The following is a 57671-nucleotide window of genomic DNA, read 5'->3' on the forward strand; positions in this document are numbered from 1 at the left end:
ACTTTCGATATTAATGTAGTACAAACAGCGGACTGCAGACAACCACCTATTGCGGTCCAGGCTACTAACGAGTGTTATCAATGAACCCAATGGCCATAAAACACCCATCAGCGTCGTGTCTTTTGCTGCGGTGGTTCTGTCAGAGTTATCGTCGGAGCGCCGAGCCGTTGCATCAAAGACCAGGACATCATCGATAGAATTCTGGCTCATCTTGAGAGCAAGGAACAGGAAGCCCCTGCCCCGCCCCTCCTGGTAGCGCCAACCAGGGCGCCCCCTGCCAGCCTGTCTCTTTTCGCAGGAAGCGAATCCACAACCCCAAATCAGTAAAAACGCTACTGAAAAACGCATGGCACGCACTGCTGCGGACTCTCGTTCAGTAATGAGCGGATATGAATGGCATGCCAAACACAGTGAACAGGGTTTTAGGATCAATCAGCGCGAACTTCTCCAGATCAGCAGCCCCAGTCAACAGAATGGGCGAGGGTGTCCGCTCTCAACAGGGCCTTTATACTTCCTATACTTATGAAGTGATCGAGACTGCACCTGCCGCCTTTGTGGGGTGTGTGCGACCTAGTTACTCATCTAAAGTAAATTGAATTGTATTAATGTCAGCTAATTAACCTCGGGTATCGTTGAGACGATTAAGTCGCTTTGATCAAATCTTAGGTGGGAATACAATTTTAAGCTGGGCACCCTCAGCTGTATTTTTCGCTACAATCTCCCCGCCCATATCGCGTACGATCCCATAGCTCACTGAGAGACCAAGCCCTGTACCTTCCGACATCTTTTTAGTGGTGTAAAAAGGCTCGAAAATTCTTGCGAGTGACTCCTCGGGGATGCCAGCGCCTGAGTCCTCAACGATCAAGGTTACTGAGTCGTTTGTGTCTCTATATGCCTTGACGGTTATCCGTTTTTTCTTGCCCTGTTCATTAACCGACTGGAGTGCATTCGATAAGAGATTTAGAAATACCTGCTCTAATCGTATCTGGTGCCCGTTGACAATGAGTGGCTCGTTACTAATCTCTGTATCAATTACGACTCCAGATAGTTTGATTTGCTCCCCTATCAACGACAGGGCACCGAGTGGCGCTTCCCTCGCATCAAATTCATAAAAATCTTCGATAGCCTCTCTACCAAACATGCGCATGTGGTCGATTATGTCCGCCGCTCGTCGGGCCTGCGCCTTAATTCGCTCGATTTTATCTGCAACAAAGTCTGATAGTTCGCCTTGCTCGGACGCAATTTTACGTAATATATTCTCCGCCGCAAGATGTATGACTTGCAGCGGTTGGTTGAGTTCGTGTGCCACGCCAGTCGACATCTCACCCAAGGTAATAAGCTTTGCAGACTGAAGGATCTGACTATCGCGGTTCTTCCTGTCTGTGATGTCCTGAATTGCAATAAGCGCTTTGTCACCATCTTCTTGAACTAAGTCGTAGTAGCGTTGGACAACATGCCGAATAGAACCATCCCGATGGAAGCAACGGTATTCAACTTCAAGTGCATCTTCCGATTCTTCCGATCTACAGTAATCAAGGTAACGCTGCCGATCCGCCGGGTGCACCAGTGCATCGGCCTCTGATTCATAATCGGGAAACTTCTGGAGATACTCCGCCGACGTGTAACCGAACATTGCAGACCATTCGTCTGAAACGGAGATGAGCCGGTTACTTTCATAGTCCCACTTACCATAGCCCAAATTAGCGAGTCGCGCGCTCAAGCTTAGAGCCAATTCCCTCCATGCTACTTCTCTTCGGCTTTCCAATAGTGCGTGCTCAGCGTTTTTCATCTCAGAAAGATCCTGGATGGCCACTGCTACTTCGTGTGGCTTACCGGTCGCAACCGGGATATGCTGACTGGTCTGTCGTAGATGACGCACTGCGCCACTTGCCGTAATGATTCGGTAGTCTAAAAACTTCTGCTGAGCTTTCTCATCAGCGGCGAAATCATCTTCATATTGTATATAGCTAGCTAAGTCTTCGGGGTGTACAAGATCAAGGTAGGCTTCCATACTGGTGACTTGCTTTCGATATTTCGCTGCGGTCAACCCATGAATACGTGCTAACTCGTCCGACACAAACACGTCCCGGTCTAGGTTTTCATCCCATATGGCATACCCCAACCTAGTGACCTCCATCACTTTTTTCAACACGTAAAGCTCGTCAGTCAGCGCTTTGACGGCTTGATCTGATGCGTTGAGTTTTCGTCGCGTTTGCTGGAGTTCAGACTCTAAAAACTTAATGTGTTGGTTTGCCGAGGCTACGTCGTTGGCTACGGTGTCGCCCTGCTGGCTCTTTTGCTCTTGTTCTTTTGAGGACATATCTTTTAACAACCTCGGCAGAAACGTATCTTCCCCTAATGTTCAGTAACCAACACCCGTTGAGAATGCCGATAACTTAGGACTCATACCGCTTCTTAGCCTACTACAAAGTTGAATACTGGTAGTTTCGAGAACTAATATTTAAATATTTTTAAACGAATTGGATTGAATCTTTGTATAGGTACGGACAAGTTAACTTAAGGTCATGGGCTGAGCCGGCAGCATTCGGCCCTTGGCGCTGGCCATCGAGTCGCCAGCTCCCACGTTAGGTTCATATATTGGGTGCAATGAATCCTGAAACTCCTCTTTTCGAGGAAAAATAAGTTAACTTGTCAGTATCCAACTACGTTATCCGTACCGCTTCTCAATAAATTTGAGAATCGTGTCACGGACCAGGCCTCGGTCTTTTTCCCAACGCCTTCCCTCACCGGTGAAGAGTGACTCCCCCTCCAACATCGACATAAGGCATAGAGCTTCACCCTGAGGCGAATCGGTGCCGACCTTTTCCATGGCAGTAATAAGGAGCTTCAGGTACTCGGCATAGACTTCTTCGAGCAAATCAGAAACCAGCGGCTCAACCTGCTCCATCGCCCACAACTGCGGCCAGAGTCTGTCATTAAGCAATGTGTCACCCGGCGCGGAAGTATCTTCCAACATAAAGACCGCAATATCATAGACAGTCGAGCCATCGTCCAGCCCTCTATGTGCCCACTGATTCTTGATCTGCTGCTCGATCAAACCCACCAGAGCCCGCAACAGAGCTTCCCAGGTTCGAAAATGATATTGAAGAGCGCCAAGTTTCATGCCGCTTGCTCTTGCTAGTGATCGCATCGTCAGACTGCTATAGCCTTCGTCCGCGATAATTTCGATGGCGATCTGCAGAATCTCCCGCTTACGTTCGCCCTGCATTTTTTAGACTCTCAATTGACATGTCGTAGGGGATGCTAGAGTTTGTCACAGGTCATGTAAAGCACTTGGAACCAACAATGACGACCAGACTCCTCCTAAAAGCCGGGGGATGGGTATGATGAGTTTTTACTCTCACCCCAAACATCCCAATTGTTGCTCCAACTGTGCACGCCGCTCGCCACGGCAAAGGGGAATGAGCGACAGCAGACTACTGCGCAGTATGGCACCTGGAACTGCATCCAGCGCAATCAACCCTTTATTCCACAGCAAAACCACGCTCCATTGGTGGCCCGCCAATATCCGGGCGGTTGCTTCCATGTCCAGATTTTCAATCAGCTCGCCCTGCGTCAGGGCCTGTTGCAGGTTTTCCTTTAGCAGGCGCACGCTGTTTCCCAGCAGCACATCTACCAAGCGGTGGTCTCGCCCTGCCTGGAACAGGGATCGCGCCACGGTGTCGGCGTACGCTGGCGTGGCAACAATTTGCCTGGCGACAGCCTCGGTGTGTGCAAGGTACCTGGGTATTCCCGGCTCTGCGCCGGCGACATGCTCCAGTTGCTGCACGTCGCTCAGTAGCTCAGCCACTGCCGCCAGCATTAGTTCATCCTTGCTGCCGTAAAGGTTGTAAAGGGTCTTGAGAGCAACACCACTGGCAACCGCCACATCCCTGACGTTGATGCCGTCATAGCCCGCCGCAGTAATCTGCTCTCGCACCACCGTGAGAATGCGCTGTTGCCGCTCTTGCTGGCGCGGCGATGAGTAATTCGTCCTGCGCACCTGAGCTGTTTTCGCGCCCACTCGTTACTCCCCGAAAATTCCGTATTGACATATATTATAACACGTTATAATTTTCACCAACCCCATACGAGGCACGGTTATGAACAATAACGACGCGACACTGATCTCCAACCCCTACCCCAACTACCAACGGTGGCGTGATGAGCAACCGATCTGGTGGTCCGACGGGGAACTCAAAGGTTGGATACTGAGTCGCTACGACGACGTGCGGACAATTCTGAAGGACTCGAAGACCTTTTCCTCGCAATCCATGGGTGAAGGCGAAACTCAGGCTATGCGATTACCACTGTTGACCGATGACCCACCGCGACATACCCAGTTGCGGGCCGTCGTCAACAAAGCCTTTACCAGCCGCACGCTGAAAAAAATGGAAGTCGAGGTCGCAGAGCTGACTGCCGAACTGCTGGACGAAATGCGTGGCAAAACCTCGGTGGACATCTCCGCTGAATTCACTTCACCGCTGCCGGTATCGGTAATCGCGCGGATGATGGGTATTCCACCGGAGCGCAAGGATGACTTCAAACGCTGGTCTGACGCCCTCACAGGCACCAGTGAGGCAACCGACCTGGCCGAGCGCATGCCGCACATCATGGAGATGGCCGGCTATTTCCAATCGCTGATTCCCCAGCGTCGCGAAAATCGCGGCGAGGACCTGATCAGCAAGGTAGTATGCGCCCAGGTCGACGACCAGACCCTGGCGGACCAGGATATTGTTGGCTTTTGCATGCTGCTATTGATTGCGGGCAACGAAACGACCACCAACCTGCTGTCCAACCTGCTGAACCACCTGGCAGATCAGCCACACACATGGTCCGAACTGCGTGACAACCCGGACAAGATAGAGGCCGCCATCGAGGAAACCCTGCGCTTCGATGCACCGGTACATTGGGTCAACCGCAAGGCCACCCGCGACGTAGAATTCCACGGCCAGACGGTCAAGGCAGGGGAAGCGGTGTACGCCTTCATGGGCTCAGCGAACCGGGACCCTAGGCATTATGAGGATGCAGACCAGTTTAGCCTGAACCGGGGTCGCGGTGACCACCACACCTTTGGGCATGGCATTCATTTCTGCATCGGTGCCCCGCTGGCCCGCTTGGAAGCACGCTATGCGATGGAAGAGCTACTGAAGCGCTACCGCTCAATCAGCCACACACACGACGCCAACAACGAGCGCACCCATTCGACCATGTTACGGGGCTTTCACCACCTGTGGCTGGATTTGGAACCCGCCTGATTAGGAGAACACGCATGATGACCCCAGAATACATCCAGACCCTGCGCAAGCTGATGGAGTTCGAGGCGGCGCGCACAGAACCTCCCAAGGGCTTTCCGGCCCTGCCCGACATCCCGGCGGGACGCTACGTGGATCCGCGCTTCCACCAACTGGAGCAGGATCACGTGTGGCGCAAGTCCTGGCTGCTGGCGGCACATATCGACGAAATACCAGAGCCCGGTTGCTTCATGCTGTGGGAGAACGCCGGGCAACCCGTGGTCATCGTGCATGCTGCAAGTGGTGTCGTGAATGCCTTCTACAACACCTGCAGCCACCGCGGCGCTCCGGTTGTCACTGAGCAGCGCGGCAAGTCCCGCCGCCTGACGTGCAAATACCACGGCTGGAGTTACGACCACGAGGGTGAACTGCGCGGCATGCGCGATCCACAAGATTTCCGCGACTTCGACATGTCCTGCCGGGGGTTGAAGGCAGTGCGCTGTGAACGTTTTGGCAATCTGGTGTTCGTCAACTTCGACACCCACGCCCCGACCCTGCTGGAATGGCTGGGGCCCATCGCCGATGAGTGGGAGGAATTCCAATTCTGTCAATGCCGCCTAGCGTCCCGGGCTATATTTGATCTCGACTGCAACTGGAAGATCGCCATGGAGGCAAATACCGAGGTCTACCACGTACGCAGCATTCATCCCGATACGGTCGCACCCATTCTCGATGATCGGCGCAACGTAAATACGCTTTACGCCAACGGCCATGGTCGCATGATCGCCCCTGTGCCGCAGGGAAAGTCCAACATGGACGCCGTCGAAGTCTCACCAGATGTCGCCCAGATAGAAACCGCAGGGGAAATTGCCCGCACTTGCACCCAGTCCTATGGCCTGTTTCCCAACTGGGTGTCGCCATTGAGCCAGTTCGCCATTCCACCCATCCTGTTCTGGCCCAACGGCATCAACAAGTGCCGCATGGAAACCTGGACCATGGCGCCCCAGTGGCAGGAGGGAATGAAGCCGGACCTGTGGACTGTCAATGACGGCAAGGAACTGTGCCAGGTGCTGATTGAAGACACCCAGTTCGGAGAGAAAATCCAGCACTCGATGGAGTCACGCGGTTTCGAAGGGGTACCGCTGAGCTATCAGGAGGCGCGCATCTACCACTGGAATCAGGCGGCAGACCGTATGATCGGCATCGACAATATCCCCGATGAACTGTGCGTTCAGCAGGTTATCGGTGATGAGTGGATTTACCCAAATGATCCGCGTATCGCACAGCTCGGCTAGAAACCGGTTAACGCTTCCTGCAAAAACTGCTCATGCCTGAGCATTTACAAATGCCTCCAGGCCATGAGACATCAGGGTGTAGGATCCAGCCAGGGAGTTCTCGACCTCCTCGCTCTCAATCCCGGGTAGCGGCTCAAAATCTCCGCGCCATCGCAAGGCGCAACGCCCCGCTCCCTCAGTTATCACCTGCACGGTGGCCGAATAGCGAGCCATACCCGCCATGGTTTCAGACACCATGGAGTAAGCCAAGGTCCGACTGGCATGATCGAGCCGGTCCAGACGCTCAGAAACAAGTCCAAGTTCAGGGATATCCAAGTGGCGGGTCATGCCAACGCCGTCGCCCTCCAGGCGCGCGGTGCCTGCGCCCCCGGTCGCCCATGCCAGGAAATTGCCGAAATCCGCCAGCACCTGCCAGGCTGCATCGCCATCACAGGCCAGGCTGTTCTCTTGTTCCAACACCCTCTTTGGTACCAATGACGCTGCTGAAGAGTGACTATAGCTGAACCGGGTACCGAGGCCCGCGCTGGTTACATAGACGGTTTTTCCGATCGGGTCATCGGCATGCATTCTCTGGGGTGTCTCAGCATCGCCCGGATCCGAATGGGCAATAAAACGCTTGCCCTCTATGGTTCTCGCAACAATATAGGCTTTTTTTGGAATGCCTCTTTTATAATCTATGGAATAGGTTTCTATCACCGCCGGGCCCCACGCGTGTTGGTCTACCTCCAGGTAGGGCTCGCTATTGAACAGTGCCTGCAGGGACTTGTGATCACAGGATGACCACCCGTTCTCAGGGGGTTCTGCTGAATACATTCCCACCGCATGCTTGGAAAGAACCCCGCCATTGGCTCCTACGAGCCCGTAACCAGTTCGTCTTTCTCGCAACTGTGAAGCCACATTCACGATAGAGTGCATCGAGTAGTTATTACCCGCCCCGCCAAAGAAGGGTAATCCCCCCGTCAGGGTCAGTGCCCTTCCACCGAGTGGGTCAATTCCCAGGGCTTCGCAGGCATTGAACACTGCTATGGGGAAGCAGCTATACAGTTCCAGCAGGGATATCTCTTCCGGCGCCACGCCTGAAGACTCGAGAACAGCCCGGTAGGCAATCATCATCGCCTCAGATGAAGCCAGATTCGGACGCTGCACCAGGTATCGGTCATGCACATTGCTGCCCGTTACCGGGAAAACCATTTTGCCCCGGGGAACACCCAATTCCAGGGCTCGCGCGACACTGGTCAATACCACCGCCGCTGCCTGGTTTACGCCATCTTTGGCCACCAGGTGTCTGGTGTAAGGGGCGGAAATCGGCGGGTTAGTATCACTGACCTCAATTAACTCCGCGACACTGTAAGCTTTGGGGAAAGCAGCCACGGGATGCTGGGCTGCAACCTCAGTAAAGGCCTGGAACAGCTTTCCCATTTCATCGGCATATTCCTCCCGGCTGTTGCCCTGTGCACTTCGCCGGGCATTCTCCAATAAGCCATACATCAGCGGTGCTGTGGCCAGGCCATTATCAATCTGCTGCCGGTCGATAATACTGTCCAGGCCCAGCCCCCTGTCTTCTATTTGCCCACCCGTATCGTCCCCCCACTGCAGTTTAACGTCCGCTTTTACCGCGGACTTGGTGGTTCCAATCGCCTCTCCCCCGACCAGCAGTACCAAGCTGTTGTCGCCCGCGGCAATTCGCTCCGAAAATTCCGTGACTAGCGCCTGTGGGGTATTTCCCCCGGCGTGAGTATATATGGCTGCACGGGGCTGGGCGCCGATGCGGCGAGCGACAGCCCGGGGGTAATTATTCACACGCCCAAACGGGTTGGGGTACATGGGCGTGGAGTCAGCAAAAGTCCGCACCACTGCCAACACGTCCAACGCTTCGATCACCTTGTCCGGAATGCCGCTGTCTCTGCAGGCCGCAAGCGATGCCTGTTCCATGAGGTCCAGTGGGGAAGACGCGGTCGTCACATTTTTCGGCACCCGCTCACAGAGTTCTCCAATACCGATGATGACTGGCTGGCGATGTTTGTCGATCAAGGTGTATCTCCTGTATTCAGCCGCCCTTTCCTGCTTCTTCAAGAATCCTGACGGCATAGTCCGTGGTCATCTTGTAGTCTGCCTTTCCTGCGGCAGAACGGAATATTTCAGGGACGAACAGCACATGCTTCGGTACTTTGTAATCTGCAAGTTCCTGGCGCACATGCGCTTTGAACACTTCCTCATCCTGCCCTGCATTTGACCCCAACCGGATCACCGCAGTAATCGCCTGCCCGAAGCGGTCATCGGGCACACCGATGATCAGGCAGTCCGCCACATCAGGGTGAGAGCGCAGCGTGACCTCTATCTCTTCCGGAAGGACCTTTTCACCACCAGTGTTTATCGATACGTTGCCCCGGCCCAGAAAAATAACCGAGCCGTCTTCCTGAAACTCTACCCAGTCTCCCGGCCGGGAATAGCGCACGCCGTCTACGACGGTCATGGTCTGGGCAGTCTTTTCCTCATCTTTGTAATACCCGATAGGAATAGCACCAGATACAGCAAGAAATCCTGTATTGCCCGCTTTGGCTTCGACTGTATTCCAGTTTTCATCAAACACAGTCGCTGCTGGAGTGAGGTGCATAGGCAAGCCTCTAGACTGGGATAAATCGCTCTCTCGGGTTGCGATAGATGCTGCAGATGCCGAAGACTCCGAGGAACCGACAATATCAATGACTGTAAGGCCGGGACAATGCTTGAGGAACAGGGCCTTGTTCCGACTACTGAACAACATGGCGGATGATCGAAGCCCCTTCAGGGTAGCCAACTCGTATTTACCGGGGTTGGCCTCCAACTCATCGACCAAAGGTTTAGCAAAAGCATCACCGGCGATGGTGGCATTGGCAATGCCGTACTTGTCTATCGTTGCCAGTGTGAGCGCCGGGTCAAAACGCTTGCTTCGCATCACAACCACCGGGTCCCCATAGCCTATAGAGGCCAGCGAGGACCACACACCGGAGCCATGCATAAAGGGCAGCAAGGTCAGTGTCTTGTTCTTCCCTCCCTGCGGCGGCACATTCAGCTCTGTGAGGGTTTGCGGTGCGGGCGAGAACGGTGTCAGCGGATTCGGCCCGATCATATTCCATAGCACACCCTGCTCCCACATCACCCCTTTTGGCATTCCCGTTGTGCCACCGGTGTACATGAAGAACTGGTCACTACTGCTGCGCTCGATATCAAGCGGCTCACCACTCCCGGATTGAACTGACTCGTCGAAGGAATGAGACCAACTTTGTTCCAAGTTATCGTCTGTTACCTCGACAAAATAGGCGGCGCTACTTAATTGTGCCCGGATGGCGCTGAGAGTGTCAGCAAACTCCGATTCGAATATCACGCACCGGGAGTCGCTGTTATCGAGGAGATAGGCCAACTCGCCCGCTTTATAGCGATAGTTCACATTGACGTGTACCAGCCTGGCCTTAGCGAGGGCCACGGTAGCCACCAGATACTCCAGCCGGTTGCGCATATAAATGGCAACTTTGTCACCGGGCTCGCACCCCATAGTCAACAGTGAACGAGCCATATTATTGGTCTGCTGCTTGAACTGGCTGACAGTCAGCGATCTCAAGAGACCATCGAGACCCTCTTCGTAAACCAGGGTAAAGTCAGGGTCAACCACCCTGTCGACATTGTCGAACATGCCACCAAAATTTATCGCCATTTTCCTTACCTGGAGCGTCTGAACAGAAATGTTACGAGGAATGTCCATGACTGGGGCAAATGCCCTGGCGAAATTTCAACAGGGCTCCGCAGAGAACTTCATATCGTGCCCGATTAACCAGGGCTCTTTTTCATCGTGATGGTCTGCCAGTTGGTGTATTCCATTAGCCCATGCAAGGAGTTCTCACAGCCGAGGCCAGATTGTTTATGACCACCAAACGCCTGGAATGGCGAGTACTGATGGACCTCGTTGAGCCATACGGTACCGGCTTCCAACTGGCTGCCAATGCGCTCTACCGCTTCCAGGTCCTTACCCCATACCGAAGCGCCCAGGCCATAGATAGTATCGTTGGCACGGGCAATCACGTCGGCTTCATCTGACCACTTGAGAAGTGGCAGGATCGGACCGAAGGGTTCCTCGCGAACGATGCGGGAGTCCTCCGGGGGGTTGTCGATGAGGGTGACCGGTACAAACCAACCCGCCGCGTTTTCGTCGATATCGCCACCAATAGCAAATTGATAGCCGTTGCTGTGACAGTCGGCGAAATAGTCCTGGACCTTGCCGTACTGCATCGAATTCTGGATCGGACCTAGGTCAGTATCCGCCTCAGTGCCATCGCCCACCTTGACGTTTGATGTAATGAACTCCACCAATGCGTCACGCACCTCGTCATAGACATCCTCGTGGATGTAAAGGCGTTTGGTGGCATTGCAGAATTGGGCATTGTTCTGAAAAGCGGCCCAAAACAACTGAGGGGCAACGGTCTTGGCATCAACATCCGGGAGTACGATCGCCGGATCGTTACCGCCTAGCTCCAGAGTTACGCGCTTGATGGTGTCCGCCGCCGAGCGCATCACATGCCGACCTGTCTCGGTAGAACCAGTGAATGCCACCTTGCTGATATCCGGGTGGCTGGTGATCCACTTGCCGAGGTCATCGCCACCACTCACGGCATTCAATACTCCGGGGGGAAAGGCCTGTTGCGCCAGCTCGATCATTTTGAGGTCACACAGTGGCGTATAAGGCGAGGGCTTGAGCACGACCGTACAGCCTGCCATCATTGCCGGCGCAATCTTCCAGATGGCGAGCAAAATCGGGAAATTCCAGGGCACGATGGCACCAACCACGCCTACAGGTGTATAGCGCGTAACGACCCTACGCTCATCAGTCTCCTCCACCTTCTCGTCGGGCAGCCTCTGGGTCGCAACAGCCCGCAACCAGGTGACGGATCCATAGACTTCCCACTCGGTACCAGCCGCGGATTTGCCCTGCTCCGCCGTAAGCAGTGCCCTGAACTCTTCCGCATGTTCTTCAAGTAGGTCAGCAAAGCGCTCCAGCGCAGCCTGCCTCTCGTCGACCGGCGTTTGACTCCAGCCCGCAAAGGCCTGCCGAGCTGCGGCAACCGTGGCATCCAACTGGGCTTTGGAAGCATCCGGCACCTGGGCAAAGACAGACCGGGTAGCCGGGTTATAAACAGGCAGCGTGTGCTCGGTGGTCACCGACTCACCGTTGATGCTCATTACAAAATCACTATCTACTTTCATGTCAGCCTCGCTAATCTCGTGTTTTAATCCAGGGTTTTCAGCTCGCGACGCATCACTTTGCCGGTACTGGTTTTGGGTAGGTCGTCAACAAACTGTACGGCACGGGGCACCTTGTAGGCGGCCAGGTGTTCGCGGCAGTAAGCAATAATGTCATCCGCGTCCGGGGTTGCGCCTGTCTTGGGCACAATATAGGCCTTGGCCAGTTCGCCCTTAGCTTCATCCGGGATACTGCCCACAGCCACCAGGGCCACATCGGGATGGCCGGCTGCGACGCGTTCAATCTCAGCGGGATAAACGTTGAAGCCGGCAGTGAGAATCATGTCCTTCTTGCGATCAACGATGAATATACAGCCGTCTTCATCCATAGAGGCAACATCACCCGTATGTAACCAACCATCAGGCTCTATCGATTCACGAGTGGCCTGCTCATTACCGTAATAGCCCTGCATGACAATACCGCCCTTGATCATCAACTCGCCTACTTCTCCCGGGGGAAGCGTTTTTCCCGCATCCTCTGTATCAGCTATTCGCGCTTGAACGTAGGGAATGGGAACTCCGATAGAGCCTTTCTTGATTGGACCATTGGCAGCGAAGGTAGTACCCAGACCGCCCAGCTCGGTCATGCCCCAGACCTCAATGAGAGGGCAACCAAAGCGTGCTTCCACCTCCTCCATCTTTGGCTTAGGCATTGTCTGTCCGCCCACAGTACAGCAGCACAGGCTCGACAAATCGTAATCAACCAACTGCGGGTGATTGAGTAAAAACATATACATTGTCGGCACACCTTCGAACCTGGTGGCTTTGTGATCCTGTATGCTCTGTAGAATGGTCGCCTCCTCGAAGGCGGGATGCAGCACCAGGGTCGAGCCGTTTTGGATGGCACAACTCATAATCACGTTGCCATATACATGCGGGCAAGGGAGCGCAGTCACAACGGTATCCCGATCACTGCGCTGATGCATCAGGGCCGTCATGGCGACATTGAGCAGTATGTTACGGTGGGACAGGCACGCACCCTTGGGGTGGCCTGTGGTTCCAGAGGTATAGCCGATTGTGGACAGACTATCGGGATCGATATCCGCCACCTCAAACGCCACGTCACTGGCGGCCAAAATTTCGTTGAAGGACAACATTCCCTCTGGCATTGCCTCATCACCAAAGGCAATCAACTCCCTCACCCCGGATTTCTCTTTTACACCCGCAATAGAAAGTGCCTTCTCATATGAGGCGATAACAATACTGGCGCCGCAATCATTTGCCACGAACTCGACTTCGCCCGGTGTCAGCATCACATTGATGGGATTTATCACCGCACCGGCTTTAAGGGCACCGTAGTAGCTGACTATCCACTCCCAGCAGTTCCCGGAATATAAGGTAACCCGGTCGCCGGGCTGCACGCCGAGAGCGACCAGTGCATTAGCGCAGCGGTTGGTCAGTGCCTCGAGTTCGTTAAAGGTCAACTCTCGATCGGAAACGATCAGCGCGGTCCGATCTCCATAGCGCCTCGCTGCTTCAGCCGGGATTTGTCCGATGGAATTTATCATGATAGTGCGTTTGCCTCTGATAGATTGTGACTGCGTGCTCTTAGGTAAGCTGCAACACGCAGAAAAAGTGCGGCAAGGCCGACGACCGTGTAAACAACATCAATGGTCTTGGCATTACTGCTCATCGCCATCGGGGCGTAGCTCGTCCAGATCGCCGCCCAGAAGTACCAGATGCCGACGAGGTGCATCCAGCGCCAATGCTCCGGACGCATTTTTCGACGCACAGGGTAGAACGAGGTAATGGTTAAGGCGACGAGAAAGACATAGCTTGCCATTCGCAGCAGCAAGTCAATGTCATTGTGCATTTCTTTCCAGTAATAGGCGTTATGCAGGGCAAGTAGCACACCGATAAACACCGCCTGCCAGCCAAAGCCAGCAGCAAAAGATAAACCGAAGTAACGGCGATTTCGCAAAAGCCATTTCGACAAGTTACCAGGGAACAATTGCGTCATGGGCCTGGCAACAAAAGCAAGAAAAACCCAGGGCGAGGCGAGTTGCACTGACAGGCGAATTATATTGACCGCCGGTTCCGGGGTGTCGACCCCTATCAACAAATAAGCTGTAACCATAGCGGCAAAGGTCACGGCTGCTATCAAGAAAAACAGCGGCCAGCCGTTCAGCAATCGATACTGGAGCAGGTTCACCACGCTACCCCTCGCACCGGGTGTGTGACATGTCTACGATCAATAGTTTAGTCAACATGAATACGCCCTCTCCGAATCACCGAAACCTGGCGATCAATGCGTCCATTAGTTGGGCCGTCGCCCCCCAGCCGTGGGTCTCATCGTTGCCATCTGCCCGTGGCCAGGTCGAAAACATAGCGATGACGAGACCGGCCTCAGGCACCACGCGAACGAACTGACCGTGTATGCCATAGCCACTCACGTCGCCGCCAGGGTTCCCTTCGCCCCACCAGAAGGAACGGTAGTAAGGCTCTTCGTATCCGTCGAGCAAAGGGTAAGGCCAGCTAACGTCACCTTTCTGGCCTAAAATGTCCTGGATAAATGCACTCGGAATTACGGCATTGCCCAATGCCTTACCGTCGTTCAGCACCAACAATCCCACACGGCCAAGATCACGCAAGGTGGCACTCATACCATGATCGGCCAGAACAGCACCGCCCTCGTCCACAGTGATGTTGGCATCGAACTCGGCGCCCATGGGTTGCCAGACATGCTCTGAAATCAGTTCTGCCAGTGGTTGCTTTGTCGCTGCTTCGAGCACCCAGCCGACAACGTTGGTAGAGCCAGATCGATAGCTGAATTTTCCGAACTTTGAGTTGTCGCGCCCGATGGTTGGCAGAAATTCATAGAGACCAACTGGCCCATCCTCTGGGCAGTAGTCGGCATCAGTCCAACCAATGGCGCAGTCCTGGATGCGAAAGGTCGTCGTGAAGTCCGGGTAGTCTTCGCTGTAGTCGGAACCGTCACGCATATCGAGTAGGCTTTGCAGCGAATCGGGGCCATAGCCGCTCTTGGCAAGCGCGGGCACATAATGGGACACCGGCTTGTCGAGATCGACGACACCCTGTGCGGCCAGCTTTCCGGCTACCAGCGCAACAATAGACTTGGACACCGAATTCATCAGGTGCGGGCGGTCTTGCCTGAGGTGGCCATAATACTTCTCGAAAAGAATTTCACCGTCTTTGAGAATCAGCAGGCCATCTGTGTACTGATGCGCGGCAATATCATCGATCGATTGTTTGCGTCCCTGGAAGGCAACAGAAAAATCAGCAACGAAGTCATCGCTTTTCTCTAGCGGGTGGAATCGGTCGGGATCCCGCGGGATGTTCACCGTGGGAAGTATTTCCCGCATATGGCTGAAGGACCATCGATTGACGGGTCCGAACTGGAAGGATTCCAGTGTCAGGCTTTCCGGCCGGTTACTGTTCTGTGCTATCGAATTCGATTGACTGAGGAACCCCGTCACCAAGATAGCCAGCATACTAAGCATCTTGTAAATATTGCTGCGTTTCACCCCACTACCTCCCCCACTGCCCGCACCGCCGCATCGATAGCCGCTTGCACGTAGGCATGGGCCTCAGAATCGGAATTGGCGATGCTGATATTGCCAATGGGCTGACGTCCTAGCTCGTGGGGCGCTTCACCCTCTTTCCACTTGGGATCAAACAGCTCCATGTACTCATACGCGTAACCGTGGGACCAACGATTGATAGTAATAGCACCGATGTCCCGGTCCGGATCAAATCCGTACTGGCCGAACATGCCTGTGAGCTGCTTGCGAATTTCATTTTCGTAGTCTGCAAAAGGCGTGCTATACAGTTTGTGTCTGCCCAGGCGACAAAGATCCCGCCCAGACTGCGTGCCATCCCCTTCCGGCGCAGGCATATGCCCCATGAATATCACCATCGGGTCATTCGGCCTCTCTGAGGATCGGTAACCACCTAGGCTCACCGGGGGCGCATGGGCCACCAATGGGAAGAAGCTTCCGGGGCACTGGTAGACAGACGCCCCTCCCTTCTTCACCGCGGCACCAGACTTCAACACCACGTTGGCCCAGATAAACGGCACTTTGACACCGTAGGCCAGGTGCTGTTTCTGCGCCTCGGGCAGTTCCGGGCAAAGATGGGGGATCATGCCATTGTAACCGGCCAATATGCAGTGCTTGCCACGTACCTGTAAGGCCTCACCGCCGCTAACATAACTGACGTCTACAGCCTCGCTACCGCGGTTGGCAACATTGACCACGGTACTGTTGAGCCGCACCCGGACATTTGCTGCTTTGCGATCCAGCTGCGAGTAGTCGAAGCGCGCCGTTACCAGGTCCTGCATTGTATTACCCGGCGCGGTCTCAGGGATGAGCTTCCTGACAAAGAGTCGCGCCACCGAGGCATTGCCGTCAGGGAAAAGAGGACTCCTGTATGTCTCCGGATCTACGTCTTCATTCGCCTGGGTGTAATCGTCGGGCAAACCCACCGCCTGAATACCAGGGCAACCCAGGTAAAACCCCTCTGCCACTGACACACTTTCAATACCCACGCCGAACATAGCCTGCGCCCAAGGCTCAGAAAGTTTGCCGCCCAGACGAGACATCCCTACCTTCTTGTACAGAAAATCGGCGTAGCTGTGGTTTCGCAGGTAGACCTCCTTCTCTTCAAGCGGCACATCGGCAAGGTAATCCTTATCACCCTCCACCAGGCTTATGAGTAGTTCCTCGTCTCTGGCAGGCAATTCCAGCGCGGCGATCAGCGAGCGGTAGTCGCCTTCGCCCGTGAGGGCAAGCCCCCAAGGACCCACCACAATGCGACTGTCGCCGTAGACGTTTTCGTCGAGGTAATAGCCGAAATCCGCAACAGCATTGGCTAGCAGGTAGTCGGGTGCAACGGCATCCTGAAGTGCTTCAAATTCAACTCCAATCTCTTCCAGCAGCTGGTAGGCCGCTGGGCTCATGGCCGCCTGCTCGAGGTTGACACTGCCACCGAAGGCCAGCAGCATCTTCCCATCTACCTGAAATTCATTGCGTTTAGCGTGACCACCAAAGTCGTCATGATTATCAAGGATCAGGATTTTCGCATCAGGCCCCTTCTGCTTTCTGTACAGATAAGCTGCCGCCAGGCCGCTAATACCTGCTCCCACCACCACAAGGTCGTAGTGCTCATCCAGCGTCTTATATTGAGAGGGCTTCTCTCCGCGCCAGGCCAGCGCATGGGCAACTTCGAATGAGCCTTCGTGGCTGCCGCGCATTCCGTTAAGCAACGGCGGGTAGTAACTTGCGGAAGTAGCTTCGATCGAACTCATGGCCAGTGCAGAAAAGGGTGCGGCAGCCGTTGCTGCTGCCGCTCCGAGAGCCACGCCATTAAGAAAATCTCGCCGGGTAATATTGGCTTTCACAGTAGTTTAACCATCTGACTCGTCCCAAGCTTTTCTCTCCACAACGATTTTCTCGCGATACTTGACCGGCATGTCCCAGGTACCCATCCAGCCCTTAGGTACCACGAAACTCTCACCGACACTGTAACGCTGTCGCTCTCCAGAGGTTGAGGTAAGAATCACCTCCCCCTCCAGTACCAGCACATACTCGTCGTAAGGGAACGGATAACTGACATCAATGACCGCAGCTTCCGACTCGTACAACACCACCACAAATTCCCCCAGATGCAGGATCTTCTGCCAGTGCTTATTGGTTCCACTAAGAACCAATTCGTCAGGCCAGGGCGGTATCGACTCCAGTTCCATCTCCCGCAGCTGATCCGCGTTGAGCCCCAATATACTGACTTCGGCCTTAGCAGACATAGCGAGGACACTCCCCAATAGACAAACAAGAAACAATAGTTTTTTCATAGCAATATCCTTTTAGCATCGTTCACAAGCGCGGCCGATCAGAAGTAAATGTTGAATTCAGCCCTGACCATGCGCTTATAGCCCCAGTGAATTACCTCGCCCAGACCGAGGTCCCCACGATATGCGCCGTATTCTTCATCGGTAAGATTGTCCCCGGCAAGGGCAAGCTCCCAATTGCCGTCTGTCGGGGTATAGCCAACCCTGGCGTTGAGGAGACCATAGGCGTCTTCCTCGCTCCCATTGCCAGCGTCGTGATAAAAGTCATCCGTGTAGTTGTAGACCGCAAACCAGTTTAGCGTTCCGCCCAAAAACTGATGATCGAAGTTTGCCCCCACTGAAAATGTGCTCTCCGGTGCGTAGGCAAGCTCGTAGCCATCCAGCTCTCCATCAGTAAACTCGGCATCCAGATAAGCGTAGTTTGCCATCAGAACCAAGTTTTCAACCGGAGAAAAGTTTAGCTCGACCTCCAGCCCGTTGGTTTCGGCATCGCCACCATTAGAGGTCTGCAAACCGGTTTCTATGTTCGTGGTTTGAATCTGCAAATCTTCAAACTCGGTATAAAAAGCCGAGGCATTCAACTGTAGCTTGCCATCCATCAACATCGACTTGATGCCAACCTCAAAGGCTACACTGGTTTCCGGATCGAAGGGCAATATAGTGTCGCCTATAAAATCGCCATTGGTGTCGGCCGCCGAATTATTGAAGCCACCGCCCTTGTATCCTTCAGACAGACTGGCAAACACCATCACATCATCACTGATATTGTACTGACCAACCAGGCGAGAAGTGACTTCATCCCAATCCTCCTCGGTGCACAGTTCTCCATCAGTGGGACCACCTGCCTCGCCCAGATTGTCCTCAAGCGTGTTTGTACACCAATCCTTTTCGTCGTAACTCCAGCGGACACCGCCGGTTAGGGCAAATTTTTCAGTCACATACCAAGTAGCATCCCCGTAGACGCCATAAGAATCATTGTCTCCTTCGTTCTTGATGAGGGTTCTGGCTATCGAGCCGAGCCCAAAAGCCGTATCAATCAGATCGACCAAATAATCGGGCGCCGCCGAATCTTCGTTGTAGTAGCTGACACCAGCAAACCACGTCAAAGCCTCTGCGCCACCGCTCAGCCTAAATTCTTGGTAGGTAGTGTCGATCTCGCCAGTTCCACTATAGGGGATGGTAATACCACCCGTGACGGGGCCGTAGATAGCATCGACCGCAGCATCGTTATCAGTGCCATCAGCGTCCTCCAAGTAATCGTTCTCACCCGTGCGCACGTCCGTAATAGAGACTAGCTCCATGGTGTCACCGAAATTCCAGGTCAGGCGCAACCCAAACCCGTAGTCCTCGGCATCTTCATAATTAGGGTCATTAACGGCGTATTTGTCAGGAAACTTGTCACCGGGCGCGATCGTGCTGAGAGGAATGTTCATTGCACTGGTGTAGTTGGTCTCTGCCTCACTGTAATTGGCCCTCAATATCGCTTCAAAATCATCACTTGGGCTCCAGCGCGCTGTCAGGCGCACGGTGTCGCTCTCCTGGTAAGCGTCATCGCCACTATTGACCTCCTCCCACATGCCCTCCCACTCATCATGTTGATAAGCGAGACGCACCGCGAAGGTGTCACTGACTGCCAGGTTACCGATAAGCTCATAACGCTGCTGCCCCTCATCGCCATAGGCTATCCCAAGACTAAACTCATTTTTGTCAGAGGGCTTATTGCTCACCATACTAATAGCGCCGGCAAGACCATTGCGGCCGAATAACGTTCCCTGGGGGCCCTTCACTACTTCAACCCGATTAATATCGAAGAACACGCCAGTTGCGAAGGCATTGCGGCCGACATAGGCATCATCAAAAAACACGCCCACAGACGGTTCAGAACCAACGGTCCAATCGTTACTACTGATGCCCCGTATAGCCCATGTATTGGTGGCAAGACCGTAGTCCGACCCGGTAACACCGGGAACCATAGGTATCACCTGACTCAAGGTGTTGACACCCGTCTTAATGAGCATTTCCTGACTGACAGCGCTGATGGCGATGGGCACATCCTGGAGGTTTTGCGAACGCTTTTGCGCTGTAACCAATACCTCCTCCAGCTGCGCAAAAGACGCGCCCGGCGCGACTGCGGCGCTGACGGCGATAGTGAGCAAGTACTTATTAGATATTTTCATGCTTTCCCCCTGAAGGAGTCTGTAGTGTGAAATTTTCGGGCCAGGCCCTTTTGAATTGGTTTACCCTGTTCTTTACTAAAAAATAGCGCGAGTAACGCGCGTCCAATTGGTTTCATGTCATGTAATCGATCATTTTCATCTTGCGCTCACCATAAGGCGGCCGGATTAGGCTGCTCATGCTAAAAAGCCCCTGCCGATACACCGCCTTACTGTGACTGAACTGCAGGAACCCGTGGTGCCCGTGATAGGCGCCCATGCCGCTGTTGCCAACGCCCGCCAGGGGCAGGTCGGAGCATGCTGCGTGCTGGACACAGTCATTGATGGTGACACCGCCGGATGTAGTGCGCTGGCACAGCGCTTCTATCTCACGCTTGTCCTTGCCGAAATAGTAGAGCGCCAGTGGCCGCGGCTTGTTGTTGATAAACTCAATAACCTTGTCGAGTGACTGGTAAGTCTTGATCGATAGCATGGGGCCGAATATTTCATCCTGCATGATCAGGGAGTCTTCATCTGGCTCGACGGGCATCACAAAGGGCAGCTTGTGTTTCCCGGGGTCATCGAAGGATTCACTGGCAGGATTGAACACCTCGATGCGCACCTTGCGCGCCTCCAGGTCATCGATATACCCCTTGAGCCGCTGCCAATGTCGCTCATTGATGACCGACGTATAGTCGGGATTGTCCAGCAGGGATTCATAACACCGGGACAACACCGAATGCGCTTCCTCGATAAAGGTTTCCACTTTGCCTTCCGGGAGAAATATGTAGTCCGGCGTAAGGCACAACTGGCCACTGTTGACGGTCTTGGTGCCCATTACCCGGTCGGCGACAGTTTTGATATCTGCAGACTTACCCACCACGACCGGGCATTTACCGCCCAGTTCCAGTGTTACCGGAACCAGATTATCGGCAGCAGCGCGCATAACATGTTTAGCAACTTCCGGCCCACCGGTGAATACCAGGTGATCGAAAGGTAACTGGCTGAATTCCTGTGCGACATCCACACCGCCGTTCACCACCACCATCTCAGCAGGGTCAAAAGCGCTGGCAACGATCTCTTCCATCAGTGCCGATGTTAGCGGGGTCAGTTCCGAGGGCTTCAGCATGACTCGGTTACCCGCGGCGAAGGCGCCGATAGCGGGAGCAAACGCCAGCTGGAACGGAAAGTTCCAGGGCGAAATATTGCCGACCACCCCCAGCGGCTGAAACTGTAGTTCCGCTCTGCCCCCGATCATGCGCATCATGAGAGGCGTTTTGCGGCGCTCGGGCTTCATCCACTGCCGAATCTTGCGACGGGTCTCATTCACCTCCATGACGATGGTGGCGACGTCCGTTGCCAGGGTTTGGCCAGGGGGCCGGGCACCAAAATCCGCTTCCAGCGCCTCGACAATCTGTTGCTTGTAGCGAACGTGAATGTCCTTCACGCGGTCGATCCGGTCGATCCGTATTTTCGCCGACGGGAAGCCATCGACCAGGAATGCCTGACGCTGGATATCGAGTAGGGTGCGCATGGGTGTAGTACTCATAACCGGCTAGCCTTCCACCTGATTTTTCATTGCAGCTTTGAAATTGAAAGCAATAGCGATGACTGAAATCACCAGCAGAATAGAAGGGCTCAAGAAGTAATTGTTGATTGCGGCCGGCTCGATACCGCCCGCGAGCAGCAGGATGAACAAGCACTGGTAAATGAGACCGAAGAGGCCCAGTGTGACCGCCGAAATCTTTGCACTTTTCGATTTCCCATAAAGAGGAGCCATCACCAACAGCGCAAATATCCCATAAAGCCAAAAACCCAGAAAATCGAAAGATGTATAGAGCGAAAAGGGGATCGACACGTTGAGAAGTAGCAGCAGAGTGTCAGACATCTGGGCACCCACCGCACCACTGGCCGCTGTTTCAGCCAACAAGGGAATTGTCCACACCGCCATAAACTTGGGAATAATGAACGCGACAACGGACATCAGCACGACCATACCTGCAAGCATTGCCCGCAGCGCATTTTCGACTCGAATCTGCCAGGCCATAGCAAAGAAGACACCTGACAGCGTGAGCATTGCGACAATCTGGTTCAACCACCCCGCGATAAAGGCTCCTCTATTGGCATTCAGCCAGGCAATGCGGTCAGCGTGCTCTGCGTTGTATCCCTCCGGTGCATCCAGAGGCAAGAGCAATGATACGACTGCCGTCGCAAGTACGAAGATGACGCACCAAAAACCAAAGCGGTTGATTTGATAGTCGAGCGAAATGCTATTGTTCAAGAGTTTTCTCCATATTTTATTTCTACAAATTTCAGCATCGTCTTGCGAACCTCAAATCGGAAACCAGCGGCTCTACCTGCTCCAATAGCCCCCAGTTTTGGCCACAGCTTGTCTCCGAACAAAGCATCTTCAGTGACAACCGTATCTCTGAGCATAAACTCCATAATTTCAGTAACACTCGCAGAGCCGAGCTGGAGGGCTTGCGCTTCGAACGCTTCGCGGATGTGCTTATCGATATAGCCCACGATGCAACGGAGTAACTCTTCCCAGGTACGGGTTGATATTGAAGCGCACCCAACTTCGTGCCGCTGGCCCGCGCCAGAGAACGCACCCTCGGGCTCGAATAACCCTCGTCAGCAGTAGCTTCAATTCCCGTTTGCAAGGTCTCTTGCTTGCGTTCGTCCGTCATAAAATCGCTTTTCTCAATTTGACATGTCAATCGACATGCTAGAACATGTCATATGACATGTAAAGTATTTAGGGTCACAGATGGTTAGACCAGTAACTCGTCGGGATTTTTTGAATGGTATTGCGACTGGCGCAGGAGGCTTGCTATTACAGGGTTATAGCGGCACCGGGGCCCGAGCAGCCCAGTCAGGACCAACCATGCTCAGTGAGTCATTATCCACCAGCTACTACCCTCCTACCCTGACCGGTATGCGAGGCAGCCACGATGGGTCTTTCGAAGTCGCTCATGCACTGGCCTGGCGCGGAGAAAAGCCGTCCCAATACGAAACCCTGGACGAACACTATGACCTGATAGTAGTCGGCGCAGGCATGAGCGGCCTGGCCGCTGCCAGGTATTACCAACAGAAAATGGGACCCAAGGCCAGGATTCTGATTCTCGACAATCACGACGATTTTGGTGGCCACGCCAAACGCAACGAGTTTCACCAGAACGGCAGGATGATGTTGAGTCTGGGCGGTGCCCAGAACCTGGAAAGTCCCAGCGGCTACAGCAACGCAGCCTCCAACCTGATGAAGGACATCGGTATCGACGATGAATTTGTTGCCAGCATGGCCGTGAATACACCTCCTGACCAGTTTCTGGCAGGCGATATGAATGCACCCAACGGCGTCTCGCTCCCGGGCCCCGACGGCCATGCGACACTGGCCGGTAACTGGTTAGCCATAATGTACGGCGGCGAAGGTTACGAGGACTATATACGCAAACTGCCTATCACAAGCAACGAACAGGACAAGTTCATCGACTTCTTCGGCGGCAAGCGTGACTTTACCGACGACTTGTCACTCACCGAAACGTGGGAGTACATCAACACGGTCAGCTACAACCGGTTCCTGCTCGATCGTGTCAAGCTCGACGAAACATCTCTGCCGGTAATGAATGCCATGCTGGTCCACCTCACGGGCATGTCCGGTTGGAATCTCAGTGTGCTGGAAGGTATCACCCAGGGTGGTCCAGGCATCAAGTCTCTGGGCTGGCTGGGTCGGACATCTGCATCCATTGCCGGTGCATTCCTGGGCAGCCTGCTGAATGTCAAAATGTTTCCCGATGGTAATGCCTCAGTCGCGCGCCTTATCGTGCAGAAACTCGTTCCTGCGGTAGCGCCAGACATGCAGGGTCCAAAGGACGTTGCCATCGCGCGATTTAACTACGATGCACTGGATCGCGCAAACCAGGCCACCCGCATTCGCTTAAACAGCACCGTGGTGGGTGTGCGAGAGATCGGTGGGAAGCACGTAGAGGTCGACTACGTGCAAAAGGGCCAGGCATTGCGCGTTACAGCTGACCACTGTGTCATGGCCTGCTACAACGCGCTGATACCGCACCTTTGCTCGGAAATGCCGAAGGCCCAGAAAGAAGGCCTTCGCTACGGTGTAAAAACCCCCTTCGTGTATGCCAACGTGCAACTGGCAAATGGGCAGGCCTACGAAAAGTTGGGCGCGCAAATGTTCCAATGCCCCCACGATCCGTTTCAATGGGTGAGCAGTGCCCCCGGCATGAGCGTCGGCGGTTATGAGCCTCCCCGGGGACCGGATGACCCGATGGTGGTCTTCATGATGAACTCCCCCATGACCGAGGGACAGGAACAGGGTTCCGGGCGCGACCAACTGCGCATGGGGCGCCACCGTGTCTACAGCACCCCCTTTGCCGCTTACGAGCAGCAGATTCGAGATCAGCTGCAATCCATGCTGGGCCGCCACGGCTTTGAGCACGAACGGGATATTCGCGCGATTACCGTCAACCGTATTCCCCACGGCTACGCCTATCCCTACCTCTCCCTGGACGACCCCGACTGGGAAAAAGGCGAGGCACCCCACGAAATTGGCCGCGCCCAATTCGGGCGTATCTCTATTGCCAATACCGACTCCGAAGCCATCGCACTGATGGATGCCGCCTTTGATGCGGCCTGGCGGGCAATTGAGGAGCAGACCGCCGGTAAATGAGCCGACACTAGCTCGGAAGAAGTTCGGTGTTCCGTTTGGAGAAGCGCTTACAATTCTTTGGCTTACGCATAGGAAGCAGCGAAATCGATCTGGTGGAGGTTCGGGATAGTCTCGGTTGGTGCGGCGCCGTGCCCTACCCCAGTTTTTTCTCCCAATTCTTAATGGCCTTACTGCTGGCAACCTGCCTCCTCCCCTACTCCTAAGCCGCAGGTCGGCCGCTCGAATCGGCGGGGCCGCCGAGGCTCAGGCCGGCCAATTCCTATAGATTCATGAGTTCTAGAGACTGCATCTGCCACCTTTGTGGGCGGGAACGGTGAAGGATTGTCGGTGGGTGACGGATCGCTTTTCTGGACACGGTGATGCGTCTCTCGGCGAGCAGATCTTCAATATCGCGGTGATTCAGGTTAAATCGATAGTAGAGCCAGACTGCGTAGCTGATGATGTCTGGGGGCCGCCTAGGTGTGGAAATCGGTGGCGCTTATATAGCCATCAACAGAGTCTACCAATTTCGGGTAGTTAAGTTGGCGATACCCTTGTAAGTATTCATGCGACGATTCTGTCGGTTTGAGGTACTTGCCTTGATAGTATCATAACAGGAGTTTTGCGGACTTAATTTGCAATTTGCAATGCTTAAAAAATTTCATTTTGAAATATAATTATCAAGCACTCCTACTCTGTGACAGACATGTTAATAGAGAAATATCCCTTAAAGGTTTTTTCTCTTATTTTCAGAAGCTTGCCCGGCCATCAAAATTATTTTCACTGTGGAATTGTGTGGCATCAAACTTGCATCCTTAACAAACATTAGTTTGCTAATATGAGTTAGGGTCGTAGCTCTTACCCCATCTCAAGACGCGTGTGCAGTTGGCGATTTCAGCAAACAGCGGGATCAAGCAACACACAATCCTGTGGGTTCTAATCAGAGGCGTAGTTTTGTGCGTATTGTTGCACTTTATCTCCTAAGCGCGTTTATGCTGGCTGGCAATGTCCAGGCGAGAGAGATGGGCCATTACGCACCCGGGGTCGCTAACATAAGGGACTTGGCTGTTCCGGCTCAGCCCGGCTTGTATTTCGTGCAGTACAACACGTACTACGAAGCCGACACTTACAGAGACGTCCGCGGCGATAACGTCAAGACACTCCCCGGACCCCTTGGAATTCCGCTAGATACTAAAGTCGATTTACTGGCAGTGACGCCGGTGTTTGTTTGGTCAACCGACATCAACGTGCTGGGCGCAAACTATGCGTTCTACATAGCACCCTCGGCTAGCACAACTTCGCTCGCCGCTAAACTTGACGGCCTGGAGAACAGTTTCAGAGCCGATACCGATGCCAGTGGCCTTGGCGATACCCTGATTCAGCCATTATGGCTGGGATGGCGCGATACGCATTACGATATCGCCCTTGGTACCGGGGTATACCTACCAACAGGAAGGTATGACGCTGGCGACAATGACAACGTCGGGTTAGGCTTTTATACCGGGCAGGTACAGCTATCCAGCTATCTCTATCTGGATGAAACTCAGGCATCTGCGTTTATGCTTACTGCCACTTATGAAACACACAGCGAAAAAGATGGCACCGACGTCACGCCGGGAGATCACCTCACGTTAGAGTACGGTTTCAGCCAATATCTGACCGATCGACTTGAAGTGGGTATTGCCGGATTCAGTCAGTGGCAGGTCGGGAGAGATTCACGCCCGGCAGGGCTCCTGGATCTGGACCCTAATGCCAAAGGGGAGGTACACGCGCTGGGTGCACAGGTCGCCTATTGGCTCACGCCAAGACTTAATCTTTCGTTAAAGTATATGAAAGAGATGGATGCAAAAACGCGTTTTGAAGGTGACTGGCTTTCTCTCAATTTAACCTTTACCCCTTTACCAATGTTTTAGTGATGACAGACATGAAACATTTACACGCACAGCCTTGGGACAATTCAGTTAAGACAACGGCACGAGAATTATCAGTAAACAAAAGCAGCACAACAGTAACTTGGTAGCAATTAAGTCAGGAGAATGACATGAAATTTGGAAATATAGTTCGAGCTACGCTGGGGTTTTTGCCTCTGATCAGTTTCTCGATGTTCAGCCAATCGAATGAGGTTGATAGAACACATCTGCCGATCGCAGAACCTGATCCGCCCAAGTTTAAGGAGCTCGACGTTCGCAGTGTCGAGGCGCCGCCATTGTTCAACGTCGAGGCGCCAGAGGGTGCACCGAATGTCATTATTGTGTTAATTGATGACGTCGGCTTTGGTGCGACCACCCCATTTGGTGGTCCCATTAATACACCGACGATGGATCGCTTGGCTGCGGGCGGCTTGCGCTATAACAACTTTCACACGACGGCGCTCTGCTCACCAACACGGAACGCGCTGAAGACCGGTCGGAACCATCACCAGACCAATACCGGCTCCATCATGGAGAGCGCGACAGGGTTTCCGGGGAACACCGGAAAAATTCCTAACCGAGTTGCGCCGGTGGCCGAAATGATGCGCCTCAATGGTTACAGCACGGGCGCCTTTGGTAAGTGGCACGAGACTGCCGCGTGGGAAACCAGTGTCTCCGGTCCGTTTGACCGTTGGCCGACGCATTCAGGTTTCGACAAGTTTTATGGCTTTATTGGGGGTGAGACCGATCAGTGGTACCCGCTGGTTTACGATGGTGTGACCCGCGTTAATCCGCCCCACGTCGAGGGTTATCACTTTACCGACGACATGACGGATCAGGCGATTGGCTGGATGAAGGCGCAGCAGTCTATGACGCCCGACAAGCCCTTCTATATGTACTTTGCGACGGGTGCAGTGCACGCGCCGCACCATGTGCCCAAAGAGTGGGCCGACAAGTACAAAGGTCAGTTCGATAAGGGCTGGGATCAGGTCCGCACTGAGACCGTAGCCAAGCAAAAAGAGATGGGCATAATTCCTGAAGCGACTCAGCTGGCCGGTCGCCCAGAAGATTTGAGTGCTTGGGAAGATCTACCTGAAGATCATCGTAAGCTCTTTGCGCGTCAGGCCGAGGTCTTTGCCGGATTCATGGAACACACAGACGTGAATATCGGCCGACTGGTTGATGCGGTAGAGGCGATTGGCGAGCTGGACAATACCATCATCATTTACATTGCGGGTGATAACGGCACCAGTGCAGAAGGTGGTTTCATCGGCATGTATAACGAGATGACCTACTTCAACCAGGTGGAGGAAAAGGTCGAAGATCTTTTGCCGCGTCTTGACGAGTGGGGCGGCGAATATACTTTTCCGCATATGTCAGCAGGATGGGCGGTGGCCTTTGATGCACCGTTTAAGTGGACCAAGCAGGTTGCTTCCGACTTTGGCGGCACCCGCAACGGCATGATCGTTCACTGGCCTGAGGGTATCGACAGTCAGGGTGAGATTCGTAGCCAGTTTTCTCATGTGATCGATATTGCGCCAACCATTCTTGAGGCTGCCAACCTGCCGGAGCCCAAAAGCGTCAATGGAACGGTTCAGGAACCCATGGCAGGTACCAGCCTCATGTATAGCTTGAATGATGCTGATGCCCCTGAGCAGCACACACTTCAGTACTTTGAGATGTTCGGTAACCGAGCGTTGTATCAAGATGGTTGGTTTGCCCGCGTGTTGCACCGCGCACCGTGGCAGACGGGTCAACAGAAGCCGCTTGAGGATGACGTTTGGGAGCTTTACAACGCGAAGGAAGACTTCAGCTTGGTGAATAACCTAGCGAATCAGTACCCTGAGCGTGTGGCGGCGATGGAAGCGCTCTTCATGGAGGAAGCTGAAAAATACAACGTGCTGCCGATCGACGATCGTACCGTAGAACGTATGAATCCAGCTATCGCAGGACGCCCTGATTTGATGGGCGACCGTAAGTCACTCACGCTGTACGACGGTATGAATGGCATGTTGGAGAATGTGTTCATGAACTCCAAGAACAAGTCGAAGAGCATTACCGCAGAAGTAGAAGTCGACAAAGGTACGACGGGCGTGATCCTGACTCAGGGTGGCCGCTTTGGTGGCTGGTCGCTTTACATGAAAGATGGCCGACCGATTTACACCTACAACTTCCTCGGCCTTGAGCGATTCACGGTTGCGGCGAAGAAGCCGATCCCTCCAGGCCCGGCAACCATTGTCATGGACTTCGACTACGACGGTGGCGGCTTGGGCAAAGGCGGTGACGCAACCATTTCTGTGAACGGCAAAAAGGTGGCGTCTGGCAGAATTGGCCGCACACAGCCCCTGATCTTCTCCGCTGACGAGACAGCGGATGTGGGTCTTGATAACCAGACACCGGTTGCCGATGATATTGGCGTAGGGCCTGTGGCAACCAGGTTTAGCGGGACCATTAACAAGGTAGTGCTGGAGATTGAGTGAGGGCATCAACCGCTGTCGTTATCAGGGGCGTGGATGAAAGCCGCGTCCCTGATGTTTTGACCTAGCTGTGTGTAGGGATGAACCAGCGTGACTGTCCTCTCAACCAGGTTACAGACTAGCAGCACTGGCTTGCCAGATCCGCGAGTGTGCTGAACCCGTGATGAGTTACAATACTCCACTTGAGCCGGGCTTTTGGTGGTTACAGCTGATGTTTAGTCGACACTATGCCCAAGCCCCTCGAGGCAGACGTAGGAAATGAGAAGTGGTTGCCAAAACTAGAGCGAGCCGAACACCCGCCAGAAAGCCGGGCATCGAGCGTTATAACCGGATCACGGAGAGCGCCGAATCTCTTATTATTGAGAACCAATCGCCAGAGCCGCTTACGCTGATGGCGATTGCCGACAGAGCCGAGGTTCCTCGGGTTTCTCTTTATCACTTTTTTGACTCTGTAGAGGCACTTACTGATGCGCTCTACGCTCGTGGCGTTGAAAAAATGATGGCCCACGTGACTGAGCTGGCACAGTCTTCCGATTGGCGCCAGTTGATGACTGAAGCTTTGAGTAAATCACGAGACTTCTACAATAATAACCCTGTAGAGATGATCCTGGCTTTATCACCCAGGTCAATTTCGAAAGTTGTCAGTTTGAATAAAACTATCGGCAGGGATGTGCATGCGCTTCTCGTTGAGCGTGCAAACGTATCCAAAGCCCCCAAGGTCGGTAAGTGCTGCGAAATTGCCGTCGATATTGCAGATGCTGTTTGGCGAAAGTCATTTTTCGAACACGGAAAAATCACGCCGATGTATCACAGGGAGGCCACCGCTGCAGTCCTTCTTTATCTTGAGAGGGTTTTGGCAACTTAACTCACTGAAGTCTGCCAGCGGCCTCAAGTTTCTCAGCGAGTTCTTTATCCTTTTTTGCTTTCTTGATTAACGCCTTCGCATTCTCAATTGACATCATCTACCTCCTGATTATTGGACTGAACGATGATTATATCGCCGAGTCTCTGGTCATTAAGAAAATCCTTGATTACCTGAATGCCAAATTCTCGGCACCAGCCTCAGCAAATCAGCTACCAGAACCTCGAGCTCCGCCTCAAGTGAGTCTCTTCGACTACTAACAATTACACGGAATGTGACGAATTATGCTGCTCAAGGAAGAAGGCTGGCAAGGTCATATATCGTCTAAGAAGGTTTCTTGAGCAAAAGGCACGACGCTGAAACCACGGTGCTTTCGCTTCAGTCGGCGTGTGTAGATGGCACCAAATTTTATGCACCATAGGCGGATGGCTTCACGGCTGACTGTGATGCCTCGCTGAGCAAGTAGATCTTCTATGTCTCGGTGGCTTAGGTTGAACCTATAGTAAAGCCAGACAGCGTAGGAAATGATATCGGGCGGGAATCGGTGGCGTTTATAAGTGTTCATGCGCCGAGTTCAGCAATTTCTGCTCGTTAACTTGGCATTACCTGACAGTACCCTAATTTGCGTTCGCTAAATCCATCTTTTCATAGAACCAGGGCAGGTACCATTTGGCATAAGCACCGGCTGCGCCAATGCCACTGACGTGGCCCGGGCCATCGAGCCGGAAAAAGTCGCAGGTGGCGTCCTTGGCATGGATTTCAAGACAGGTGCGGTACGAGTAAGGCCATTCGTAGGACTCGTCTTCGGGGCCGGCAACGGTATCGAATTCGTAGCGAAACATCATCACCGGCGATATAGACGCCCTAAAGCCAGGTGATTCTAGAGCAGCTGTCAGGTTAGCGCCCGTGCTCATAACTGCCGCCGGCTGGTAGGGGTAGGCCTCGAGCGGACCGCCCGGTGTCTGATCGTCGATCAGGGCGGCCCCTAAGGCAATAAACCCACCCGCGGAGGTGCCTACCGCGCCGATACGTGTGGTGTCGATACCGTAGGTGGCGGCATTGGCATGCAGGAACCTGATCGCTTCTATACCATCGTCAATGGCGTTGGCGGCGGTTTCAAACTGTGCCTCATCGCTCTCGAATTCACCCGGACAGGTGCGGTATTCGATGGCCACCGCTACGTAGCCGCGGAGAGCATATGACAGGGCTTTATCAGCGTTTTTCTTGCGGTTACCCGATCTGAATCCGCCCCCATGAATCACCACCATCGTCGGCCGTGATACCAGTGTATCGCCGGCGGGTTCATAAATATCCATGAGCAGATCGTTACTTCTGTCGCACAGCAAAGGCGCGGTGCCGTAACGGATACCGTCATGTATGACGATATCCTGTTCACTAAAAACTGTCTCGATGTAACGACCGGAAGGCGCCGCAATGAAGTCACTGAGAACAACAGTCCCGTACAACAAGCCGTCGTCGGGGCAACGATAAGTCGCGAGGCCTTTGCGGTCCCATTTTGCCTGCAGCGATGCGGCGCGTGCCGAGAATGGGAGACTATTGATGAGGGCCTGAGCCGCCGCCTCATCGTCCGTCAGTGCTGATGTCCCCGTCAGGTAAGTCAGCTCCGAATAAGTCTCACGGTCGAATGTGGGGGCTGGTTGCTCAATACCATTGGCTCTTTGGCAGGCATAAACGGACTCAACCCACGCCCCTGTGTCCAGATAGGGAGAATCGATGGCAGGATCAACGCCAGCGCTTGCTCGCCCGCTGTCCAATAGAGCTCGCAGCGTTTCGCTACCCGGCCCGCAGGCCACCAACAATACTGCTGAAATCATTAAGGCTGGTAAGCTGCGATTCATATATTACCTCTCGCTAAATTCTGTAATTGTAATTTTTTGCATGCTTATGCGGGTGGTCGAGTGTCTGTTGATAACACCTACCAATGCCCGTCATAGCGCCCGCATGTTAGTGTGCATTTAACTTCCCACATGACTTAAGCGAAGTCATTGTCCGGAAATCCTAAGATATTGTCATTTCGGCCAAAACGATAAGCGAGTCACAACCTGCAGGTGGCGAATTGCTATATCCCTACCGGGACGGGACAACCCAAAGTGTAAGAATTATAAATGGGATGTTGCAAGTAACTGGGCGTCCAGAAAGTAATCGCGGAACCTGAGATCGTGTATACAGACTCGGGCAGTGCCTGCGGTTAGCACGTGCATTGCAGGTCTTGTAGATCTTTTTCGCTCACCTTCGAAACCTGGCACGAACAACTCTATACCAATTAATTCCTCAGTGGTTTCCTTTTAGCAATTTCGGGTAGTTAAGTTGGCAATACCCCTAAAATGCAGTTAGTAGCCTGCCGGGCAGGCTACGCTACCTGCGACCTACTAGAAGTGGTATTTAATCTCCGCCCCGTACATTCGAGGTGGGTTGTAAGCGTGGCTTCCGACACCTGTCGCATCGGTCAGGGCGGTGCCGCCGACAATGTAATCCTCGTCGGTCAGGTTAGTACCGTAAATGGCGCCAACCCAGCGTTCACTGCGGGATATCCAGGTTACCCTGCCGCTGAGCTCAAACTGCTCGTCTTCCAGCCATCCGCCATGTTCACAACTACTGGCTTCAAAGCAATATTCAATATCGAACTTCCAGCTGCCCTGTAACCGCGGGATAAACAGACCGAAGCTGGTATCCAGAGTGTACTGGGCCGCCAGCATATAGGTCTCTTCTGGCAATCGCGGTAGATTCTCGTCGGAACGATCCTTGGGGCAGGAATCCACCTGTACCAAAGTCAGGTTACTCCGCTCACAACCCGGCGCTAACTCACTGCCTGGGTCAGCCAGCGTCAATTGGGTATCGTTGAACTCCTTGATATCACCATCATTCACCGTGATGTTGAAGTTGAACATCAGGTTTTCGGTCGCCAGCCAGGTAGTTTCCAGTTCAATTCCGCGTATGACTGTTTCTTTAGCGTTGATGGTGGCACCACTGGGTCGCTGGGTATTGGGATCGATGACGATCGTGGTCAACTGTCGGTTGGTGTAATCGGCATTAAAAATCGCGCCGTTGACACGCAAGCGACGATCGAGAAGATCCAGTTTGAATCCCAACTCCACACTTTCAACCTCCTCTGGTTTATATTCTTCCAAATCGCCAGTGGGTCCCTCGGACAAGCCCCCCGACAGGAAGCCCTGGCTATAGGTAAGGTAAGTACTGCCGGAATCTATCCATCCACCACCCTCTATCAGATACTGCAGGCTGGCCATGGGCGAGATATCATCATTGGACACTTTACCCCTTGTGTAGTCGTTAAAGTCAAAGCCGAAGTTGGGATTGTATTCAAAGCTGGGGCGCTCAACCGAAAACAGTCCGCCGCCCACACTTATTACTGACCCGCCATTGGCATCCAGTGTTTCGGGGTCGATGTTGTAACGGGTGCGCTCTACTTCTCTGTCCTCATCGGTGTAGCGCAAGCCCGCAGTAAGGCGCCAGCTATCGTTGAACTCCCATTCAACCTGTGAAAAAACCGCAACCGCTTCATTTTTTGCGTCCCATTGAGTCGCCGTAGAATTCACGAAAAACAAGCCCGATATTGCAGGATCATAGGGGCCAATGTAGCTGACAGTTTTTCGTCCGGTCGTTTCCTCACTAAACCAGAAAACACCAGCGACATACTGCAAGCGGTCGTCAAACGCGCTGCCCGTCAACTGGAATTCCTGGCTATATTGGTCAGTCTCGGCGGGCGCACTAAAAGGATGGACGTGGTTGGTGCGGTGCAAAAAGGGGGTGCCAGTATGGTCCAGTTCATCGTCCTGTGACCCCTCCGTGTAACGCCAGCCAGTGATGCTTTTCAGGCTGAGATTATCACTGATATCCCACTCCGCGGTGAGCGAAGCCCCCTGATTTTTGGCCTTGTAAGTACCTCCCAGGTCGGATATCAGTTTTCTTGGGTCACCTCCCCCCGCATCGGCTGATTCCTGACAAAAATCATCGTAGGTCTGTCCTGTTGCCGGTACTAACGCCAGGCTATCAAAGAGCGTTGATTGCCAGCCGGTGAGTTCCGGTACCGGTACACATTTCATTGGTCGGGCCGTTTGGTCAGTTTCAGCCCAGTTTACATTTAGATCCAATACCAAGTCATCGGTGGCCAGCCAGCGGGTCTGCCAAATCAGGCTCTGCCGGTCTTCTTCGTTGTATGACTCACCGTCATAGATATTATCGATATAGCCATCGCGCGAGACAGCGACACCGGATACGCGGGTAAAAAGTTGGTCAGTAATTGGGACGTTGAAAACAAATTCACCGTCAAGGCGATCGTAGTTGCCGACACGCACACCGACAGAGCCTTCGAATTCCTCTACCGGTTTGTTGCTGCTAAACACCAGCGCACCACCGGTGGTGTTTTTACCAAACAAAGTGCCTTGTGGGCCGCGAAGTACCTGCACAGACTGAATGTCATTGAGATCCAGCAGGGCTCCGTCCGGGCGACCAGCGTAAATCCCGTCGATATAGATACCTACACCAGAATCGATATTGGCGCCCGAATTGCGTTGTCCTACGCCACGAATATAGATACTAGCGACGCCCGAGTTACCGTTGCCAGATGACACTTCGATATTGGGAACCACCTGATTCAGGTCCGCGAGGTTTCGAACACCGGCATCGCGCAAAGCCTCGCTATCCAGGGCCGTAACGGCTACTGGTGTTTCCTGCAGGCTCTCCTCCCGTTTACGGGCGGTGACGATTACCTCTTCTAAAGCGAAGCCCTCGGCAGTAGCCAAAGGGATGTAAACCGAACCAAGTAACGACGCAATTGCCGCACTCATTACAAGCTTTTTCAGCGATTTCAGTCGGCACATTTGTAAACCTTTTTTTATATCTATAGGTGCGCACGACGGCTCGTCCTTGATTCGCGTGCCATTAGTATAAGATACAAGAGATTACAGCATGCATACAAGGCTTCAATTAATGAGGATTAAGGCTCGGCTAGTTGTTCAATCTGGGAAGGCACCTGACTAAGGCTAAATGCTAGAGGAGACTCAGGGAAGATGCGTTTGTAGAATGGCAAAGGGCAGTTGCCTGAAGCGAGACCGTGGAGCTTTTCTTCTTCTGATTTTAATTTGTCAGAACCGTCTATATGCTTCAGTGTTAGAAGCGCGCTTGGACTGCACCGAATATGTACAAGCCGCAAATCATATAATAAATAAAGAGTGAATCATGCTGAAAAAAATATTGCTATCGCTGGTATTGCTGGCTGTCGGCATCGGTATCGGCTTTAAGATGCCGCGTGGTGCCGGTTTAATCGCCACCATAATGTCATTCGGTCAGGGCAGTAACCAGAGTTACAGTCGTTTGAAATCTCACCAGGCTCTTGTCGACTTTGAGTCCATGCTAACTCAAGGCCGCAAGATGGTATTGGCAGATGCTCGTACCGAACAGGAAGCTATTGAGGGTATGCGCTGGTTATTACGAGTAGCAGCCATGAGTGCCGAGGTGGTTGGTGATGCCAATGCGAAATTACCGCACTTTCAGCGTATGGATACACTGGTGAGAAAGGTTGGCGGTGACAACCCGGACGCGGAGTATGAACGCGTCGCCATTGATGGCCGCTACGACTATAAAATTACCGGTACCAGAGGGAGTGTTAGCTATATCGGCTTTACTATTACTGCGGGAGAAGGAATGAACCCACGCCGTCAAGTCGCTTATGTCAACGACCTAATGCTAAACCCCGATGAAGAGGGCAACTTTACTCTGTGGCTAACTAAGCAGAAACCGGATCAGCCAGGGGACTGGGTAGAAATCCCAGAAGATGCCTCGGGCATTTTAGTTCGCCAGTACATAGGTGATCGAAAAACTCAGGTGCTACCTGAACTCAATATTGAAATAGTGGGTGACCATCCGGCGTTTCAGCCGCCCACCGATGAAGAAATTGCGAACGCCATTATCGGTACAACTTATGCGTTTTTGAAACTAAGTACGCTGCATCAATACATCTTGCCGGAATTGCTGGAACAGCATAACGGTTTTATTCGGGCCACATCTGAAAACCTTGGTGGGGCCATCAGCAGCGAAGACAACCTCTACATGATTGGCAGCTATCAACTTGAAGACGATGAGGTGCTTGTGATCGATGTTCAGCCACCCAATAGTCGTTATTGGAATCTTGCGCTTGAAACCCGTTGGCATGAAACCCCGGATTATTTGCATCGCTCCACCTCTTTAACGAAAGAGGACGTAAAGTACAATGACGATGGATCGGTACAGTTTGTCGTAAGCCACAAGGACCCTGGTCACCCAAACTGGTTGGATACCAGTGGGCATAATTTTGGTTTCATGACGTTTCGATGGCTTGATAGTAAGACGGGGAACGTACCGATGCCAGTGACGGAGGTGGTGAAGAATTCAGCACTTTGATGGTACCAAATCAAATCGGGAGGCTATAAATTGTCTGCGCTTGAGATTGAAGGCACCTGGCTTACTCATGAAGCCGTAGCAGAGTACGCTGTTATCGGAGTCAAAGATGAGACTTGGGGAGAATCTGTCATGGATTTCATTGGCCTAAAGGGCGGTGCGACTTTGGAATACTCTGATCTTAAATCCTGGTGCGATGGCAAAATGTCTTCCTATAAAATACCGCAGGCGATAAAGATCGTCGATACGCTGCCTCGCAACGCCATGGGGAAAGTGACCAAGCCTGAATTGAAAAAGTTGCTGTAACAACTTTGTAAACGCCCTACCGGTATGGAACGACCCAGGTAACCTTCGACCCTGTAGATTTCATTGCGCGGTTGGCTGCTCTGATACCGAAGCCGAGGGTCAGTCTCACCCGCTACCACGGCGTCCTGGCACATGCTCGAGAGAAGGAACAGGAAGCCCCTGTAAATTCTCGATGGGCTAGTGAAAAAATATATAGCTGAAGCGCTGGCCTCGGATAAATGACGCGGTGCTGCTAAACTGAGCCTATAAATATTCTCTTAGAGGCTACTCAATGAACACATCTGTTTTCTCTCCTCGCTTTCTGTCTAGCGCTATCCTCGCAATCGCTCTGCCGTTGGCATCGCTCGCTGGCTCAGCTGAAGAGGTGCTCTATTTCGAAGACCGCGCTGATATCCCACGGCAATACACTTGGGATCTCGGCCTGTATTTTTCTGATGCCGAGAGTTGGGACAAGTCCTTCGCCAAACTGGATGCCATGCTGCCAGCCGCAGAAAAATATCGCGGCAAGGTGGGCGAATCGCCCAAAACACTCGCCGCAGCCCTGGAGGCGATGTTCGCACTGGATAAAGTAATCGGCCCTCTCTACATTAATGGGCACCAGAAAATGCACTTGAATCGTGAGGATAAGTTGGGCGCTGATCAGTCGGGCCGGATCATCGCCATGACTACGAAAATTTCAGCGGCACTCTCTTTCATCGAACCGGAAATCGCTGCACTGCCCGATAAGAAAGTGGCCAAGTTCCGCAAAGCAAAGGAGCTGCAGCCCTATCTACACTACCTGGATAATATCTGGCGCCTGAAGGCACACTCACGTTCCGCCGAAGTAGAAAAGGTGGTTGCCGGTTCCTCCCTGCCTGGCGCGGGCCATGTAAACGCCTACGAAGGGCTAAACGCTGGCGATATCCAGTGGCCTACTGTTAAAGATGAAAATGGCGAAGATGCCGTAGTCTCACCCGGACAGTTCGGTCGCCTGCGTGGCAGTACCGACCGTCCCACCCGCAAGCGCGCCTGGGAGGCGCACATGGAAACTGTGGGCCAATATAGAAACACCTATGCGGCGACCATGGGCTCAAAAATACAACGAGATGTTTGGTTGGCGCGGGTATACGGCTATCCCTCGGCAGTGGAAGCAGCACTGTCCAGCACCAATGTGCCGCCCGAGGTTATGGAGACCCTGATTGGCTCGGTGCATGACAACATAGACAAGGTACAGGGCTATAACGATATGCGTCGCCGGGTACTGGGCCTGGAGGAATACCAGCCCTGGGACGGTCAGGTGTCACTGCTGCCCGATGGCGGGAAAACTTATACCTTTGAGGAAGCCTGGGCGCTGGCAATGGACTTTTGGCGGGAAACCTTCGGGGATGAATTCGCCGATATTGCCCAAGAGGCTTTGGACAACCGCTGGGTGGATGTCTACAGCAATGAAGGTAAGCGCGGCGGAGCCTATTCCTGGGGTACTTATCGTGCGCCCTATTATCTGCTGCTGAATTGGGGTGGCAAGTTTGATGATGTCTCTACCTTGGTCCACGAGATGGGGCACTCAGTTCATGGCGTCCTGGCGGGCCGCAACCAGAGCTACCACGACGCAGGCACAGACATATTCCTTGCCGAAGTGGGTTCTGTGGCGAGTCAATCGTTGTTCGGCGAGTGGATGTTGAACCGCACCAAAGACCCTGAGCAGCGCAAGCAGCTAATCGATCATGCCCTGCAGAGTATTCGCGGCACTTTCGTAACCCAGATTTTCTTCCACGAATGGGAGGCCAGGGTGCACGCCATGGCCGAGGCGGGTGACGCACTCACAGCAGATTCCATGGGCGAGGTGTACGCAGACCTGAACAAGCTTTACGCCGGCGACACTGTTGAACCACACGAACTCAGCGCGGGTGGCTGGGCGCGCATACCGCACTTTTTTCGAAACTTTTATGTGTGGAAATACGCCACTAGCTTCGCAGCCGGTGAGGCCCTGGCGGCCCGTTTCCGCAGTGGCGACAAAAGTGCCGCGCAAGACTACATCAACATGCTTAAGATGGGCGGCAGCCAGTATCCGCTGGATGTGCTCAAGGCGGGCGGTGTGGATATGACAGACCCTGCGGTTATCCGGGCGGTGATGGATCGGTTTGGGATGCTACAAGGGCAACTGGAGACGGAGTTTGCCTTGTAGGGAGCAGGTAGGTTCTGACAAGTTCACTTTCTGAATCGATGATGATCAAGGGCGACCATTTAAACAACTGCCCTGTTCCTCAACTCCTAAGCGGCAGATCGGTCTGGGCGGCATTCCGATTCGAATCGGCCCAGGCGGACCATTTCGCATAAATTCATGGACTTATAGAGACTGCACCTGCCGCCTTTATGAGAAGGATCGGTAGTCTATAGTCGGTGGGTGTCGGATCGCTTCTCGGCTGATCATGTCTGTAGGGATCCGATGTCGCTTATATGTATTCATGCGCCGATTCTATCAATTTGGCCGAGTTAACTTGGCAGTAGTATATGACACTACAATTTTTTCCGCAGGAATTTGGTATGCCCTTAGCAACCTCGTCAGTCACCCGAGGCGCCCGACTAGCGTTCGCAGTAGCCGTGCTGTTTAGCCTTGCTGCCTGCAGTGATAGTAGAGATCGCGTCTCCACAGACACAAGTCCCGTACGCATGAACGAAGTGCAGTACCTAGGTACGCATAATAGCTACCACCTGCGTCTGCGCGATGATCTTTTCGCCCTGCTTGCCAATTTCGATGCAGAACTTGCGCTCACTCTCGACTACGAGCACGTTCCCCTGCAGGAGCAGTTTGGGGCTCAAGGCATCCGCCAAATCGAGCTGGATGTTTTTCACGACCCCGAAGGTGGCCTGTATGCCAACCACAACGCGCTCACACTCATCGGCGAAGATGTTGCCTCGGGTATCCCTGAGCTGGATGAGCCCGGCCTCAAGGTTCTGCACGTGCAGGAGGTCGATTATGAGACTACCTGTTACACCTTCAAGTCCTGCCTGATGGAAGTGAAGCAGTGGTCAGATGCAAATCCCGGGCATCTTCCCATTACGGTGTTAGTGGAAGCCAAGGATGCTGTTATTGAGGATCCAGGTATCGGTTTTGTTATCCCTCTACCGTTTGACGCCGCTGCCTTGGACGGTATCGATGAGGAGATCCGTGCGATCTTCCCCGAGGATCGGCTGATAACGCCGGACTTCGTTCGCGGGGACGCTCAGTCGCTGGAAGCAGTCATCCTGAACGAGGGCTGGCCGCTACTGGAAGCGGTGCGTGGCCGGATAATGTTGGCGCTCGATAACGGTGGTGCCATCCGTGACCTCTATACCGAAGGGCACCCGGCGCTTGCTGGCAGGGTGATGTTTACGGATTCAGCGCCCGGCACACCGGAGGCCGCTTTTGCAAAGCGTAACGATCCAAGTGACTTTGAGGCCATTCAGGCGCTGGTCGCACAGGGATATATTGTGCGAACGCGCGCTGATGCAGATACTGTGCAGGCGCGCACTGGCGATACCACGCGCCGCGAAGAGGCACTTGAATCAGGCGCGCAGCTTGTCAGCACCGACTATCCGGTGCCGGACCCACGTTTTACGGATTACCAGGTGTCCATCCCTGGCGGATTTATCGCGCGCTGTAACCCGGTGAATGCCACCACGGAATGTGCTTCAGAAGATCTCTGAGCCCGGTTGCATTACGCTAGGCGATTTAGCACCTGGCGGCGTGGGTTCTGTCGAATTAAGTGGTTGAGGCGAGGTAAGTCCATCCTGTGGCAATCAAACAACCGCCCTTCCACGCACTCCAAATGCTCTCGCGCTGAGCACGATCTTCCTGGTTTCACTGCCATGATTTCGCAATAGCGGCTTGAAGAACCGCTTGGCAGCATTCCCATCTCGCTTAGCCTGAAGGAACACATCAACCACTTCACCATACTGGTCAAAGGCTCTCCGGAGATAATGCTGCTTGCCGTTGCTTTTGACGGAGACTTCATCGATGTAGATGGTATCGCCGTAGCCACTGTGCTTCCGTTTCAAACGGCGGGTATATATGGCGCCAAACTTGATACACCAGAGACGGATTGATTCTCTACTGACCGTGATACCTCGTTCTGCGAGTAGATCTTCGATATCTCGGTGGCTGTGGTTGAATTTATAGTAGAGCCAGACGGCATAGGAGATAATGTCGGGTGGAAATCTGTAGCGTTTGTAAATTCATCTGCCGACTCAAGCAATTTCGAGCGGTTAACTTGGCGATACCGGCGTAAAGCAGGCCCACCTATCAGCACTGCCCTATCGTTGCCGGTTAAAGTGCTCTAATCATTCGTTACTTTAACCGTCATATCAGTTCCTGAAACAGGAACATATGCCCTCAAAATCGCATAGAAGGGCTTTCCGGTAGGAATGCCATTTACGCCGCTGCCATCAGGGCTTAAGGTCACCGTGTAGCTGCCATCTCCGTTAGGCTCTGATGAGTAGGTGGTTCTGTCGTAGATGTTTTGATCATTGGGAATAAGCAGCTTGTTGTCGGCCCCGTAGACGGTAATCGAATAGTAGCCGCTCTCTTCGGCGATTCCGGGCGGCACCGTTAACGTGTAAGTCCCATCGGCGGCAAATGGCTGACCAAATTCATCGGTTAAAATAGTCCCATATCTTACCGTGTCAGCGGGCGTACCTAACTGCCCAATCATAACCGCGCCTGCCGACGTAATATAACCAACATCGCCAGATTTATTGCCAAATGCGATGTCAGGGTTAAGGTAGGGCAAGGAAGCCTTAATAATGGCCAAGCCTGAGGCTTCAATTTGAGGCGAAAAACGCTGAACATTTCGCGTCATGTCACCCCTGCCACCCTCCATCGTAATAGACGCACTCAATGCTCGAACTTCTTGCATATTGTCGATAACGACCATACGGGTAAGTGCAAGGCCCTGATCGGTCTCAAGTGTCACCACAGTAAAATCTCCGTCAGGTATATCTTGGTCTGGCCTCCTGATCAGAATGGGTTTGCTGGGGTTAACAATAACAGCAGGAACGTTGTGCTCCATGTCAAAAATAGACACCGAGAAAAATTTATCATAAGCGGGGACGGCAATAATCGCTGGCGCGTCTGAGACGCTAAACCAGTTATAGCCGTAGTCTACCGTCGCTTGAGGGGTAACAACAGTGGCATCTGTTGGGTCGACTAGACCCGTGAAATGAAACTCCCCCTTGTTATTATCCTCCAACCAAGCATTCATCATTTTGGCTTGCTCTTGGTTGGGGTACTCACGTATGTAGTCTTCCATCGTATCGCCGGCAGATGCCGTACTTGCAAGCAACATCGTTAATAACACTAGGCCAATAATTTTCATCCGCTTCTCCTTCGTTACTACTAATGATGAAGGATGTAACGATCACTGCGGTTAGTCAATAAGCAAAACTGGATTCAATGAATCAGAACCCTTGTCTAGCGCGATACATCGATACAATTCATTAGCTTAATCCGCTCAAAGGCGGTTTTCCTCATATTGCGTCGGTCCCAAGCGTTCTGCTTATCTAATGCAACGCTAACTAATCTATTTATTTCTCTCGCCCGAAGATCTGTCTCAGCGAATTTTTCAGCGCGCTCGCCCCAGGGCTTCACCACGAGCTCCAACTTAACTACTTGAGTCGGTGAGTGCGTTGGAGGCTGATCGAGATGGCTAACGCTTTGGGAGAAAGTTAACTTGTAAGTACCCTAATTTTCGTAGCCTTGTCCGACAACCTGAAATTAAATTGCCAGTATCTCCTTGAGGATTTGATCTATAAGAATAAAAAACTTACTGACTGTTGTTGATAAAAGCGTAGTATTAAACCCTGCACTGGAGTTTAGCTTTCCTGATATCAGGAACAGCGATAAGGCAGCAAACCTTAAAATCAAGTTATCTAGCGAGGCAACACATGTCTATAAAAATAGTAACGGCTGCAGTATTTACGATTGTTTTATCAGCCACAGCCTTGGCAGACGGGCACAATCAATCCGATATCCGAGAGTCGAAATCAGGCAACCCTATGATTGCGCTTCATCCCGCTTCCAACCAGGCAGCCGCGAAAGCGTATTACGAAGCAGTAGAAAAAAATGTTTTCAATGGCGCCATCCCGTTAAAGCATGCTCAATTAGCTGCTATTTCAGCGTCGGTGGCAGCTAAATGCCTCTACTGTATACCGGCCCATACCGCAATGGCTAAGGCGGCTGGTGCCACGGAGGAAGAAATTAAAACTGCAGTAGCTATAGCAGCTGATGTAGCGCTGAACAGCAGCATGCTGTACGGGAATCAATTTGATATGGACGAGTTTATGGAGATGTTCCCACAGTAATTCGGAATCTTGCGTTAGATGACATTTGAGTGGCCACTCCTGATTAAAATGCGGCAAGTGCCGTATACATGGTTTAAAAAAGTTGCCACGCGTGCGGCGAAAGCAATAACCTTGGTCGGCTTTAAGCTCCGGCCATGATTAATCGTTTCACCGTCAACCTGACGCGCATAGGGGTTGTGCGCCTACTGTGAAAAAATAAGCCATAAACTCAGGCGGGTGGGGTTTGAAAAGTTCGCACCCCTAGTCCTGCAATCGTCAACGCTGGCGTGGGCTACTGCGAGCGCCAGATTCATCAAGCGCTCCTTTTGCAGCGTTCAGTCGCTTGCGATTTCCGAAACTGAAAACTTCATCGTTTTCGCAACGAAGTCGACAACCCCGGTGGCAACATTCAACTTCCCGTCTGAGACATTATCAAAGGAGTAAAGCTTAAATACGCTGCCTTGCTTCTTGTAGATGCCTCGCAATGTTGCCGTGTTTACTTCCTCGCCATTTTGAGTCCACGCAAAACCGGTAAACTCTCCTTGGGACTGCATTCCCAGTTTATCTGTAAACTCATAGGACAAATACACTCTGCCATAGTCGCCAGCCTCGCCAGACGCAGATACTTCATACGTTTGTCCCGCATCCCGCGTGAATGTGGAGTCAATCTGAAATACCCCTTCAAACGCATTTTCGCCAAATGCCAAATCCTGTGCCTGCGATGTGATTGCTACTGTGAAAGAGAGCACTGCAATAATTAACTTAATCATCTTAATTTCCTCGCTCGTGGTCTTTTAGTTTATTGAACTACCTTTTTTCCATCACGCCTGAATTACATTGCAAACCATGGTGTAAGCATGTTCGTACTCGCGTATTTTTGCGAATTTTTTCAGGTGTTTTTGTGCCCATTTTGAGCTTCTAGCATCGATAAATGCACCCAGCCTCTCAGGCGTGGGAGCCTGAATAGAAGCCATGACTTTGCCAGCATGTTCGCCGGTATCTATCCCATAAGCTACCATCGCTACATCTTCAAAACCGTTTTCCACTGCTGCTGCTTTAAACGCATTAAGCTCGCTCACATATTCTGCGGGACTGTCAGTGTCGACGATGATATTCCAGTTTGCAAAAGACTGCCCGATCTCGAAATTTGGCTCAGTTGGATTCATAATAGTGTAGCTGTCGACAAGGCGCACTGTTCGCTCTGTCTGCAATTTTCCGATCTCACTTATGACAGTTGCGTTAGTCATGGGCGCTGTCGCACTGGCAAAACCGACTTCTGCGCTTGGAAATAAATAGTATAAAAATAGATCGCCCGGCTGCTCAAACCCAGCCGTCGGTATACAAACGCCAGCAGTTGTTGAACTGATGGCTTCGCCAATAGCTGGGCCGCTTTTGCCTGCCCAATCTACATAAGCCGCCGGATTCTGGGCGTTGACTGTAAATACAGACATTGAGGGTGCGGCGCTCAACGACACAGGTAACGACATAAGGATTGCTGTAATTATATTTTTCATTGTTACGGTTACTCCTGAAAGTTTGTGTTGACTAACGACTAGGGCCACCTTTTCAAAATACAATTATTACTGCGGCGGCAGCCTAGTATGAAGACCTTCATTTTCACTTTCATGTTAAGCGAATGAACTGCCCACAAAAATCAGTTTAAAACGGTTGTAATGAATATAGCTATTAATTTCTGAGCGCTTGCCGTCAGACCCTATGGTGCCAACTCGGTCTTTTTTTTAAGAGACACTTTTTTGATAAGACCCTACCTAGACGTCTCCACATCAGGATCGGCAGGGACATTGATAAACTCGGGCTACGTAAGTGCTCAATTCTCGGTGCGAGTTCGGTTTTCGATTGCAAATTGCACTTTATACTTATCGTTGCGCAGACCAAGGCTGACTCAGAAAACGTTCTGCCAAATTGAGTGATTGAGGCGAGGTAAGTCCATCCTGTGGCAATCAAGCAACCGCCCTTTCCCACTCTACGAAAGCTCTCGCGCTGAGCACCAAAAAATCGCTGTCCCTGCATGCCCGACTTGAACTTGCGCATACCTCTTTGGCTGATCCTGGTCGCCTCGTGCGATTGCTCTGCCCGATTATTCTCATACTGCTGCGTACTCTCGTTTAGAATTAAGACAGCAGAAATGACAAGCCAAACACGATGAACAGAGGGTTGATATCAATCAGCGCCAACTGCCTCTAAAATTCTGCAAAACCCCTTTTTACTGATACGTAGAAGTCTTCGTGGACGGACACGGGCACTTCCGGCCTACGTCAGCCTCAAGGGGCAAGATATTCACTTTCCCTTCCGCGCACACGACTGATACGCAGGCACTGCGAGGCTTCCAACGATAGACGACGGCGCATTTACTGACGAAAATTTGCGAGCTTTGTCCAATTTTGAGAACCAGTTGGCAACCATTATTTGTTTTTCGTTGCAATATATGAAAATATCGAATCAATGTTTTAATATTGCGTTCATAGCAGTTGCACCGTCGAAGCGGCTAAAGCCCTGAGGGGGATCGAGGAGAATTAAAGGTAGGATCGTCTGGAGACTAATGCTAGCAATCTAATGATGACCAGACCTCCTAGTGTAGGCTACGTCAACCAAGGCTGGACCAGCCTCCGCACCTCCGGCAACGCAATTTATGACAAAAAGAATGGGCTTTTTTCGCCCAAGGTAGGACGGCAGCAGGGCTTTACTTTGATAGAGCTGATGGCCGTCATCGTAGTGCTGATTGTTATGTTAACGGCCGCTGTGCCAGAGTATCAGAGCCTGACTCTCAATGATTGATTGCTCGGCGAATCTTATTCTTTGCATGCCGCACTCAGTAATGCCCGGTCTGAGGTCATGACCAGGCGCGCTACGAAGCAATGAAGCAGACACGCTCTGTATTTGATCTACAGGGTTGTAACGAGCACGGAAGTAAAATTACGCGGACTAGGAGGGTATTACTCATTTCGGTAAGGAAAAGTGATGAAATTTGGCAAATTTATGTTTTTCAGCATTGGTGCATTCATATCATTGACCGCCAATGCGGAGACCATTGTTGACGTTCCCAACAAAATAGAGGCGCTAGGACTGGGAATTTATGCGCCCCTAGACGGCGGTAATGGGAAAATTGAGGGAAGCGAAAAAGAGGGGGATAAACGCGGCGGCAATGGTGCGATCGTCATGTCCCTAAAGAAATGCACTACGGGAGAAGATAATCGCTGCCAACGTTCACGGTCTGCGGTTGCCTATGATATTGGCGATCTAAAAAAGACTGAGCTGAGTGGTCTAGGAATCATCAGCTACGATTACTATACGGATGACTTGCAAGGCAAAGACACTGCATTCAAATTCTACTGCAACAACAACACATTGATTACCGCGAACCATGATGCGCAAGTAACCGGCAACTGGACAACTCGGACGGTGGACCTTGCTACAGCCACCTTCTACCGGTCAATTAAAAATGCAGACGGTATTTACGAACCCAGAACTCAGACGCTTGCTGAGTGGGCAGGCGACAAAGATTGGTGCTCGGGCATCTTTAAAGTTACTGCGATGCAAATAGGCGCGGGTGACAAAGAAGGCATCGGGGCAGATGCGCAAGTATACCTCGATTACCTCGATTTTGGCGGCGCAGTGGTCCTCGTTGGAAACAGCGTCCAGCCGGGCGAGGTTTATAATTTTGAATACCCAGCGGTCGAGTCACCGCCAACCGTAGAGACCATCATCGTTGACTCAGCAGATAAGGGGTGGGCGATAGCCGGTTGGTCGAAGCCCCTACCGCGCCCCATAGTCGGCATTGCAGACAAAAATGGCGGCGCCACCTCACTAGATTTAAGCCTCGATGGCGGGATCGAAGGGGGCCAAGTGGCGGTTACATTAACGCCAGAAAAGTTCCCCGATGGTATTCAGGTTTTAGGTGACCTAAAAAGTCTGAGTTGGTTTGCTCATCACGATCGCGAATTTGGCTATCCAAAAGTCTCGGTCGTCATAAACTGTCCGACAGACGGCGCTTGTGGAGCAAGTGGCCAAGAAAATATCTATTTTGCACCGCGCAACCAAGGTCTTGTGGAAAATGTTTGGGGCAAGGTTGAGGTGGACTTCGATGGCAGCATATTTCGTAATAATGGTGGGCTTGGTAATGGGGATCCCGTAGACCTCACCCTTGACCAATGGATTAGGGAATACCCCAATGCCGAGATTCGTCGCATCCAGTGGACCTATGGCTCGAAGGGCAGCGCCACTCCCTCTGAGGGCATTGTCTCTTATATTGACCACCTCGAGATTAACAGCACGACCTACGACTTTGCCTTTGAGCTTACAAAGGCGCCACAAAGCCCCTCGAACCTGAAAGCGACCCCGGGCGATGAGTCGGTGAGCGTTGCCTTTACGCCCGGTGCGGATAATGGCGCTGCGATAACGGACTATGAATGTCGATTGGACATCGTCGGTGGTGCTAGAGGCGATGACTATTTTTCTTGCGGCGCGGCCGTTTCACCCTCTATTTCTGAGCCGGAGAAGATTGAGCTCGACGGCTTAGACAACGGCATTGACTATAACTTGCGCCTGCGCTCGGTGAACAATCAGGGGACCAAGAGTGGCAAAAGTGAGGTCATGTTTGCGCCCAGGGCGCCCGCGACTTCGGATGATGTCACCGTTAATTCCCCAGACCAGGGATTTTATCTCTCTGGGTGGACCTCGAGTTACGCACAAGATAGAGATCCCGCGGGGGGCGAGTACGAAGCGCCGGGAACGGCGAGCCTCAACGCCGGCCTTGCAGGAGAGGGTGGCGATCGTTGGGGATTAATGATCAAGCCTGAGAGTATTTCTGAGCGCAAGGTTACCCGCCTGTATGACTTAACGAGTCTGAGCTTTCGTTACCAAACCGATGACGTACGCAATTACCCACGGCTTGGTATAAGGCTGGTAGGCAATGGAGATTTAGGCAATGGACTGGTTGAAGAGGACGTTATTCAGTTGGACGTAGCCATGGATAAAGCGCCTCAAACTACGCCAGGGACCTGGAACACGTTCACAGTGGATTTTGACAAGACGCTATTCCGCCGCGCAAGTGATGGCTGGCTTTTAACGTTGCAGGAATGGATTGATAAAAAAGGTAACAGGGAGATTTTTCTCTTTCGCTGGCAAACGGGTAATGGAAATGGGCAAATTGCGACGACACAAGAAACGTACATCGATTTTATTGAAATCAATGGTTTAACGCATAACTTTGAGGTAGCAAAGCTTGAGGTACGGCCTGATGCGCCAACGATTACCGGAATTACCCCCGGGGACGGCAGTGCGGTGGTGAGCTTTACTGCGGGAGCTGACAACGGTACAACGATTAACCGATACCAGTATCAAGTTAATAAAGAGGGATGGGTAAAGTCTACAAATGGGACTGCTTCACCTATTACCATCACGGGCCTGACAAATGGCGTAACAGTCGATATAAAAATTAGGGCCTTTGCTTCGGTGGACTCTCCACCAAATGTGGCGTCATTGCCAAGTAATACGGTCTCGGTGACGCCAGCGGGTCTGCCGTTGCCGCCATTGGCCTTAAGCGCTTCAGGCGGTGATCAGCTTGCGGTGGTGGATTTCAATGCTGCGGGAACGGCTAACGGCGCGGAGATCTCGAACTATCAGGTTAGCGTTAATGGCGCCGGCTATGTGGCGCTTAGCCCTGCCCAAACGTCGAGCCCAGTGACGGTTACAGGCCTGACTAATGGCCAAACCAGTACACTCAGCTTGAAAACAGTCACGAGTGTGGGTGCAAGCGCCGCTTCTGCTGCAGTCAGTGTGGCGCTCTCACCTCCTTCATCTGGAGGCGGTTCGCCTGAAACTGAGGCGACAGTCCCTGACGCTCCCGTTATTGGCACCATCACTACGACCAGCGATGATGGGTCCGCGACGATTGCGTTTACTGCGGGTTCCAGTAATGGTGCCGACATTTCTAATTATCAGTATCGGCTCAATGGTGGAGATTGGGTGGCGCGCGCACCCGCATCAGCCGCTAGTCCGCTCACCCTTGAAGGGCTTGAAATTGGGTCGGCCTATGAGGTTTCTCTTCGTGCGGTCAATACGAAGGGAGCAGGAGCTAGTTCCGAAGCAGGGTCGTTCAGTTTGCCTCAACAGTCTATATTTATCGAGGCGCAAGAAGGCAACCTCACGTTGGCAATCGAAACGGTGGCTGGAAGCACCTGCTCGATAGACCCTGACAATCTCGGGCTAACAAGTGCCCCCGCGATAGAGGATAATGTCGAGCTAGCTTACCCCAATATGCTAGATTTCTCGCTAATAAGGTGTGCTACCGGTGAATCAGTCGACGTCAGTATTACTTTGAGCGAAGACCCCCCAGCTGGGAGTGTCCCGTACAAATACACAGACGGTCAGTGGAGTGTCATTGAGGGCGCTACACTGGCGGACAGAGTGATACGTTATACGCTGGTAGACGGTGGTCCGCTCGACAGTTCAAGTATTGCCGGGCAGATTGACGATCCGGCAACGGTCGCTGTGCCTTCCGGCAAGCCAGAGGCGCCTAAAAATCTGAGTGCAACGGCAGGAAACGGTGAAGCCACGGTATCATTTACCCCGGGAGGTGATAGTGGGTTCGACTTGAATAATTATTTGTATAGTGTCGATGGCGTGAATTATGTGCCGCTTGACCCTGCCGACACGACCACTCCAATTACGATTCCTAATTTGACTAATGGTGAGGGGGTCAGCATTACCTTGAAGGCGCGCAACAGCGAAGGGGATAGTCCTCCCTCCGACCCAGTAGTGGTCGTGCCCGCCGCACCCATCGTGCCGGCGGCACCCGTGCCGTTACCGTTGTGGTTGTTCGCTATGCTGACCGGCCTACTCGGTTGGTTAGGTTGCCGACGCCTCAAATTGGTTTAAACCATCAGAGGCAGGGTTCACCATTTGGCCCAAACTGATCAGATAGACCCCGTTAATTTAGCGGGGTTTATTTTTGCACGAAAACTCGGGCCGCAGATAATAAGTTACGGCCACTTGGCCTCGATTGTCCATAAAGAAACTATTACCCACTCTCAAGTTACTGCCCTACTCTGTCCACTGAACGCGCTCATCCTAAGGTTCCGAGAGTGTTCAGCCCTGACGAGGTTCTCCTGAGATTGAACAAGAGGACTTCTCTACCCAATTGTTGGCTTACTAATACAATATATAAGATGTTTCAGGGACCAGATTACGATGGCCGGCTAGTTAAACTCGCAATTCATAGGTTGAATCTATCGTACAACCAGACGGCATAAGAAATGATATCAGAAGGGGATCGGTGGAGGCTGTAAGTACTCATCAGGCGATTCTAGAAATTTCGACCCGTTAACTTGTCGATACCTAGCCTGGCGCTACCTGCCACCCGTTACGTAAAGGCACTGGCCGGTAATCCAGCTCGCGGCCGGCGATGCCATAAAAACCACAGCGGCACCGATGTCCTCCACCTTGCCAAAGCGTTGCAGAGGTATGCCCATATTTTTTTCCATCTCGGGCACCTCCTCTTCGCTTATGCCGGTAGACTCGTGGAAATTTTGCGTAGGCACGGGACCAGGCGCCACGGCATTTACCCGAATCTTGGGTGCCAACTCTACCGAAAGCGTCTCAGTGAGACTGTTCGTGGCCGCCTTGGCCGCGGCGTAAGGCCCATTTTTTTTCTGCGGGCCGAAGGCAGTTCTCGATGAGATGTTGATAATCACGCCACCGGCCTCATCCATACACTTTGCGGCAGCCGTCGAACCAGCCCAGACGGATTTCAAATTCAGATCTATCTGGGCGTCCCAGCGATCTTCGGGAGTACGGGTAAGGTAACGCGGTGTAGCATCGGGCAGGCCACCGGCATTGTTAATCCAGATAGTTGGCGTGCCGAGAAAGGCGGCAACCCGATCCCCCAGTGCATCGAGCTGCCCTGTAACAGTCACATCGGTCGGCACAGCGAAGCCCTTACGGCCGCGTTTCTCAATCTCACGCACAACATCTTTGAGATCATCTATGTTGCGCGAAGCTACGGCAACATCGGCACCGGCCTCGGCTAGGCAGAGCGCTATTCCACGGCCAATACCCTTACCACCGCCAGTTACCACTGCAACTTGCCCATCCAGGCGAAATGAATCAATAATAGCCATAAGCTGCTTACCCAATTTGATCGGCCATTAGTATGCAACAAAAAGGTACTGACAAGTTAACTCTAGGTCACGGGCTGGCCCGATGACCACAATACCCTGCAGCAAAAGCTGATAAGTACTGCAATGGTGAGTGACTATCGCAATTCGCGTCTATAGACTGCTTCGCCGCAAGCATCAAAACGCATTTTGGAGAATACATGGGAAAGTGGATAGCCAGGATTTTGGTAGTGATCGCCGTGGGCGCGGCTTTGCTATATGCCTCTGCAGACAAAGACACGCGTCGGCTTCTTGCCAACATACCTTTAGACAGGGACGCTCTATTCTGGTCGATACCGCAACGCGACGCTGCCTTCCGCGCCATGGACTGGCTACCCATTCTCGCAGAGGCAAGAGTTATTGCGGCCGGTGATAACACATACGCCCTGCTCCAGGGCAGTCCTATTGCAATCGATACCAACATTGAACGATATATGGCAGAGCAACGGACTGCGGGGCTGATCATCATTCAGGACGGCAAAGTAAGACTGGAACGATACGGGCTGGAGTTTGACGCCACTGGGAAATGGACAAGCTTTTCGGTAGCCAAGTCATTTACATCAACGATGGTAGGCGCCGCGATTAAAGACGGCTTTATCAAAAGCATAGATGACAAAGTCTCTGACTACATTCCGAACCTTAAGGGTTCTGCTTACGACGACGTTTCCATCGAACATCTTTTAACGATGACATCAGGAGTAAAATGGAGCGAGGACTATGAAGATCCAAATAGCGACGTTGCCCTGTTCAATGAACACGAGCCAGAACCCGGCATAGACGCTACTGTCAGCTATATGCGCACTCTTTCGAGAGAGGCACCCGCTGGAAGTAAGTGGGCATATAAAACTGGCGAAACCAATTTGATCGGCGTTCTTGTGAGCGCAGCCACAGGGAAAAATCTTGCTGATTACCTGTCGGAAAAAGTATGGGCACCTTTTGGCATGGAAAAGGATGGAAGCTGGTTGTTAGGAGCAACAGGCCACGAAATCAGCGGCTGCTGCATACAGGCTTCCACCAGGGACTTTGCACGTTTCGGTTTGTTTATCTTGGGAGGCGCGAAAATAGACGGAGAAACAATTCTTCCCCCGGGCTGGATAGAAAGCGCCACAACAAAACGGGCTGAAATCGACTTTCCGGGCAGAGGCTATGGCTACCAGTGGTGGACAAACGACGATGGCAGCTTTTCTGCACAGGGTATATTCGGCCAGGGCATTTATATCGACCCGAAGCGCAACCTGGTGATTGCCTCTAACAGTAACTGGCCGCGAGCCACCCACTTTGAAACGGTGGGCGTTCAACGGGAGAATTTTTACAGGGCAGTTCAGGCAGCAGTAGATGCCGAATAAGGCCAACGTAGGCCGTTAGATGAGTAGCGACAAGCTAACTTCTTGAGGCCAAAGAAACCCAGCACCTGGCCTCACGCAACCGCCCTACTCCATGCATTCAACGCACCATTCCTGAGACTTCGATAATGCTCAGCTCGTGCAAGACACCTTCCCAGATTAAACAGATGGGGAACAGTACTGTGTACCGAGGAATCTCCGTGCTTGCTTCAATGGTTTGATATTCGAGTTGTTGGACCACCGCATCCCTGACTCCCTGACGCTGGGCGCAGCCTACTTGCTATCGCGTCGTTATAGGCCGTTCGCAATAGTAAAATAGACGCGCTGTTCGATTCCCAGGGCATGGTGATCAGGCGCCCGCAGGGTTATTCTCAGGTAATGCTGCCCGGGCCCGATATCATCAGGCAGAGGGAACTGGACCTCCGGCAAATAATCAGTGAGGTGCTCTGCTGAATCATCTTCCGTGTTCAGGTATATGTGGTAGTGACCGCTGTCTACAGCACCGTGGTCACCGCCATCCGCAGCACTGTCGACACCATTATCGTGGCCGCCATGGCTATTGTGCGGCAGCGGCGGTACCAGCGTGAAGTTGCTCATTTCCAGCTTCACTGTGATGGCACTGCCTGCTGTAAAGGTTTGGTCTTGCTCAGGTGTTACGATAGCAAATCCCGGCTGGAATCTAGCGACCTGACCAGCATAGTCTCCTGCCTTGATCCCGAGCAGAATGAACATTTCATCGTCGCTGGTAACCCCCGGAGATATCGGGCAGGCATCGCAGAATCCGTTATTTGCTCCAGGGGAGCTATCGCAACTTGCGTGGTCCTCAGAGCCATCGCAGCTAGCACCGATATTGCCTTTTGTGCAGGCAGTTGGGCGACAGAAACTACGGCTGGGCTTGACGCTTAGTCGTGTCACCGTGTCCAGATTAGCGGTACCGTCCGGATTGACGCCGTTATTGTAAACAGCGCAGTAAACGAGCGTTCGGCTATCAACGTTTGCGTCATTGAATTCCCACGGCGGGTCGAAATTCATTTCCAGCGGTTCGTCATAATTCTTGCTCACGTAAAAGGGGTCGTCTTCCTGCCCCTTAAGTGCCATGGTAAACAGCTCTCCACGCTTGTGCGTGTGCGAAGATAGCATCAGCAGAGCATCTCCCTGTTCCAGGGTGTATTCGCGACAGACTTCTTTTTTGGTGAACGGAGCGGTTCCGGTGCCGGCGTAGATATGGGGAGAAAAGGTGATCCTCTCCGACTCGTAGCGTTTGTCATTCGCAAAGCTCAGGTTGCGCCATACATTGTGCATAGCGTCTTCAGTGGTCAGGTTGAAAGCGTGCGAGTTCCAGTAAAAAATGCCGTGAGTGGGAATTTCTTCATAGAAGCCCTCGATCTCCGAGCCTCCCTGCACGGAAAACTGATTGATTTGTGAAACCGTGTCCAATAAGCCGGTGCCGGGGCCATAGCCCCTGCAGGCGATGGAGTCCTTTAATTCACTGCGGCAGCGGCCGTTATCGCCACAGCTATTCCGATCGGTGGGTTCGCAAACCTGGCCGCTAATGTCACCTCCGGCGCAACTCCAGGTGCCAAAACTTTCATCGTGTATGAGTTCCAGAGGAACAGCCGAATAAAGCAGGACATTGTGGTGGGTGAAGGGATCCTCGCGCACTTCAGAGCCCTGCACATAGAATACTTCACGAGCAGCATCCATGTACTTATTGGGGATATCGTCCCTGAAGTCCTCGTAGACGGCGAAGCAGAGTTCACGCTCTTCCTCCGCCGGTACTTTGTGGGCAGGCATACGAAACTGGACCCCTTCGTCGGTTGCAGGTGGATCCAGTGGAATGACGTTTACCGCGTCGGGCTCGGGAAGGCAGACGCCCAACAGTCGCTCAATTTCGTCTTCGCCTCGGCCGAGGGTGTCTCCTACGGAGCCGCTTTCAGGCGCCCCCGCCTCTATCCAGAGGCGCATTGCTTCCAGCTGTCCGGAAGAAACAGGCTCACCCCCGCTAGGCATAGGGCTGCCTGCAATATCATAGCTTCCCGGTTGTGTTTTGGCTGCGAGCTTCTGGTAAAGGAAACTGTCTGATGGCTTTCTCGGAGCGACCCGCAAGTCCTCACTGCCGGCAGAGACAACGTCCACCAGATTGGCATAGGAGTTCTCCGGGCTAAGGTCCAATTCTCCAGCTGCATTCTGTGCACTGTGGCACAGAGAGCTTGCACAGCCATGCTGTGCAAATACAGTGGCCTGAATGGCTTCATAGGTGCTGTCGTAGGCTGGACAGAATGCGTCCGAGTTGAACTCACCTGAGACAACCGCCTCCAGTCCATGAATTGTCCAGGCGTTGCTGCCGTGGTTGTGCAGGTGTATTTCAATACTGTCTCGCTGGGCGACTTCGAACTCCAGTTCAATATCTTCGCGATAGATGGCTCCCTCTGAGGGGATGGCGATTTCCTGTTCCCACACGATCACGCCGCCTACGGACAATGCCGCGTGAGCCGAGCTGTTCTCGCGGTACACCAGATCGCCGTGACTCAGTGCAAACTCAAGGCGACTCCCGGCGGGAATATTCAGCAAGCTCTCCTGCGTCAGCGAGAGGTAATTGCAAACATCAGTGCGCACTTCAATTTCATCATCTTCGATGAGCCAGCCTTCATCCCGATCGCACTCGATATCCTGCGGTCGATGATCAGCGAAGACATCTCTAGTCCGGCTCTGATAATCCCAGGCTGCGGCTTCCACCAACGAGATTCGCGTCTGCACAGGCGGGACGGTCGTCACACTGACTTCAGGCTCGCTTAATATGCTTCGAGAAGCGTCGTGACCGCCGCTACAAGCAACAAGAAACAGCAGAAAAAAAACTGGCAAAAGCAAATTTCTAGCGTGGTTCAAGATATCAGCCTCCTGGCGAGACGTTAATCACAATGGCTACTATATCGCTTTATTTGAATGCGAGGAAATACGCAGCAGTTAAGCCATAACGGCAACTTAACTCGTCCAGACTCAAAGAGCGCTTATTGGTGCGGATATTTGCTCACAATAGGCCTTTCATTTGTCTTATACTTTGCTGCTGCTAGGCGCGATGGAAAACAAGAAGATGGTTGATATTACACTGCTCGATGGGGGTATGGGGCAGGAACTTTTGAAACGCTCGGCTAATCCGGCCCATCCAATGTGGTCGGCTAAAGTACTTCTGGACGAGCCCGGTATTGTTCAATCTGCCCATGAAGACTACATCAAGGCAGGTGCCGACGTTATAACACTCAACACCTACTCGGTGACACCAGAACGACTGCAACGAGACGGCAAGCCAGAATGGTTCAAACCGCTGCAGGCCAAAGCCATCGAGCTTGCCAACGCGGCGCGAGCTAGTGCCGGAAAAAACGTAAGAGTGGCCGGATGCTTACCACCCCTTCGAGCCTCTTACCGGCCTGATCTTTCCCCCGATTTTGAGGACAATCTGCGCCGTTATCGCGAAATTGTAGCCGAACAAAAAGACCATGTAGATTTGATCCAGTGCGAGACCATGGCCTCAATTGCAGAAGCAACTGCGGCCTGTACCGCAGCGGTGGAATCCAGTCTGCCTGTCTGGATTTGCTTGACGGTATCTGATGACGGAAGTCACACGCTGCGTTCCGGGGAGAAGCTTAAAGATGCACTGGACGCGCTGGCTGGCCGCGGTGCCGAGGCCGTTTTGCTGAACTGTTCGATCCCGGAGGCAATCACGGCAAACCTTCCAATTCTCGCGGATCATGGCCTGAGGTTTGGCGCCTATGCCAATGGCTTCACGTCAATCAAAGCACTGGAGCCAGGCGGCACTGTGGATGCTCTGGAGGCCCGTACCGACCTGACACCGGAAAAATATGCAGATCACGTAGACGCCTGGATTGATATTGGCGCAACTATTGTTGGTGGTTGTTGCGAAGTGGGTCCCGCCCATATCGCCGAACTCGCGGCCCGTCTGAAATCATGAACCGCACACTCCGCCCTGTTGTCCGTTGTTAAAACCAACAACCCCACAGTTTTGCTTTCCGTCTTCCCGGTACCGAAAAGACAGCTTGTTTTGGGCCTGGAAGCGGATACCCCAAGCTAAACCATCTCGCAAAACGGCGCGAAATTGACTAGTATCTCGCCCTAAATTGAAATTGACAGCGGGAGCCAACCCGTAACGTGTTGAGGAAAGGTGCCAACCCTATGAGTGAATACACTAAAATTCTCCTTGAAGAAGACGAAATGCCCACGCAGTGGTACAACATTGTCGCCGACCTGCCTGAGCCGCCACCGCCTGCCCTGCATCCGGGCACTCATCAACCGGCGACTGCGGAGGATTTCGCGCCACTATTCCCTATGGCTCTGGTAGAGCAGGAAGTCAGCACCGAGCGCTACATTGATATCCCGGGTGATGTGCTGGATGTTTATCGCCTCTGGCGCCCGTCGCCTCTTTTCCGCGCTCGGCGCCTGGAGAAGCTGCTAGATACGCCCGCCAAGATCTTTTACAAGTATGAAGGCGTTAGTCCAGCCGGTTCGCACAAACCCAATACTGCGGTACCTCAGGTCTGGTACAACGCGCAGGAAGGGATTCGCAAACTCACAACAGAAACCGGAGCCGGGCAATGGGGAAGCTCACTGGCATTTGCCTGCGCTCAGTTTGGACTCGAATGTGAAATTTGGCAGGTGGCAGCAAGTTACCTCGCCAAACCGCACCGACGCACTATGATGGAAATCTGGGGCGGGAAGGTACATCCCAGCCCTTCCGATGTGACCGAGTTCGGCCGTAAGCTGTTAGCGGAAAATCCAGATCACCCGGGCTCATTGGGTATTGCGATTTCCGAGGCTGTTAGCGAGGCGATTGAGGATGAAACCGTTCGCTATGCGCTGGGCAGTGTGCTTAATCATGTGCTGTTGCACCAGACAATCATTGGCGAGGAAGCACTGTTACAACTTGCCAAAGTGGGTGAGACACCTGATGTGTTGGTGGGTTGCACCGGCGGTGGTTCCAATTTTGGTGGGCTTGCCTTCCCATTCCTGCGCGAAAAGCTCGCTGGCAAAATGAGCCCGGTAATTCGTTGTGTAGAGCCCTCAGCTTGTCCGACCTTGACCAAAGGCGAGTATCGCTATGACTTTGGCGATACAGCCGGGCTTACGCCGCTGATGAAGATGCACACACTGGGTCATGGATTTATCCCGGAACCCATTCACGCCGGAGGCCTGCGCTATCATGGTATGGCGCCACTGGTATCGCACGTCTATGAGCTTGGACTGGTGGAAGCTATCGCCGTACCGCAACTCGAGTGCTTTGCAGGTGCGGTAAAGTTTGCTCGCAGTGAAGGTATTGTGCCTGCACCGGAACCGACTCATGCAATTGCCGCTGCCATACGTGAAGCTTTAGCATGCAAGGAAAGTGGCGAAGAGAAAACTATTCTCACTGCGCTGTGTGGTCACGGCCATCTCGACCTTGCCTCCTAT

General features: G+C 52.8%; 39 protein-coding genes and 6 pseudogenes (1 of these 45 running past the window's edge). 17 read left to right on the forward strand and 28 right to left on the reverse strand.

The annotated features are described in order from the left end of the window. The 4 genes and pseudogenes from EYC87_RS18665 to EYC87_RS18680 all read right to left on the reverse strand — a co-directional run. A pseudogene (locus EYC87_RS18665) lies at positions 1–348 on the reverse strand (hypothetical protein); the annotation flags it as partial. A gap of 307 nt (positions 349–655) precedes the next feature. Further along, a complete protein-coding gene (locus tag EYC87_RS18670) occupies positions 656–2320 on the reverse strand; it encodes a PAS domain-containing sensor histidine kinase (RefSeq protein ID WP_279254235.1) in 1665 nt (554 codons plus the stop codon). A 348-nt stretch (positions 2321–2668) separates the two neighbouring features. Then, complete coding sequence (locus EYC87_RS18675) at positions 2669–3229, reverse strand: TetR/AcrR family transcriptional regulator (protein ID WP_279254236.1); 561 nt, start codon at positions 3227–3229, stop codon at positions 2669–2671. 132 nt (positions 3230–3361) lie between these two features. Beyond that, positions 3362–4024, reverse strand: a complete 663-nt coding sequence (locus tag EYC87_RS18680; protein ID WP_279254237.1) for a TetR/AcrR family transcriptional regulator — start codon at positions 4022–4024, stop codon at positions 3362–3364. 79 nt (positions 4025–4103) lie between these two features. On the opposite strand from EYC87_RS18680, the gene EYC87_RS18685 reads away from it, so the two are divergent. Both EYC87_RS18685 and EYC87_RS18690 read left to right on the forward strand, forming a co-directional pair. After that, positions 4104–5258 carry a cytochrome P450 gene (locus tag EYC87_RS18685; RefSeq protein WP_279254238.1) on the forward strand — a complete coding sequence of 385 codons (1155 nt, stop codon included), beginning with the start codon at positions 4104–4106 and terminating at the stop codon, positions 5256–5258. Positions 5259–5272: 14 nt separating this feature from the next. Continuing rightward, positions 5273–6529, forward strand: coding sequence for an aromatic ring-hydroxylating oxygenase subunit alpha (locus tag EYC87_RS18690; protein WP_279254239.1), 1257 nt, complete (start codon positions 5273–5275; stop codon positions 6527–6529). Between the two features lie 30 nt (positions 6530–6559). On the opposite strand, the gene EYC87_RS18695 is transcribed toward EYC87_RS18690, so the two are convergent. From EYC87_RS18695 to EYC87_RS18750, 12 genes are all read right to left on the reverse strand, one after another. Continuing rightward, entirely contained in the window at positions 6560–8560 is a 2001-nt protein-coding gene (locus EYC87_RS18695; protein ID WP_279254240.1) for an SRPBCC family protein, read from the reverse strand. Between the two features lie 16 nt (positions 8561–8576). Beyond that, positions 8577–10220 (reverse strand): AMP-binding protein, encoded by a 1644-nt coding sequence (locus EYC87_RS18700; RefSeq protein ID WP_279254241.1) that lies wholly within the window; start codon positions 10218–10220, stop codon positions 8577–8579. A gap of 113 nt (positions 10221–10333) precedes the next feature. Continuing rightward, positions 10334–11764: an aldehyde dehydrogenase family protein gene (locus EYC87_RS18705; RefSeq protein ID WP_007228842.1), complete on the reverse strand. Its 1431-nt coding sequence runs from the start codon at positions 11762–11764 to the stop codon at positions 10334–10336. 23 nt (positions 11765–11787) lie between these two features. After that, on the reverse strand, positions 11788–13308 hold the full coding sequence (locus tag EYC87_RS18710) for a class I adenylate-forming enzyme family protein (RefSeq protein ID WP_279254242.1): 1521 nt from the start codon (positions 13306–13308) through the stop codon (positions 11788–11790). Beyond that, on the reverse strand, positions 13305–13952 hold the full coding sequence (locus EYC87_RS18715; protein ID WP_279254243.1) for a hypothetical protein: 648 nt from the start codon (positions 13950–13952) through the stop codon (positions 13305–13307). Before EYC87_RS18715 ends, EYC87_RS18710 begins: the two co-directional genes overlap by 4 nt. 76 nt (positions 13953–14028) lie before the next feature. Then, a complete protein-coding gene (locus EYC87_RS18720) occupies positions 14029–15285 on the reverse strand; it encodes a serine hydrolase domain-containing protein (RefSeq protein ID WP_279254244.1) in 1257 nt (418 codons plus the stop codon). Further along, a complete protein-coding gene (locus EYC87_RS18725; protein WP_279254245.1) occupies positions 15282–17159 on the reverse strand; it encodes an NAD(P)-binding protein in 1878 nt (625 codons plus the stop codon). The genes EYC87_RS18720 and EYC87_RS18725 overlap by 4 nt, the downstream gene beginning before the upstream one ends. 6 nt (positions 17160–17165) lie before the next feature. After that, positions 17166–17609, reverse strand: a complete 444-nt coding sequence (locus tag EYC87_RS18730; RefSeq protein WP_279254246.1) for a cupin domain-containing protein — start codon at positions 17607–17609, stop codon at positions 17166–17168. Positions 17610–17647: 38 nt separating this feature from the next. Further along, positions 17648–19783, reverse strand: coding sequence for a TonB-dependent receptor (locus EYC87_RS18735; protein ID WP_279254247.1), 2136 nt, complete (start codon positions 19781–19783; stop codon positions 17648–17650). 112 nt (positions 19784–19895) lie between these two features. Continuing rightward, the gene (locus EYC87_RS18740; RefSeq protein WP_279254248.1) at positions 19896–21308 is read right to left on the reverse strand and encodes a coniferyl aldehyde dehydrogenase; all 1413 of its coding nucleotides are present in this window, start codon (positions 21306–21308) and stop codon (positions 19896–19898) included. Positions 21309–21314: 6 nt separating this feature from the next. Further along, on the reverse strand, positions 21315–22040 hold the full coding sequence (locus tag EYC87_RS18745; protein ID WP_279254249.1) for a hypothetical protein: 726 nt from the start codon (positions 22038–22040) through the stop codon (positions 21315–21317). Further along, positions 22037–22285 carry a hypothetical protein gene (locus EYC87_RS18750; RefSeq protein WP_279254250.1) on the reverse strand — a complete coding sequence of 83 codons (249 nt, stop codon included), beginning with the start codon at positions 22283–22285 and terminating at the stop codon, positions 22037–22039. Before EYC87_RS18750 ends, EYC87_RS18745 begins: the two co-directional genes overlap by 4 nt. Positions 22286–22529: 244 nt before the next feature. Here EYC87_RS18750 and EYC87_RS18755 point away from each other — a divergent pair, with 244 nt between their 5' ends. Then, positions 22530–24449: an NAD(P)-binding protein gene (locus EYC87_RS18755; RefSeq protein ID WP_279254251.1), complete on the forward strand. Its 1920-nt coding sequence runs from the start codon at positions 22530–22532 to the stop codon at positions 24447–24449. 337 nt (positions 24450–24786) lie between these two features. Here EYC87_RS18755 and EYC87_RS18760 read toward each other — a convergent pair. Next, a pseudogene (locus tag EYC87_RS18760) lies at positions 24787–24918 on the reverse strand (IS6 family transposase); the annotation flags it as partial. Positions 24919–25384: 466 nt separating this feature from the next. Between EYC87_RS18760 and EYC87_RS18765 the strand changes: the two are divergent. The 3 genes from EYC87_RS18765 (at position 25385) to EYC87_RS18775 (ending at position 29680) form a co-directional block, all read left to right on the forward strand. Continuing rightward, positions 25385–26341 carry a SphA family protein gene (locus EYC87_RS18765; protein ID WP_279254252.1) on the forward strand — a complete coding sequence of 319 codons (957 nt, stop codon included), beginning with the start codon at positions 25385–25387 and terminating at the stop codon, positions 26339–26341. A gap of 128 nt (positions 26342–26469) precedes the next feature. Further along, positions 26470–28818, forward strand: a complete 2349-nt coding sequence (locus EYC87_RS18770) for an arylsulfatase (protein WP_279254253.1) — start codon at positions 26470–26472, stop codon at positions 28816–28818. Between the two features lie 262 nt (positions 28819–29080). After that, positions 29081–29680: a TetR/AcrR family transcriptional regulator gene (locus EYC87_RS18775; protein WP_279254254.1), complete on the forward strand. Its 600-nt coding sequence runs from the start codon at positions 29081–29083 to the stop codon at positions 29678–29680. A 1-nt stretch (position 29681) separates the two neighbouring features. On the opposite strand, the gene EYC87_RS19540 is transcribed toward EYC87_RS18775, so the two are convergent. From EYC87_RS19540 to EYC87_RS18790, 4 genes and pseudogenes are all read right to left on the reverse strand, one after another. Next, complete coding sequence (locus EYC87_RS19540) at positions 29682–29777, reverse strand: Nif11 family protein (protein ID WP_423243988.1); 96 nt, start codon at positions 29775–29777, stop codon at positions 29682–29684. Positions 29778–30002: 225 nt separating this feature from the next. Further along, positions 30003–30242, reverse strand: a pseudogene (locus EYC87_RS18780) (IS6 family transposase); the annotation flags it as partial. A 52-nt stretch (positions 30243–30294) separates the two neighbouring features. After that, complete coding sequence (locus EYC87_RS18785) at positions 30295–31536, reverse strand: alpha/beta hydrolase (protein WP_279254255.1); 1242 nt, start codon at positions 31534–31536, stop codon at positions 30295–30297. Between the two features lie 531 nt (positions 31537–32067). Further along, on the reverse strand, positions 32068–34503 hold the full coding sequence (locus EYC87_RS18790) for a TonB-dependent receptor (RefSeq protein ID WP_279254256.1): 2436 nt from the start codon (positions 34501–34503) through the stop codon (positions 32068–32070). A gap of 391 nt (positions 34504–34894) precedes the next feature. Between EYC87_RS18790 and EYC87_RS18795 the strand changes: the two genes are divergently transcribed. The 5 genes and pseudogenes from EYC87_RS18795 to EYC87_RS18815 all read left to right on the forward strand — a co-directional run bounded on the left by EYC87_RS18795 (position 34895) and on the right by EYC87_RS18815 (position 40063). Beyond that, the gene (locus EYC87_RS18795; protein ID WP_279254257.1) at positions 34895–36094 is read left to right on the forward strand and encodes a DUF1214 domain-containing protein; all 1200 of its coding nucleotides are present in this window, start codon (positions 34895–34897) and stop codon (positions 36092–36094) included. Positions 36095–36124: 30 nt separating this feature from the next. Then, complete coding sequence (locus tag EYC87_RS18800) at positions 36125–36397, forward strand: AMP-binding enzyme (protein WP_279254258.1); 273 nt, start codon at positions 36125–36127, stop codon at positions 36395–36397. An 11-nt stretch (positions 36398–36408) separates the two neighbouring features. After that, positions 36409–36528: pseudogene (locus EYC87_RS18805) on the forward strand (transposase); the annotation flags it as partial. Between the two features lie 140 nt (positions 36529–36668). Next, a complete protein-coding gene (locus EYC87_RS18810; protein WP_279254259.1) occupies positions 36669–38561 on the forward strand; it encodes a M3 family oligoendopeptidase in 1893 nt (630 codons plus the stop codon). Between the two features lie 359 nt (positions 38562–38920). Next, positions 38921–40063 (forward strand): phosphatidylinositol-specific phospholipase C1-like protein, encoded by a 1143-nt coding sequence (locus EYC87_RS18815; protein ID WP_279254260.1) that lies wholly within the window; start codon positions 38921–38923, stop codon positions 40061–40063. A gap of 96 nt (positions 40064–40159) precedes the next feature. Here the strand turns inward: EYC87_RS18815 and EYC87_RS18820 are convergent. Together EYC87_RS18820 and EYC87_RS18825 are read right to left on the reverse strand one after the other, a co-directional pair. Then, positions 40160–40591 (reverse strand): annotated as a pseudogene (locus EYC87_RS18820) (IS6 family transposase); the annotation flags it as partial. A 101-nt stretch (positions 40592–40692) separates the two neighbouring features. Continuing rightward, positions 40693–41730 carry a DUF1214 domain-containing protein gene (locus tag EYC87_RS18825; protein WP_007228900.1) on the reverse strand — a complete coding sequence of 346 codons (1038 nt, stop codon included), beginning with the start codon at positions 41728–41730 and terminating at the stop codon, positions 40693–40695. A 568-nt stretch (positions 41731–42298) separates the two neighbouring features. Between EYC87_RS18825 and EYC87_RS18830 the strand changes: the two genes are divergently transcribed. Beyond that, entirely contained in the window at positions 42299–42715 is a 417-nt protein-coding gene (locus EYC87_RS18830) for a carboxymuconolactone decarboxylase family protein (RefSeq protein ID WP_050756485.1), read from the forward strand. 314 nt (positions 42716–43029) lie between these two features. On the opposite strand, the gene EYC87_RS18835 is transcribed toward EYC87_RS18830, so the two are convergent. From EYC87_RS18835 to EYC87_RS19545, 3 genes and pseudogenes are all read right to left on the reverse strand, one after another. Then, the gene (locus tag EYC87_RS18835; RefSeq protein ID WP_007228734.1) at positions 43030–43464 is read right to left on the reverse strand and encodes a hypothetical protein; all 435 of its coding nucleotides are present in this window, start codon (positions 43462–43464) and stop codon (positions 43030–43032) included. A gap of 51 nt (positions 43465–43515) precedes the next feature. Then, positions 43516–44271 carry a hypothetical protein gene (locus EYC87_RS18840; RefSeq protein WP_279254261.1) on the reverse strand — a complete coding sequence of 252 codons (756 nt, stop codon included), beginning with the start codon at positions 44269–44271 and terminating at the stop codon, positions 43516–43518. 427 nt (positions 44272–44698) lie between these two features. Then, a pseudogene (locus EYC87_RS19545) lies at positions 44699–44812 on the reverse strand (IS6 family transposase); the annotation flags it as partial. A 459-nt stretch (positions 44813–45271) separates the two neighbouring features. Between EYC87_RS19545 and EYC87_RS18845 the strand changes: the two are divergent. Further along, positions 45272–45490, forward strand: a complete 219-nt coding sequence (locus EYC87_RS18845; protein WP_279254262.1) for a pilus assembly FimT family protein — start codon at positions 45272–45274, stop codon at positions 45488–45490. A gap of 183 nt (positions 45491–45673) precedes the next feature. Then, positions 45674–49591 carry a fibronectin type III domain-containing protein gene (locus EYC87_RS18850; RefSeq protein ID WP_279254263.1) on the forward strand — a complete coding sequence of 1306 codons (3918 nt, stop codon included), beginning with the start codon at positions 45674–45676 and terminating at the stop codon, positions 49589–49591. Between the two features lie 470 nt (positions 49592–50061). On the opposite strand, the gene EYC87_RS18855 is transcribed toward EYC87_RS18850, so the two are convergent. Further along, positions 50062–50832 (reverse strand): SDR family NAD(P)-dependent oxidoreductase, encoded by a 771-nt coding sequence (locus tag EYC87_RS18855; RefSeq protein ID WP_279254264.1) that lies wholly within the window; start codon positions 50830–50832, stop codon positions 50062–50064. Positions 50833–51029: 197 nt separating this feature from the next. Between EYC87_RS18855 and EYC87_RS18860 the strand changes: the two genes are divergently transcribed. Next, complete coding sequence (locus EYC87_RS18860; RefSeq protein ID WP_279254265.1) at positions 51030–52214, forward strand: serine hydrolase domain-containing protein; 1185 nt, start codon at positions 51030–51032, stop codon at positions 52212–52214. 288 nt (positions 52215–52502) lie between these two features. Here the strand turns inward: EYC87_RS18860 and EYC87_RS18865 are convergent, their stop codons facing one another. Continuing rightward, a complete protein-coding gene (locus tag EYC87_RS18865) occupies positions 52503–55097 on the reverse strand; it encodes a hypothetical protein (protein ID WP_279254266.1) in 2595 nt (864 codons plus the stop codon). A gap of 205 nt (positions 55098–55302) precedes the next feature. Here EYC87_RS18865 and EYC87_RS18870 point away from each other — a divergent pair, with 205 nt between their 5' ends. After that, on the forward strand, positions 55303–56178 hold the full coding sequence (locus tag EYC87_RS18870; RefSeq protein WP_279254267.1) for a homocysteine S-methyltransferase family protein: 876 nt from the start codon (positions 55303–55305) through the stop codon (positions 56176–56178). 221 nt (positions 56179–56399) lie between these two features. Further along, positions 56400–57671: the 5' portion of a TrpB-like pyridoxal phosphate-dependent enzyme gene (locus EYC87_RS18875; RefSeq protein ID WP_007228958.1), read on the forward strand. 90 nt of this gene lie beyond the right edge of the window; 1272 of the gene's 1362 nt are visible here — the first part of the coding sequence; the start codon lies at positions 56400–56402; the stop codon falls past the right edge of the window.

The sequence above is a fragment of the Candidatus Seongchinamella marina genome (genome assembly GCF_026262685.1).
GTDB classification, from domain to species: Bacteria; Pseudomonadota; Gammaproteobacteria; order Pseudomonadales; family Halieaceae; genus Halioglobus; species Halioglobus marinus.

What these genes read in the sequence shown, in the direction of transcription:
- EYC87_RS18755 (WP_279254251.1), top strand. Translation starts at nt 22,530, where the DNA reads ATGGTTAGACCAGTAACTCGTCGGGATTTTTTGAATGGTATTGCGACT.
- EYC87_RS18790 (WP_279254256.1), bottom strand. Translation starts at nt 34,503, where the DNA reads ATGAGTGCGGCAATTGCGTCGTTACTTGGTTCGGTTTACATCCCTTTG.
- EYC87_RS18830 (WP_050756485.1), top strand. Translation starts at nt 42,299, where the DNA reads ATGTCTATAAAAATAGTAACGGCTGCAGTATTTACGATTGTTTTATCA.
- EYC87_RS18690 (WP_279254239.1), top strand. Translation starts at nt 5,273, where the DNA reads ATGATGACCCCAGAATACATCCAGACCCTGCGCAAGCTGATGGAGTTC.
- EYC87_RS18705 (WP_007228842.1), bottom strand. Translation starts at nt 11,764, where the DNA reads ATGAAAGTAGATAGTGATTTTGTAATGAGCATCAACGGTGAGTCGGTG.
- EYC87_RS18735 (WP_279254247.1), bottom strand. Translation starts at nt 19,783, where the DNA reads ATGAAAATATCTAATAAGTACTTGCTCACTATCGCCGTCAGCGCCGCA.
- EYC87_RS18845 (WP_279254262.1), top strand. Translation starts at nt 45,272, where the DNA reads ATGACCAGACCTCCTAGTGTAGGCTACGTCAACCAAGGCTGGACCAGC.
- EYC87_RS19540 (WP_423243988.1), bottom strand. Translation starts at nt 29,777, where the DNA reads ATGATGTCAATTGAGAATGCGAAGGCGTTAATCAAGAAAGCAAAAAAG.
- EYC87_RS18870 (WP_279254267.1), top strand. Translation starts at nt 55,303, where the DNA reads ATGGTTGATATTACACTGCTCGATGGGGGTATGGGGCAGGAACTTTTG.
- EYC87_RS18835 (WP_007228734.1), bottom strand. Translation starts at nt 43,464, where the DNA reads ATGATTAAGTTAATTATTGCAGTGCTCTCTTTCACAGTAGCAATCACA.
- EYC87_RS18685 (WP_279254238.1), top strand. Translation starts at nt 4,104, where the DNA reads ATGAACAATAACGACGCGACACTGATCTCCAACCCCTACCCCAACTAC.
- EYC87_RS18785 (WP_279254255.1), bottom strand. Translation starts at nt 31,536, where the DNA reads ATGAATCGCAGCTTACCAGCCTTAATGATTTCAGCAGTATTGTTGGTG.
- EYC87_RS18810 (WP_279254259.1), top strand. Translation starts at nt 36,669, where the DNA reads ATGAACACATCTGTTTTCTCTCCTCGCTTTCTGTCTAGCGCTATCCTC.
- EYC87_RS18860 (WP_279254265.1), top strand. Translation starts at nt 51,030, where the DNA reads ATGGGAAAGTGGATAGCCAGGATTTTGGTAGTGATCGCCGTGGGCGCG.
- EYC87_RS18740 (WP_279254248.1), bottom strand. Translation starts at nt 21,308, where the DNA reads ATGAGTACTACACCCATGCGCACCCTACTCGATATCCAGCGTCAGGCA.
- EYC87_RS18730 (WP_279254246.1), bottom strand. Translation starts at nt 17,609, where the DNA reads ATGAAAAAACTATTGTTTCTTGTTTGTCTATTGGGGAGTGTCCTCGCT.
- EYC87_RS18710 (WP_279254242.1), bottom strand. Translation starts at nt 13,308, where the DNA reads ATGATAAATTCCATCGGACAAATCCCGGCTGAAGCAGCGAGGCGCTAT.
- EYC87_RS18825 (WP_007228900.1), bottom strand. Translation starts at nt 41,730, where the DNA reads ATGAAAATTATTGGCCTAGTGTTATTAACGATGTTGCTTGCAAGTACG.
- EYC87_RS18795 (WP_279254257.1), top strand. Translation starts at nt 34,895, where the DNA reads ATGCTGAAAAAAATATTGCTATCGCTGGTATTGCTGGCTGTCGGCATC.
- EYC87_RS18770 (WP_279254253.1), top strand. Translation starts at nt 26,470, where the DNA reads ATGAAATTTGGAAATATAGTTCGAGCTACGCTGGGGTTTTTGCCTCTG.
- EYC87_RS18855 (WP_279254264.1), bottom strand. Translation starts at nt 50,832, where the DNA reads ATGGCTATTATTGATTCATTTCGCCTGGATGGGCAAGTTGCAGTGGTA.
- EYC87_RS18675 (WP_279254236.1), bottom strand. Translation starts at nt 3,229, where the DNA reads ATGCAGGGCGAACGTAAGCGGGAGATTCTGCAGATCGCCATCGAAATT.
- EYC87_RS18670 (WP_279254235.1), bottom strand. Translation starts at nt 2,320, where the DNA reads ATGTCCTCAAAAGAACAAGAGCAAAAGAGCCAGCAGGGCGACACCGTA.
- EYC87_RS18850 (WP_279254263.1), top strand. Translation starts at nt 45,674, where the DNA reads ATGAAATTTGGCAAATTTATGTTTTTCAGCATTGGTGCATTCATATCA.
- EYC87_RS18815 (WP_279254260.1), top strand. Translation starts at nt 38,921, where the DNA reads ATGCCCTTAGCAACCTCGTCAGTCACCCGAGGCGCCCGACTAGCGTTC.
- EYC87_RS18700 (WP_279254241.1), bottom strand. Translation starts at nt 10,220, where the DNA reads ATGGCGATAAATTTTGGTGGCATGTTCGACAATGTCGACAGGGTGGTT.